63 protein-coding genes and 1 riboswitch (1 of these 64 only partly in view) are annotated in these 54,660 nt (G+C 45.8%); of the genes, 42 read left to right on the forward strand and 21 right to left on the reverse strand.

All coding sequences use genetic code 11. The features are described from left to right. The 20 genes from rplP to rplQ all read left to right on the forward strand — a co-directional run. Nucleotides 1-368, forward strand: partial view of a 50S ribosomal protein L16 gene (gene rplP / locus KIV41_RS01055; RefSeq protein ID WP_005379577.1) — the 3' portion only. Its footprint begins 43 nt before the window's first position; the window shows 368 of its 411 coding nt (coding positions 44-411); the start codon falls outside the window, past its left edge; it ends in the stop codon at nucleotides 366-368. After that, the gene (gene rpmC / locus KIV41_RS01060; RefSeq protein WP_285335540.1) at nucleotides 368-559 is read left to right on the forward strand and encodes a 50S ribosomal protein L29; all 192 of its coding nucleotides are present in this window, start codon (nucleotides 368-370) and stop codon (nucleotides 557-559) included. The genes rplP and rpmC overlap by 1 nt, the downstream gene beginning before the upstream one ends. Next, nucleotides 559-813, forward strand: coding sequence for a 30S ribosomal protein S17 (gene rpsQ / locus KIV41_RS01065; protein WP_010445317.1), 255 nt, complete (start codon nucleotides 559-561; stop codon nucleotides 811-813). The genes rpmC and rpsQ overlap by 1 nt, the downstream gene beginning before the upstream one ends. A 164-nt stretch (nucleotides 814-977) precedes the next feature. After that, the gene (rplN, locus tag KIV41_RS01070) at nucleotides 978-1,349 is read left to right on the forward strand and encodes a 50S ribosomal protein L14 (protein WP_004410450.1); all 372 of its coding nucleotides are present in this window, start codon (nucleotides 978-980) and stop codon (nucleotides 1,347-1,349) included. Between the two features lie 13 nt (nucleotides 1,350-1,362). Next, nucleotides 1,363-1,680 carry a 50S ribosomal protein L24 gene (gene rplX, locus KIV41_RS01075; RefSeq protein WP_010445323.1) on the forward strand — a complete coding sequence of 106 codons (318 nt, stop codon included), beginning with the start codon at nucleotides 1,363-1,365 and terminating at the stop codon, nucleotides 1,678-1,680. A 23-nt stretch (nucleotides 1,681-1,703) separates the two neighbouring features. Then, on the forward strand, nucleotides 1,704-2,243 hold the full coding sequence (gene rplE / locus KIV41_RS01080; RefSeq protein WP_045386380.1) for a 50S ribosomal protein L5: 540 nt from the start codon (nucleotides 1,704-1,706) through the stop codon (nucleotides 2,241-2,243). Nucleotides 2,244-2,260: 17 nt separating this feature from the next. Then, nucleotides 2,261-2,566, forward strand: coding sequence for a 30S ribosomal protein S14 (gene rpsN, locus KIV41_RS01085; protein ID WP_004410442.1), 306 nt, complete (start codon nucleotides 2,261-2,263; stop codon nucleotides 2,564-2,566). A gap of 29 nt (nucleotides 2,567-2,595) precedes the next feature. Beyond that, the gene (gene rpsH, locus KIV41_RS01090) at nucleotides 2,596-2,988 is read left to right on the forward strand and encodes a 30S ribosomal protein S8 (RefSeq protein WP_005450567.1); all 393 of its coding nucleotides are present in this window, start codon (nucleotides 2,596-2,598) and stop codon (nucleotides 2,986-2,988) included. A 12-nt stretch (nucleotides 2,989-3,000) separates the two neighbouring features. Beyond that, nucleotides 3,001-3,534 carry a 50S ribosomal protein L6 gene (rplF, locus tag KIV41_RS01095; RefSeq protein ID WP_010445333.1) on the forward strand — a complete coding sequence of 178 codons (534 nt, stop codon included), beginning with the start codon at nucleotides 3,001-3,003 and terminating at the stop codon, nucleotides 3,532-3,534. A 9-nt stretch (nucleotides 3,535-3,543) separates the two neighbouring features. Then, entirely contained in the window at nucleotides 3,544-3,897 is a 354-nt protein-coding gene (gene rplR / locus KIV41_RS01100) for a 50S ribosomal protein L18 (protein WP_005435088.1), read from the forward strand. Between the two features lie 14 nt (nucleotides 3,898-3,911). Further along, nucleotides 3,912-4,415, forward strand: a complete 504-nt coding sequence (gene rpsE / locus KIV41_RS01105; protein WP_004745894.1) for a 30S ribosomal protein S5 — start codon at nucleotides 3,912-3,914, stop codon at nucleotides 4,413-4,415. 7 nt (nucleotides 4,416-4,422) lie between these two features. Beyond that, nucleotides 4,423-4,599: a 50S ribosomal protein L30 gene (gene rpmD / locus KIV41_RS01110; RefSeq protein WP_000201159.1), complete on the forward strand. Its 177-nt coding sequence runs from the start codon at nucleotides 4,423-4,425 to the stop codon at nucleotides 4,597-4,599. A 5-nt stretch (nucleotides 4,600-4,604) separates the two neighbouring features. Continuing rightward, nucleotides 4,605-5,039 carry a 50S ribosomal protein L15 gene (gene rplO / locus KIV41_RS01115; RefSeq protein ID WP_005450562.1) on the forward strand — a complete coding sequence of 145 codons (435 nt, stop codon included), beginning with the start codon at nucleotides 4,605-4,607 and terminating at the stop codon, nucleotides 5,037-5,039. 20 nt (nucleotides 5,040-5,059) lie between these two features. Next, complete coding sequence (gene secY / locus KIV41_RS01120; protein ID WP_005435093.1) at nucleotides 5,060-6,394, forward strand: preprotein translocase subunit SecY; 1,335 nt, start codon at nucleotides 5,060-5,062, stop codon at nucleotides 6,392-6,394. A 38-nt stretch (nucleotides 6,395-6,432) separates the two neighbouring features. Continuing rightward, nucleotides 6,433-6,546: a 50S ribosomal protein L36 gene (gene rpmJ / locus KIV41_RS01125; RefSeq protein ID WP_000868186.1), complete on the forward strand. Its 114-nt coding sequence runs from the start codon at nucleotides 6,433-6,435 to the stop codon at nucleotides 6,544-6,546. A gap of 149 nt (nucleotides 6,547-6,695) precedes the next feature. Beyond that, nucleotides 6,696-7,052, forward strand: coding sequence for a 30S ribosomal protein S13 (gene rpsM, locus KIV41_RS01130; RefSeq protein WP_005450559.1), 357 nt, complete (start codon nucleotides 6,696-6,698; stop codon nucleotides 7,050-7,052). 18 nt (nucleotides 7,053-7,070) lie between these two features. Beyond that, nucleotides 7,071-7,460, forward strand: coding sequence for a 30S ribosomal protein S11 (gene rpsK, locus KIV41_RS01135; RefSeq protein WP_001118870.1), 390 nt, complete (start codon nucleotides 7,071-7,073; stop codon nucleotides 7,458-7,460). A gap of 27 nt (nucleotides 7,461-7,487) precedes the next feature. Further along, entirely contained in the window at nucleotides 7,488-8,108 is a 621-nt protein-coding gene (gene rpsD / locus KIV41_RS01140) for a 30S ribosomal protein S4 (protein WP_005383146.1), read from the forward strand. Between the two features lie 24 nt (nucleotides 8,109-8,132). Beyond that, on the forward strand, nucleotides 8,133-9,125 hold the full coding sequence (locus tag KIV41_RS01145; RefSeq protein WP_010445384.1) for a DNA-directed RNA polymerase subunit alpha: 993 nt from the start codon (nucleotides 8,133-8,135) through the stop codon (nucleotides 9,123-9,125). A 26-nt stretch (nucleotides 9,126-9,151) separates the two neighbouring features. After that, nucleotides 9,152-9,532, forward strand: a complete 381-nt coding sequence (gene rplQ / locus KIV41_RS01150) for a 50S ribosomal protein L17 (RefSeq protein WP_005383141.1) — start codon at nucleotides 9,152-9,154, stop codon at nucleotides 9,530-9,532. A gap of 216 nt (nucleotides 9,533-9,748) precedes the next feature. Here the strand turns inward: rplQ and KIV41_RS01155 are convergent, their stop codons facing one another. Beyond that, on the reverse strand, nucleotides 9,749-10,243 hold the full coding sequence (locus KIV41_RS01155; protein ID WP_285335541.1) for a DUF2780 domain-containing protein: 495 nt from the start codon (nucleotides 10,241-10,243) through the stop codon (nucleotides 9,749-9,751). Nucleotides 10,244-10,357: 114 nt separating this feature from the next. Next, complete coding sequence (locus KIV41_RS01160; protein WP_005437303.1) at nucleotides 10,358-10,978, reverse strand: FKBP-type peptidyl-prolyl cis-trans isomerase; 621 nt, start codon at nucleotides 10,976-10,978, stop codon at nucleotides 10,358-10,360. A gap of 231 nt (nucleotides 10,979-11,209) precedes the next feature. Between KIV41_RS01160 and KIV41_RS01165 the strand changes: the two genes are divergently transcribed. Continuing rightward, complete coding sequence (locus tag KIV41_RS01165; RefSeq protein WP_010445390.1) at nucleotides 11,210-11,806, forward strand: LysM-like peptidoglycan-binding domain-containing protein; 597 nt, start codon at nucleotides 11,210-11,212, stop codon at nucleotides 11,804-11,806. A 76-nt stretch (nucleotides 11,807-11,882) separates the two neighbouring features. Here KIV41_RS01165 and KIV41_RS01170 read toward each other — a convergent pair whose 3' ends face one another. Together KIV41_RS01170 and KIV41_RS01175 are read right to left on the reverse strand one after the other, a co-directional pair. Beyond that, a complete protein-coding gene (locus KIV41_RS01170) occupies nucleotides 11,883-12,743 on the reverse strand; it encodes a DMT family transporter (RefSeq protein ID WP_285335542.1) in 861 nt (286 codons plus the stop codon). Then, the gene (locus KIV41_RS01175; protein ID WP_045386391.1) at nucleotides 12,744-13,196 is read right to left on the reverse strand and encodes a GNAT family N-acetyltransferase; all 453 of its coding nucleotides are present in this window, start codon (nucleotides 13,194-13,196) and stop codon (nucleotides 12,744-12,746) included. A gap of 146 nt (nucleotides 13,197-13,342) precedes the next feature. Between KIV41_RS01175 and dbpA the strand changes: the two genes are divergently transcribed. Then, nucleotides 13,343-14,722, forward strand: a complete 1,380-nt coding sequence (dbpA, locus tag KIV41_RS01180; RefSeq protein ID WP_285335543.1) for an ATP-dependent RNA helicase DbpA — start codon at nucleotides 13,343-13,345, stop codon at nucleotides 14,720-14,722. A 67-nt stretch (nucleotides 14,723-14,789) separates the two neighbouring features. Here dbpA and KIV41_RS01185 read toward each other — a convergent pair whose 3' ends face one another. Together KIV41_RS01185 and cpdB are read right to left on the reverse strand one after the other, a co-directional pair. Then, on the reverse strand, nucleotides 14,790-15,362 hold the full coding sequence (locus KIV41_RS01185) for a Crp/Fnr family transcriptional regulator (protein ID WP_285335544.1): 573 nt from the start codon (nucleotides 15,360-15,362) through the stop codon (nucleotides 14,790-14,792). A 97-nt stretch (nucleotides 15,363-15,459) separates the two neighbouring features. Then, nucleotides 15,460-17,421, reverse strand: coding sequence for a 2',3'-cyclic-nucleotide 2'-phosphodiesterase (cpdB, locus tag KIV41_RS01190; protein WP_252041530.1), 1,962 nt, complete (start codon nucleotides 17,419-17,421; stop codon nucleotides 15,460-15,462). Nucleotides 17,422-17,695: 274 nt separating this feature from the next. Here cpdB and cobA point away from each other — a divergent pair, with 274 nt between their 5' ends. The 5 genes from cobA (at nucleotide 17,696) to cysC (ending at nucleotide 23,562) form a co-directional block, all read left to right on the forward strand. Beyond that, nucleotides 17,696-18,571 (forward strand): uroporphyrinogen-III C-methyltransferase, encoded by an 876-nt coding sequence (gene cobA / locus KIV41_RS01195; protein ID WP_045402724.1) that lies wholly within the window; start codon nucleotides 17,696-17,698, stop codon nucleotides 18,569-18,571. A gap of 58 nt (nucleotides 18,572-18,629) precedes the next feature. Beyond that, nucleotides 18,630-19,538, forward strand: coding sequence for a sulfate adenylyltransferase subunit CysD (gene cysD / locus KIV41_RS01200; RefSeq protein ID WP_005450539.1), 909 nt, complete (start codon nucleotides 18,630-18,632; stop codon nucleotides 19,536-19,538). A gap of 18 nt (nucleotides 19,539-19,556) precedes the next feature. Continuing rightward, a complete protein-coding gene (gene cysN, locus KIV41_RS01205) occupies nucleotides 19,557-20,987 on the forward strand; it encodes a sulfate adenylyltransferase subunit CysN (protein ID WP_005450536.1) in 1,431 nt (476 codons plus the stop codon). A gap of 208 nt (nucleotides 20,988-21,195) precedes the next feature. Beyond that, a complete protein-coding gene (locus KIV41_RS01210; protein WP_010445401.1) occupies nucleotides 21,196-22,920 on the forward strand; it encodes an SLC13 family permease in 1,725 nt (574 codons plus the stop codon). Nucleotides 22,921-22,944: 24 nt separating this feature from the next. After that, the gene (cysC, locus tag KIV41_RS01215; protein ID WP_020196529.1) at nucleotides 22,945-23,562 is read left to right on the forward strand and encodes an adenylyl-sulfate kinase; all 618 of its coding nucleotides are present in this window, start codon (nucleotides 22,945-22,947) and stop codon (nucleotides 23,560-23,562) included. A gap of 90 nt (nucleotides 23,563-23,652) precedes the next feature. Here the strand turns inward: cysC and KIV41_RS01220 are convergent, their stop codons facing one another. From KIV41_RS01220 to KIV41_RS01250, 7 genes are all read right to left on the reverse strand, one after another. Further along, nucleotides 23,653-24,558, reverse strand: a complete 906-nt coding sequence (locus KIV41_RS01220; protein WP_010445404.1) for a TIGR03899 family protein — start codon at nucleotides 24,556-24,558, stop codon at nucleotides 23,653-23,655. Between the two features lie 325 nt (nucleotides 24,559-24,883). Continuing rightward, nucleotides 24,884-25,378, reverse strand: a complete 495-nt coding sequence (locus KIV41_RS01225; protein WP_045386403.1) for a DUF3299 domain-containing protein — start codon at nucleotides 25,376-25,378, stop codon at nucleotides 24,884-24,886. Nucleotides 25,379-25,383: 5 nt separating this feature from the next. After that, the gene (locus KIV41_RS01230) at nucleotides 25,384-26,643 is read right to left on the reverse strand and encodes an ABC transporter permease (protein WP_285335545.1); all 1,260 of its coding nucleotides are present in this window, start codon (nucleotides 26,641-26,643) and stop codon (nucleotides 25,384-25,386) included. Next, nucleotides 26,640-27,368, reverse strand: coding sequence for an ABC transporter ATP-binding protein (locus tag KIV41_RS01235; protein WP_010445409.1), 729 nt, complete (start codon nucleotides 27,366-27,368; stop codon nucleotides 26,640-26,642). Before KIV41_RS01235 ends, KIV41_RS01230 begins: the two co-directional genes overlap by 4 nt. A gap of 52 nt (nucleotides 27,369-27,420) precedes the next feature. Beyond that, on the reverse strand, nucleotides 27,421-28,131 hold the full coding sequence (locus tag KIV41_RS01240) for a DUF2796 domain-containing protein (protein WP_045386405.1): 711 nt from the start codon (nucleotides 28,129-28,131) through the stop codon (nucleotides 27,421-27,423). Nucleotides 28,132-28,226: 95 nt separating this feature from the next. After that, entirely contained in the window at nucleotides 28,227-28,526 is a 300-nt protein-coding gene (locus tag KIV41_RS01245; protein WP_010445413.1) for a DUF2607 family protein, read from the reverse strand. Nucleotides 28,527-28,688: 162 nt separating this feature from the next. Next, nucleotides 28,689-29,240, reverse strand: coding sequence for a YtfJ family protein (locus tag KIV41_RS01250; RefSeq protein ID WP_010445415.1), 552 nt, complete (start codon nucleotides 29,238-29,240; stop codon nucleotides 28,689-28,691). 214 nt (nucleotides 29,241-29,454) lie between these two features. Here KIV41_RS01250 and KIV41_RS01255 point away from each other — a divergent pair, with 214 nt between their 5' ends. Further along, nucleotides 29,455-29,655, forward strand: a complete 201-nt coding sequence (locus KIV41_RS01255; RefSeq protein WP_010445417.1) for a DUF1107 domain-containing protein — start codon at nucleotides 29,455-29,457, stop codon at nucleotides 29,653-29,655. 48 nt (nucleotides 29,656-29,703) lie between these two features. Here the strand turns inward: KIV41_RS01255 and msrA are convergent, their stop codons facing one another. After that, complete coding sequence (gene msrA, locus KIV41_RS01260; protein ID WP_045386406.1) at nucleotides 29,704-30,342, reverse strand: peptide-methionine (S)-S-oxide reductase MsrA; 639 nt, start codon at nucleotides 30,340-30,342, stop codon at nucleotides 29,704-29,706. 166 nt (nucleotides 30,343-30,508) lie between these two features. On the opposite strand from msrA, the gene KIV41_RS01265 reads away from it, so the two are divergent. The 4 genes from KIV41_RS01265 to KIV41_RS01280 all read left to right on the forward strand — a co-directional run bounded on the left by KIV41_RS01265 (nucleotide 30,509) and on the right by KIV41_RS01280 (nucleotide 36,854). Then, on the forward strand, nucleotides 30,509-32,221 hold the full coding sequence (locus tag KIV41_RS01265; RefSeq protein ID WP_045386407.1) for an autotransporter assembly complex family protein: 1,713 nt from the start codon (nucleotides 30,509-30,511) through the stop codon (nucleotides 32,219-32,221). Beyond that, nucleotides 32,218-36,078 carry a translocation/assembly module TamB domain-containing protein gene (locus KIV41_RS01270; RefSeq protein ID WP_252041538.1) on the forward strand — a complete coding sequence of 1,287 codons (3,861 nt, stop codon included), beginning with the start codon at nucleotides 32,218-32,220 and terminating at the stop codon, nucleotides 36,076-36,078. Before KIV41_RS01265 ends, KIV41_RS01270 begins: the two co-directional genes overlap by 4 nt. A gap of 25 nt (nucleotides 36,079-36,103) precedes the next feature. Then, nucleotides 36,104-36,451: a gamma-glutamylcyclotransferase gene (locus KIV41_RS01275; RefSeq protein ID WP_010445423.1), complete on the forward strand. Its 348-nt coding sequence runs from the start codon at nucleotides 36,104-36,106 to the stop codon at nucleotides 36,449-36,451. Nucleotides 36,452-36,515: 64 nt separating this feature from the next. Further along, nucleotides 36,516-36,854: a DUF2799 domain-containing protein gene (locus KIV41_RS01280; protein ID WP_010445425.1), complete on the forward strand. Its 339-nt coding sequence runs from the start codon at nucleotides 36,516-36,518 to the stop codon at nucleotides 36,852-36,854. Nucleotides 36,855-36,929: 75 nt separating this feature from the next. Here the strand turns inward: KIV41_RS01280 and ppa are convergent, their stop codons facing one another. Further along, nucleotides 36,930-37,463, reverse strand: a complete 534-nt coding sequence (gene ppa / locus KIV41_RS01285; RefSeq protein ID WP_010445428.1) for an inorganic diphosphatase — start codon at nucleotides 37,461-37,463, stop codon at nucleotides 36,930-36,932. 125 nt (nucleotides 37,464-37,588) lie between these two features. After that, nucleotides 37,589-38,605: a class 1 fructose-bisphosphatase gene (gene fbp, locus KIV41_RS01290; protein ID WP_005430527.1), complete on the reverse strand. Its 1,017-nt coding sequence runs from the start codon at nucleotides 38,603-38,605 to the stop codon at nucleotides 37,589-37,591. A gap of 314 nt (nucleotides 38,606-38,919) precedes the next feature. Here fbp and mpl point away from each other — a divergent pair, with 314 nt between their 5' ends. The 5 genes from mpl to thiQ all read left to right on the forward strand — a co-directional run bounded on the left by mpl (nucleotide 38,920) and on the right by thiQ (nucleotide 44,465). Then, nucleotides 38,920-40,278 (forward strand): UDP-N-acetylmuramate:L-alanyl-gamma-D-glutamyl-meso-diaminopimelate ligase, encoded by a 1,359-nt coding sequence (gene mpl / locus KIV41_RS01295; RefSeq protein ID WP_045386412.1) that lies wholly within the window; start codon nucleotides 38,920-38,922, stop codon nucleotides 40,276-40,278. After that, entirely contained in the window at nucleotides 40,278-40,916 is a 639-nt protein-coding gene (locus tag KIV41_RS01300) for a flavin prenyltransferase UbiX (RefSeq protein WP_038885341.1), read from the forward strand. Before mpl ends, KIV41_RS01300 begins: the two co-directional genes overlap by 1 nt. Before the next feature lie 32 nt (nucleotides 40,917-40,948). After that, a riboswitch (TPP riboswitch) is annotated at nucleotides 40,949-41,098 on the forward strand. A 69-nt stretch (nucleotides 41,099-41,167) separates the two neighbouring features. Continuing rightward, the gene (gene thiB / locus KIV41_RS01305) at nucleotides 41,168-42,160 is read left to right on the forward strand and encodes a thiamine ABC transporter substrate binding subunit (RefSeq protein ID WP_045386414.1); all 993 of its coding nucleotides are present in this window, start codon (nucleotides 41,168-41,170) and stop codon (nucleotides 42,158-42,160) included. 14 nt (nucleotides 42,161-42,174) lie between these two features. Then, complete coding sequence (thiP, locus tag KIV41_RS01310; protein WP_285335546.1) at nucleotides 42,175-43,767, forward strand: thiamine/thiamine pyrophosphate ABC transporter permease ThiP; 1,593 nt, start codon at nucleotides 42,175-42,177, stop codon at nucleotides 43,765-43,767. Further along, entirely contained in the window at nucleotides 43,761-44,465 is a 705-nt protein-coding gene (gene thiQ, locus KIV41_RS01315; RefSeq protein ID WP_285335547.1) for a thiamine ABC transporter ATP-binding protein, read from the forward strand. The genes thiP and thiQ overlap by 7 nt, the downstream gene beginning before the upstream one ends. Nucleotides 44,466-44,540: 75 nt before the next feature. Here the strand turns inward: thiQ and KIV41_RS01320 are convergent, their stop codons facing one another. The 4 genes from KIV41_RS01320 to argR all read right to left on the reverse strand — a co-directional run bounded on the left by KIV41_RS01320 (nucleotide 44,541) and on the right by argR (nucleotide 49,717). Continuing rightward, nucleotides 44,541-44,978, reverse strand: coding sequence for a universal stress protein (locus KIV41_RS01320; RefSeq protein ID WP_005430588.1), 438 nt, complete (start codon nucleotides 44,976-44,978; stop codon nucleotides 44,541-44,543). A gap of 44 nt (nucleotides 44,979-45,022) precedes the next feature. Continuing rightward, nucleotides 45,023-47,602: a TRAP transporter permease gene (locus tag KIV41_RS01325; RefSeq protein WP_045386422.1), complete on the reverse strand. Its 2,580-nt coding sequence runs from the start codon at nucleotides 47,600-47,602 to the stop codon at nucleotides 45,023-45,025. A 290-nt stretch (nucleotides 47,603-47,892) separates the two neighbouring features. Further along, nucleotides 47,893-48,861: a TAXI family TRAP transporter solute-binding subunit gene (locus tag KIV41_RS01330; RefSeq protein WP_010445448.1), complete on the reverse strand. Its 969-nt coding sequence runs from the start codon at nucleotides 48,859-48,861 to the stop codon at nucleotides 47,893-47,895. A gap of 385 nt (nucleotides 48,862-49,246) precedes the next feature. Next, entirely contained in the window at nucleotides 49,247-49,717 is a 471-nt protein-coding gene (gene argR / locus KIV41_RS01335; protein ID WP_045386424.1) for a transcriptional regulator ArgR, read from the reverse strand. A gap of 360 nt (nucleotides 49,718-50,077) precedes the next feature. Here argR and mdh point away from each other — a divergent pair, with 360 nt between their 5' ends. Continuing rightward, nucleotides 50,078-51,013, forward strand: coding sequence for a malate dehydrogenase (mdh, locus tag KIV41_RS01340; protein ID WP_038885336.1), 936 nt, complete (start codon nucleotides 50,078-50,080; stop codon nucleotides 51,011-51,013). Between the two features lie 125 nt (nucleotides 51,014-51,138). Beyond that, nucleotides 51,139-51,330 (forward strand): hypothetical protein, encoded by a 192-nt coding sequence (locus tag KIV41_RS01345; RefSeq protein WP_010445455.1) that lies wholly within the window; start codon nucleotides 51,139-51,141, stop codon nucleotides 51,328-51,330. 80 nt (nucleotides 51,331-51,410) lie between these two features. On the opposite strand, the gene ispB is transcribed toward KIV41_RS01345, so the two are convergent. After that, nucleotides 51,411-52,382 (reverse strand): octaprenyl diphosphate synthase, encoded by a 972-nt coding sequence (gene ispB / locus KIV41_RS01350; protein WP_285335548.1) that lies wholly within the window; start codon nucleotides 52,380-52,382, stop codon nucleotides 51,411-51,413. A 257-nt stretch (nucleotides 52,383-52,639) separates the two neighbouring features. Here ispB and rplU point away from each other — a divergent pair, with 257 nt between their 5' ends. From rplU to cgtA, 3 genes are all read left to right on the forward strand, one after another. Next, nucleotides 52,640-52,951: a 50S ribosomal protein L21 gene (gene rplU, locus KIV41_RS01355; protein ID WP_000271393.1), complete on the forward strand. Its 312-nt coding sequence runs from the start codon at nucleotides 52,640-52,642 to the stop codon at nucleotides 52,949-52,951. 20 nt (nucleotides 52,952-52,971) lie between these two features. Next, a complete protein-coding gene (rpmA, locus tag KIV41_RS01360) occupies nucleotides 52,972-53,229 on the forward strand; it encodes a 50S ribosomal protein L27 (RefSeq protein WP_005383095.1) in 258 nt (85 codons plus the stop codon). 211 nt (nucleotides 53,230-53,440) lie between these two features. Next, on the forward strand, nucleotides 53,441-54,616 hold the full coding sequence (gene cgtA / locus KIV41_RS01365; protein ID WP_010445604.1) for an Obg family GTPase CgtA: 1,176 nt from the start codon (nucleotides 53,441-53,443) through the stop codon (nucleotides 54,614-54,616). The last annotated feature ends 44 nt before the right edge of the window (nucleotides 54,617-54,660 follow it).

Genomic DNA, 54,660 nt, shown 5'->3' on the forward strand with positions numbered 1-54,660 from the left:
GTCGTAACCGTGGTCTAGCTAAAGGTACTGATGTAAGCTTCGGCGAATTCGGTCTTAAAGCTGTTGGCCGTGGTCGTCTAACTGCTCGTCAAATTGAAGCGGCACGTCGTGCAATGACACGTCACGTTAAGCGTCAAGGTAAAATCTGGATCCGTGTGTTCCCAGACAAACCAATCACAGAAAAACCACTTGAAGTTCGTCAAGGTAAGGGTAAAGGTAACGTTGAGTACTGGGTAGCCCAAATCCAACCTGGTAAGGTTATGTACGAAATGGGTGGTGTACCTGAAGAATTGGCACGTGAAGCGTTCCGCCTAGCGGCTCGTAAACTGCCATTCAAGACTACATTTGTAACTAAGCAGGTGATGTGATGAAAGCACAAGATCTACGCGAGAAAAGCGTTGAAGAGCTTAACGTTGAGCTATTGAATTTGCTACGCGAACAGTTCAACTTGCGCATGCAAGCTGCAACTGGTCAGCTACAGCAAACTCATACTCTGAAAGCTGTACGCCGTGATATCGCACGTGTGAAAACTGTTTTGACTGAGAAGGCAGGCGCATAATGAGCGAAGTAAAACGTACTCAACAAGGTCGTGTAGTTAGCGACAAGATGGACAAGTCTATCGTAGTTGCTATCGAACGCATGGTGAAACACCCAATTTACGGTAAATTCGTAAAGCGTACGACTAAAGTACACGCACATGACGCGAACAACGAGTGTGGCCTAGGCGACACAGTTGAAATCGCTGAGTGTCGTCCACTGTCTAAGACTAAGTCTTGGACTTTGGTAAAAGTTCTAGAAAAAGCTAAAGGTTAATCCTAGCTAATTCTATGAAACTAAACGGCTCCAAAATTATTTTTGGGGCCGTTTATTTTTTGACTACCCAATTGAAAAAAAGGGTGGTACAATTCGCGTCCCTTTTAAAGAGGCAGCCCGACCCGAGAGGGTCTAGTTTTTTTATAATTTAGCGGAGCACTAACATGATCCAAATGCAAAGTATGCTGGACGCAGCTGATAACTCAGGCGCACGCAGCGTAATGTGTATTAAGGTTCTGGGTGGCTCTCACCGCCGTTATGCACATATCGGTGACGTTATCAAAGTTACTGTTAAGGAAGCAATTCCTCGCGGTAAAGTTAAAAAAGGTGACGTTCTGAAGGCGGTGGTAGTGCGCACCCGTAAAGGCGTACGTCGTCCTGACGGTTCTGTCATTCGCTTCGACCGAAATGCTTGCGTATTGTTGAACGACAATACAGAGCAACCAATCGGTACACGTATCTTTGGTCCTGTGACACGCGAACTTCGTGGCGATAAGTTCATGAAGATCGTTTCACTGGCTCCAGAAGTTCTGTAAGGAGCACGTAGAAATGGCAGCTAAAATCCGTCGTAATGACGAAGTAATCGTTCTTGCTGGTAAAGACAAAGGCAAGAAAGGTAAAGTAACTAAGGTCCTAGCAACTGGTAAAGTTATCGTTGAAGGCATCAACCTTGTTAAGAAACACCAAAAGCCGGTTCCGGCTCTAGGTCAACAAGGTGGTATCGTTGAACAAGAAGCAGCAATCGATGTTTCTAACGTGGCGATCTTTAACGCAGCTACTGGTAAAGCTGACCGTATCGGTTTCCGTTTTGAAGATGGTAAGAAAGTACGTTTCTTTAAATCTAACAACGAAATCGTTTCTAACTAATAGAAGTAATTTGGAGTTCTACTATGGCGAAACTGCATGATTACTACAAGTCGTCTGTAGTCGCTGAACTGACCAAACAGTTTAGCTACACAAGCGTCATGCAAGTCCCTAGAATCGAGAAAATCACCCTAAACATGGGTGTTGGTGAAGCAATCAACGATAAGAAACTGCTAGAAAACGCAGCATCTGATATGGCAACGATCTCTGGTCAAAAGCCACTTATCACTAAAGCGCGTAAATCTGTTGCTGGTTTCAAAATCCGTGAAGGCTACCCTATCGGTTGTAAAGTAACCTTGCGTGGCGAACGTATGTGGGAATTTTTAGAGCGTTTAATCTCTATCGCACTTCCACGTGTACGTGACTTCCGTGGTGTTAGCGCTAAGTCTTTTGACGGTCGCGGTAACTACAGCATGGGCGTTCGCGAGCAAATCATCTTCCCGGAAATCGACTTTGATAAAGTTGATCGAGTACGCGGTCTAGACATCACTATTACGACGTCTGCTGCTACTGATGAGGAAGGCCGTGCTCTGCTGGCTGCCTTTAACTTCCCATTCCGTAAGTAAGGTGAAGGGTTACTGTTATGGCTAAAAATTCAATGAAAGCACGTGAAGCAAAACGTGCGAAGCTAGTAGCTAAGTTCGCTGAAAAGCGTGCGGCGCTAAAAGCTATCATCAGCGATGTAAACGCATCTGAAGAAGATCGTTGGAATGCGGTTCTTACACTGCAATCTCTTCCACGTGATTCAAGTGCATCACGTCAGCGCAACCGTTGTAACCAAACTGGTCGTCCACACGGTTACCTACGTAAGTTCGGTCTAAGCCGTATTAAGGTTCGTGAAGCTTGCATGAAAGGCGAGATTCCGGGTCTTCGTAAGGCTAGCTGGTAATTGCCACTTAATCATTTGGAGTAAATCATATGAGCATGCAAGATCCGATTTCGGATATGCTGACCCGCGTTCGTAACGGTCAGGCAGCAAACAAAGTTGCTGTTAAAATGCCTTCTTCAAAGCTTAAAGTTGCAATCGCTGCACTACTAAAAGCTGAAGGTTACATCGTTGACTTCGCTGTTGAAGGCGAAGCAAAACCTGAGCTAGAAGTTACACTTAAGTACTTCCAAGCAAAACCAGTAATCGAGCAACTTAAACGTGTTTCTCGTCCAGGTCTACGTGTTTACAAGAAGAAAGATCAACTTCCTTCTGTAATGGGTGGTCTTGGTATTGCTATCGTTTCTACTTCCAAGGGTCTGATGTCAGACCGCGCTGCACGTAAAGCAGGTCTTGGCGGTGAAATCATCTGTTACGTAGCTTAATAGGAGTAGACTATGTCTCGTGTTGCAAAAGCACCTGTCGCTATTCCAGCTGGCGTAGAGGTGAAACTAAACGGCCAAGAAATCACTGTAAAAGGTGCTAAAGGCGAACTAACTCGCGTTCTTAACGACGCTGTTGTTATCGCTCAGGAAGAAAACAACCTGACTTTCGGTCCTAAAGAAGGTGTTACTAACGCATGGGCACAAGCTGGTACAGCTCGCGCTCTAGTTAATAACATGGTTGTTGGTGTTACTGAAGGCTTTACTAAGAAGCTAACTCTTAAAGGTGTTGGTTACCGTGCTGCTATTAAAGGCAACGCTGTAGGTCTAACACTAGGCTTCTCTCACCCAGTTGAGCACGAGTTGCCAGCGGGTATTAAAGCTGAATGTCCAAGCCAAACTGAAATCATCATCACTGGTTGTGATAAGCAACTAGTTGGTCAAGTTGCGGCTGACATTCGTTCTTACCGTCAACCTGAGCCTTACAAAGGCAAAGGTGTTCGTTACGCAGATGAAAATGTGCGTACTAAAGAAGCTAAGAAGAAGTAAGGTAACACTATGGATAAGAAAGCATCTCGCATCCGTCGTGCTACACGTGCACGTCGTAAGATTGCAGAACTGGGTGCGACTCGCCTAGTTGTACACCGTACTCCTCGTCACGTGTACGCACAGGTTATCGCGGCTAATGGCTCTGAGGTTATCGCAGCAGCTTCTACTGTAGAAAAAGCGATCCGTGAGCAAGTGAAATACACTGGTAACGTTGATGCAGCTAAAGCAGTAGGTAAAGCTGTTGCAGAACGCGCTCTTGAAAAAGGCGTAACTGCAGTTGCATTTGATCGTTCTGGTTTCCAATACCACGGTCGAGTAGCGGCGCTAGCAGAATCTGCTCGCGAAGCTGGTCTGAAATTCTAAGGTAGGGTTGGAAGATGGCTAAAGAACAACAAGTTCAAGCGAATGATTTGCAAGAAAAGCTAATCGCAGTTAACCGCGTTTCTAAAACGGTTAAAGGCGGTCGAATCATGAGCTTCACTGCACTAACAGTAGTTGGTGACGGTAACGGTCGTGTAGGTTTCGGTTACGGCAAAGCTCGTGAAGTACCTGCAGCGATTCAAAAAGCAATGGAAAAAGCACGTCGTAACATGACTACGATCGCGCTAAACGAAGGCACTCTTCACCACCCAGTGAAAGGTCGCCATTCGGGCTCTAAAGTTTACATGCAGCCTGCTGCAGAAGGTACTGGTGTTATCGCAGGTGGTGCGATGCGTGCAGTACTAGAAGTTGCTGGTGTACACAACGTACTATCTAAAGCATACGGTTCTACGAACCCTATCAACATCGTTCGTGCTACGATCGATGCACTAGGTAGCATGAAGTCACCAGAAATGGTTGCTGCTAAACGTGGTCTAACTGTTGAATCTATTTCGGAGTAAGAACACCATGGCAACTATTAAAGTAACTCAAACTAAAAGCTCAATTGGCCGCCTACCAAAGCACAAAGCTACTTTGCGTGGTCTAGGTCTTCGTAAAATCAACCACACAGTAGAACTTGAAGATACTCCGTGCGTACGCGGTATGATCAACAAGGTTTACTACATGGTTAAAGTTGAGGAGTAATCAGAATGCGTTTGAATACTCTTGCACCGGCTGCGGGCTCTAAGCATGCTCCTAAGCGTGTAGGTCGTGGTATCGGTTCTGGCCTAGGTAAAACTGGTGGCCGTGGTCACAAAGGTCAAAAATCACGTTCTGGCGGTAAAGTTCGTCCAGGTTTCGAAGGCGGTCAGATGCCTCTGAAACAACGTCTACCAAAATTCGGTTTCACTTCTCGTAAGAGCCTAGTGTCTGCTGAAGTTCGTCTAGCCGAGCTAGCGAAAGTTTCTGGTGACGTGGTTGATCTAAACAGCCTTAAAGCTGCTAACATCATCACTAAGAACATCGAATTCGTAAAAGTTGTTCTTTCTGGTGAAATTAACAAAGCAGTGACTGTTAAAGGTCTACGTGTGACTAAAGGCGCTAAAGCTGCAATCGAAGCTGCAGGCGGTAAAATCGAGGAATAATCTCGAGGAACGAGGTACAGATGGCTAAGAAACCAGGACAAGATTTTCGTAGTGCTCAGAGCGGCTTAAGTGAACTAAAGTCGCGCTTGTTATTCGTAATTGGTGCACTTTTAGTATTCCGAGCCGGCTCTTTTGTGCCGATTCCTGGTATTGACGCTGCTGTACTTGCCGATTTGTTCGAACAGCAAAAAGGTACCATCGTTGAAATGTTTAACATGTTCTCCGGTGGTGCTCTTGAGCGTGCATCTATATTAGCGTTGGGCATCATGCCGTATATTTCGGCATCTATTGTTGTCCAATTGCTAACTGTAGTTCATCCAGCGTTAGCGGAACTCAAGAAAGAGGGTGAAGCAGGCCGTCGTAAGATCAGCCAATATACACGCTACGGCACGCTTGTACTTGCAACATTCCAAGCTATTGGTATTGCAACTGGCTTACCAAACATGGTCGACAATCTGGTTGTTATGAACCAAACCATGTTTACGCTAATTGCTACCGTAAGTTTAGTAACCGGTACCATGTTCCTAATGTGGTTAGGTGAACAAATTACAGAGCGAGGAATCGGTAATGGTATTTCCATTCTGATTTTTGCAGGTATTGTTGCTGGATTGCCTTCTGCAATCGGTCAAACAATCGAGCAAGCGCGTCAAGGTGAATTGCATGTACTTCTTCTGTTGCTAATTGCGGTATTAGCTTTTGCAGTAATTTACTTCGTTGTTTTCATGGAACGTGGTCAACGCCGTATCGTCGTTAACTACGCTAAGCGTCAACAAGGTCGTAAAGTATTTGCTGCGCAAAGCTCGCACTTGCCACTTAAAATTAATATGGCGGGTGTTATTCCAGCGATTTTCGCATCAAGTATTATCCTGTTCCCAGGAACACTGGCTCAGTGGTTTGGTCAGAACGGTGAGAGCAGCGCGTTCGGTTGGTTAACTGACGTGTCTTTGGCTCTTAGCCCAGGTCAACCGCTGTATGTAATGCTTTATGCAGCAGCGATTATTTTCTTCTGTTTCTTCTACACGGCGTTGGTTTTCAACCCGCGTGAAACAGCAGATAACTTGAAGAAGTCCGGTGCATTCGTACCCGGTATCCGCCCAGGTGAGCAGACAGCTAAGTACATTGATAAAGTGATGACACGTTTAACCCTAGCGGGTGCACTGTACATTACCTTTATCTGTCTGATTCCCGAGTTCATGATGGTCGCGTGGAACGTACGTTTCTACTTCGGCGGTACATCACTACTTATCGTAGTTGTTGTTATCATGGACTTTATGGCACAGGTACAGACTCATCTGATGTCTCAACAGTATGATTCTGTGTTGAAGAAAGCGAATCTGAAAGGCTACGGTCGTTAATTCGACGGTAGACTCAGTTTCAATTACGGAGTTTAGCAATGAAAGTTCGTGCTTCCGTTAAAAAAATCTGCCGTAACTGTAAAGTAATCAAGCGCAACGGTGTTGTTCGCGTGATTTGCAGTGAGCCAAAGCACAAACAGCGCCAAGGCTAATTAGCAGAAATTTTTACTTGAAAACGAAGGTTAGGTCGAGTATATTCCTCGGCCTACCTTTTGCGTGCAAAAGAAGTAGTACTCCGCAGCGTATCCATCACGGGCTTTGCTGCGGCTAATTCTTTTATAGAAACACTTAGGAGTGAATAATGGCCCGTATAGCAGGCATTAACATTCCTGATCAGAAACACGCTGTAATCGCTCTAACGGCGATCTACGGCATCGGTAAAACTCGCTCTCAAGCTATCCTAGCTGAAGTGGGTATTGCTGAAGATGTTAAGATCAGTGAACTAACTGAAGAGCAGATCGATCAACTGCGTGATGGTGTAGCTAAGTACACTGTAGAAGGTGATCTACGTCGTGAAGTATCTATGAACATCAAGCGTCTTATGGACCTTGGCTGTTACCGTGGTCTTCGTCATCGTCGCAGTCTACCACTACGTGGACAGCGTACTAAAACCAACGCTCGCACCCGTAAGGGTCCGCGTAAGCCGATCAAGAAATAATCGGGAAGGTAGAGTACAATGGCTAAACAACCAACTCGCGCTCGTAAGCGCGTACGCAAGCAAGTTGCAGATGGCGTTGCGCACATCCATGCTTCTTTCAATAACACAATCGTAACCATTACTGACCGTCAAGGTAACGCTCTAGCTTGGGCTACTGCAGGTGGTTCTGGTTTCCGTGGTTCTCGTAAGTCTACTCCGTTCGCTGCACAGGTTGCTGCTGAGCGTTGTGCTGAAATGGCTAAAGAATACGGTCTAAAGAACTTGGAAGTTATGGTTAAGGGTCCTGGTCCAGGTCGTGAATCTACTGTTCGCGCTCTGAACGCAGCTGGTTTCCGCATCACAAACATCGTTGATGCTACACCAATCCCTCATAACGGTTGTCGTCCACCTAAGAAACGTCGCGTATAACGTTTTTTAGATTACTGGAGAAAGATCATGGCAAGATATTTGGGTCCTAAGCTGAAGCTTAGCCGTCGTGAAGGCACTGACTTATTCCTTAAGTCTGGTGTTCGCGCGATCGATACCAAGTGTAAAATTGATAACGCACCAGGTGTACACGGCGCTCGTCGCGGTCGTCTATCTGAGTATGGCGTTCAGCTTCGTGAGAAGCAAAAAGTTCGTCGTATGTACGGCGTTCTAGAAAAACAATTCCGTAACTACTACAAAGAAGCTGCACGTCTTAAAGGCAACACAGGTGAGAACCTGCTTCAGCTTCTTGAAGGTCGTCTTGATAACGTAGTTTACCGCATGGGCTTTGGCGCAACTCGCGCAGAAGCACGTCAGCTAGTTAGCCACAAAGCTATCCTAGTTAACGGTAAAGTTGTAAACGTTCCTTCTTTCAAAGTAGCGGCTAATGACGTTGTTTCTATTCGCGAGAAAGCTAAACAGCAAGCTCGTATCAAAGCAGCTCTAGAAGTTGCTGAACAACGTGAAAAACCAACTTGGATTGAAGTAGATGGTGGCAAGATGGAAGGTACATTCAAGCGTATGCCTGAGCGTTCTGATCTATCAGCTGACATCAACGAACAATTGATCGTCGAGCTTTACTCTAAGTAAGGTTTAAACTAAAGAGAGGACACAATGCAGGGTTCTGTAACAGAATTTCTTAAGCCACGTCTAGTTGACATTGAACAAATCAGCTCGACTCACGCAAAAGTAACTCTTGAGCCATTAGAGCGTGGCTTTGGTCATACTCTGGGTAATGCACTTCGCCGTATTCTTCTATCTTCTATGCCAGGTTGTGCTGTAACAGAAGTAGAAATCGAAGGCGTACTTCATGAGTACAGCACTAAAGAAGGCGTTCAAGAAGATATTCTTGAAATTCTTCTAAACCTTAAAGGTTTGGCTGTACGCGTTGCCGAAGGCAAAGATGAAGTGTTCATTACTTTGAACAAATCAGGCTCGGGCCCTGTGGTTGCAGGTGACATCACCCATGACGGTGATGTAGAGATCGCTAACCCTGAACACGTTATTTGTCACCTAACGGATGACAACGCTGAAATCGCAATGCGTATTAAAGTAGAACGTGGTCGTGGTTATGTTCCAGCTTCAGCGCGTATCCATACTGAAGAAGATGAGCGTCCAATCGGTCGCCTACTAGTAGATGCTACTTACAGCCCTGTAGACAAAATTGCCTACGCTGTAGAAGCAGCTCGTGTAGAACAGCGTACTGATCTAGACAAGCTTGTTATCGATATGGAAACAAACGGTACTCTAGAACCTGAGGAAGCAATCCGTCGTGCAGCTACTATCCTAGCTGAACAATTGGATGCGTTCGTAGATCTTCGTGATGTACGTGTACCTGAGGAGAAGGAAGAGAAGCCAGAATTCGATCCGATCCTACTGCGTCCTGTAGACGATCTTGAACTAACAGTTCGCTCTGCTAACTGTTTGAAAGCAGAAGCGATTCACTACATCGGTGATCTAGTACAACGTACTGAGGTTGAGCTACTTAAAACGCCTAACCTTGGTAAAAAATCTCTTACTGAGATTAAAGACGTACTTGCGTCACGTGGTCTGTCTCTGGGCATGCGCCTAGAAAACTGGCCACCTGCATCAATCGCTGAAGATTAATCGATACTAGTTAGAAGGATTAGGTCATGCGCCATCGTAAGAGTGGTCGTCAACTCAACCGCAACAGCTCACATCGCAAAGCGATGTTCAGCAACATGGCTAGCTCTCTAGTACGTCATGAAGTTATCAAGACTACTTTGCCAAAAGCAAAAGAGCTACGTCGCGTAGTTGAGCCTTTGATTACACTAGCTAAGACTGACAGTGTTGCTAACCGTCGTCTAGCATTTGCACGTACTCGTGATAACGAAGTAGTTGCAAAACTGTTTAACGAACTAGGTCCACGTTTTGCTGCTCGTCAGGGCGGTTACACTCGTATCCTAAAAGCTGGCTTCCGTGCTGGTGATAAAGCTCCAATGGCTTACATTGAGCTTGTAGATCGCCCAGCTGCTGAAGAAGCTGCTGAGTAATCTCAGTTCGTAAGAACAAAAAAAGCCGAGCGTTAGCTCGGCTTTTTTGCGTTTGGAAGCTAGGGAAATAACGGCTTATGCCCTGCGAGATTTGCTCGCGAAGAGCAAGTCGAAAGTTACTGGCACTACTGGCCCATATTTGGATTTGATTATCTGAATTCAAAGAAAAAGGGTCGACACTGTGTGCCAACCCTACATGATTTTCTCGCTTCTCGCTTATTTCCAGATAGCACCTAGGCTATCGAGTAGGCCAGAACTTGCACCTTGGCTTTGCAGTGCACTTAAGATTAGGGGAGTAAAAGTGGAAATCAGGGATGGGTCCATACCTAGAGCAGAGAACGCACCTTTTACTGTCTCGTTGTTTGCGATTAAAGCAGACAGACCACTCGCCTGTAGAGAGTCAAAGCCTGGAACTAGTCCCGCTAGTTCTGAAGTCTCATTATTACCCAGAGAACTCTGAGCTAAGGCCAATAGTGAACCTACACCACCAATAGCTTGTTCGGATGACACGTTTGTACTTTTTTGAATGGCAGAAACTAGGTCAGTATCTGCTGCCCCCTGTTTTGACCAAGCTTTAACTGCTCCCATCAGTGCCGCGTTCGCAATTTCACTATAGCCGCTGTCAACGCTTACTTGATTCTCTTTCGAGGTGCTTTGACAGCCCATCAATGCGACACTGGCAAGTGCTGCGATAGCTACTTTCTTATACATATCATCTCCTTATTACTTACTGCTAACTATTCTTTCTAAGAATTTGTCTCAGTATTATCCAAAAAAAACGGCGACACAATGTGTCGCCGTTATTAGCTTTGCTAAAAATCCAAATTAAAGGATGTCTAGTAGCTCTACTTCGAATACTAGAGCAGCAAATGGAGGGATAGCAGCACCTGCGCCACGCTCACCGTATGCTAGATCTTGTGGGATGTATAGTTTCCACTTAGAGCCAACAGGCATTAGTTGAAGAGCTTCAACCCAACCTTTGATTACGCCAGTTACTGGGAACTCAGCAGGTTGACCGCGAGATACAGAGCTGTCGAATACAGTGCCGTCAGTTAGCTCACCGTGGTAGTGAACACGTACTTGAGACGCTGCCGTTGGGATTTCGCCAGTACCTTCAGTGATGATTTCGTACTGAAGACCAGACTCAAGAACGTTTACTTCAGGACGTAGGGCGTTGTCTTTTAGGAACGCTTCGCCGTCAGCTGCTGCTGCTTTAGCTGCTTCTTGACGAACTGCTTCTGCACGAGTGTGTAGCTCTTGCAGTGCGTTGTTGATCTCGTCGATCTCGATAGAAGGCATGTCACCAGTTAGTGCAGTTGCAATACCAGCAGCGATAGCGTCAACGCTAAGGCCTTCTAGACCAGAACCAGCCAGTTGCTGACCCATTTGCAGACCAATACCGTAGCTCGCTTTCTGTTCTGCAGTTTCAAATTTAATTTCAGACATGAATGTCGCTCTTATTAGGAGTGATAAAGGCACAGGATATCAGGTTCGAGCCTCGGTTTAAATGATTGTGCTCGAATGTCGCATTCTGGATCGGAGGGTGTGACTTATCTCTTACTCCAAGTGAAATTTCTGCTAATTTACGCCAAATTACATTTTACTTTGGCGAAAAACATATACTCTCCGCGCTGGTATTTTTATACTGAGATTAGAAGTATTAAAGGACTCATCAGAATGAATCGTCGCAGAAAGAAAAAGCAGCAAGTCGACCACGTCGAATTGATGAAACAAAAGTTCGCTGCTATCGATTGGAAGCAGCCGTTTAACAAAGAGAAGTGGCAGGAAAGAGTACAACCTGTGGCTCAGTTTTGGCAACGCTTTCCAAAACTCCATCAACGTGCACTGATGGTATTAGTGCCAGTGGTGTTGGTGCTTCTGATCATCCCTGTACCCAAAGATACTGAAGCACTTATCGATGATGCTCAAGTTGAGAGTCAACGTGTTGCCATTCAACTGAACGCGCAAAGCTTAAGTGAACAGCGCTCAGCACAGAACTCAGAACCAAAATCGGAACAGTGGAAAGAGTACACGGTTAAAAACGGTGATACGCTGGCCCAAGTATTCCGTAGCAATCAACTTTCGATGGCTGACTTAAACGCCTTGGTCAAAATTGAAGGCAGCGATAAGCCACTGAGCCGGATTAAACAAGGTCAATTGGTTCGCTTTAAGCTCGCTGACGATGGTAAGTTAGATATGCTGCAGCTTGAGAAAAGTGGCGAGTCGGTGATGTTCTTCCGCTTATCTGATGGAACATTCGGGCGCAATAAATAACGTTCATTAACAAGCATTCTGAAGGCGCGATGATTCGCGCCTTTTTTATATCCTTCTGTTTGCTAGTGATAGCATCTCAATCTGATGCCTCTCGATTGGTGAGCCGTCTTCTCTTATTCCATGGCAAGAGCGGTAATACGATCATCAGGATCCCTACCGCAGTCAGCCAATCTGGAATCTCGTCAAACCACCATATCCCAAAGAGTGTTACGAACACTAAGCCAGAGTATTCAGCTAAAGCAATTTCTCCGGCTGGAGCTTTTTGATATGCCAGTACTGCCAAGCCGTTATAGCTTAAGATGCATACTGCACTAGCGATAACTAATACCAATTCCTGCCCCGTCATCGGTTGCCAGTAAAATCCAGCCAGTACTGCAGAGATAGGTAACGAGAATAGAGTGGTCCACCAAAGTGTGGTGACGACAGACTGTTCACTGGGTAGCTTTCTTACCAATATATTAAACATCGCCAGTGTGGTCGCCGTGCCGAGTGCAAACAACGCTGCCCAATGAAAATGATCCGGTCTGAGTACAACTAGGACACCAAGGAACCCGAAGCAAGTGAGCAAGACCTTGCTCAGTGGAGGATGCTCTTTGAGGAACAATATCGACAGCGGCAACATTAAAATCGGCGCTGCGTAAAAGACGGCGTTAGCAGTCGCAAGAGGCAGGTGAGTGACTGCAACCATCATACAGCCGCTACCAATTAATATCAGGTGTGCCCGCAACAAGGTAATAGGTGCTTGCTTCAGGCTACGTTTATTCGGTTGTTGTCGGAGATAGAAAGGTAGGATGAGCAGCAGTGAAGCCAACTGGCGTACAAATATATATTGGAACGGGCTGATGCCGCCTTCAATCAGTTTGACGGCGACATCGGAGAGTGATGCCGCCAAGTTGCCGATAACCAGTAAGAATAACGCCAGGTGGTAGGGTGACATTTAGCTCACTCGGCGCATATCGACATGCGGGATGCCATCTTCAAGGTAGCTTCCGGAAATGACTTCAAAACCATGACTCGCATAGAAGGCCATCAGGTGTTCTTGTGCGCCGATATCTATCGTTTTACCTGCCCAAAGCTGTTGGCAATGTTGTAGGGCTTGCTCAAGCAGTTCATGTCCAAGACCACCACCACGAGCGCTTTGTTTGGTTACCACACGGCCGATACTGACATTGTCGTAAGTGGTACCAGCAGGCAATAGACGAGCGCAGGCAACCAGTTCATTGTCTTTGTAGCCCAATAGGTGAAAAACCCCTTCCAGTGTATCTTTGCCGTCCAGTTCTGGATAAGGACAGGTTTGCTCTACCACAAAGACATCAACGCGCAGGCGCAGCATCTCGTAGAGTTGTGTCGTTGTCAGTTGAGAGAAAGGTAGGGCAGTCCAGTTGATCATTTCCAATATCCATTAATGAGCGAATGCAGCTGACTTTACGTCGTTTTCTGCTATTACTCATTAACAATGGTTAATTTTCACTGGTCTTCGCGACAAATCTGGCGATAATGTGCCCTCTTTTTCATCCCACCTGAGGATATTTCCCTGTGAGCAAACAAACTTTTGACCAAGTAGGGCTTAATCCAGCGCTACTAGAGACGCTTGAATCATTGAACTACACCCATATGACGCCAATTCAAGCGTTGAGCTTACCTGCGATTTTGAATCAGCGTGATGTGATTGGTCAGGGTAAAACAGGCTCAGGCAAAACGGCGGCATTTGGTCTGGGCGTATTGTCCAGCCTAAATGTGAAGCGCTTCCGTGTACAATCTTTGGTGTTGTGCCCAACGCGTGAACTGGCTGATCAGGTGGCGAAAGAGATCCGTACGCTAGGTCGTGGTATTCACAACATTAAAGTACTGACATTGTGTGGCGGCATGCCAATGGGACCGCAAATCGGTTCACTAGAGCATGGAGCTCATATTCTGGTGGGTACGCCAGGTCGTATCCTTGATCATCTAGAGAAAGGTCGCATTAACCTAGAAGAGCTAAACACGCTGGTTCTAGATGAAGCAGACCGTATGCTGGAGATGGGCTTCCAAGACGCACTCGATGCGATCATTGATGCTGCGCCTAAACAACGTCAAACACTGCTATTCAGTGCGACTTTCCCTGAGAAGATCGAACAGATTGCTCAACGTATTATGCAATCGCCAGAGATGATCAAAGTAGAATCGACACACGATACGTCGAGCATCGCGCAGTACTTTTACAACGTTGAAGGTTCAGAAGCACGCGATGAAGCTCTGGCGAACCTACTACTGACGCACCAGCCAGAGTCAGCGGTGGTGTTCTGTAATACCAAGAAAGAAGTACAGAATGTAGCTGATGAACTGCATCACAAAGGCTTCAGTGTGGTGGATCTTCATGGCGATCTAGAACAGCGTGAGCGCGACCAAGCTCTGGTCCAGTTTGCTAACAAGAGTGTCTCTATCCTTGTTGCAACAGACGTAGCGGCGCGTGGTTTGGATGTCGACAATCTTGATGCGGTATTTAACTTTGAATTGTCTCGTGACCCAGAAGTACACGTTCACCGTATTGGTCGTACTGGTCGTGCGGGCAGCAAAGGTTTGGCGTTCAGCTTCTTTGGTGAGAAAGATGGCCTACGTGTGGCTCGCATTGAAGAGTACCTAGATATGGATGTGGTACCAGCAACACTGCCAGCGAAATCAACTCAGCAGCCATACCAAGCGAAGATGGTGACGATTAACATTGATGGCGGTAAGAAACAGAAAGTACGTGCGGGTGATATCCTTGGCTGTTTGACTGGTAAAAATGGTATCACGGGTGCACAAGTGGGTAAGATCCAACTAATGGCGATGCGTTCTTATGTTGCGGTAGAGAAATCTGTGGCGAAGAAAGCACTGCAAACCATCAGCAACGGTAAGATGAAGGGTCGTCAATTCCGTGCTCGTATTCTGAAGTAAGCAGAACTTGATTTAATGCAAAGGCGCTCGACATTGAGCGCCTTTGTTTTTTCCAGCCTATCTGACCTTATTCATTACCTTTCTTTAAGCGTGACTTAATTCGGCTAAGACTGATCGCGGTAATCCCCAAGTAAGCGGCAATCTGGCTATCGGTAATACGCTGTTCTAAGTCTGGATAATGCTGACAAAATAGTTGGTAACGCTCTTCTGGTGAGTAGAGCAACATAAAGCGTTCTTTGTTTTCTTTATGCATTAATTGCGCTTCGAGCAGCTTTAAGTAGATAGGATGCTTTTCTTCACGCCATTGATGTAGCACTTCAATTGGTAAGCAAAACAGATGACAAGGTGTCAGCGTTTCTAATAAGTACGGCGATGGCTGATTCTTGATAAGCCCTTCAAAGCCAATCACCCAATCCTTTTCCCAGTAGAACTCTTTACTGAACTCCTTACCTTTGTCGGTCAGATAACTGGCATGGCACAACCCTTCCAAAACAAAGTAGATGTGCGAGCTGAACTCACCTTGGTGATTGAGAATATGGCGCGTTGGCAGTTCAAGCTGTTGCCCATGTTCAATAAGCTGATTCGCTTCATCTTCAAGGAAGCCATGGTGGATTAAGTCTGAAAAAAGATCGCTGTGCATGTGATAACTCAGAAACGGTTTTCCTCATTCTAACGGTTTTTACTGATAACAAAAAAGCGGCTCATGAGAGCCGCTTGAAATCACTGTCAAACTTGCCTTATTTATTCAGGTCGATTTGGTAAATCGCAAAACCAACTTCGTCAGTTGCGACACGTTTCATCGGGTATTGCCCTTTCTCTTTGATGAACTGCGCGGCTTTATCACTTGGTGAGGTTTCAAAACGAACATCAAGTTTTTTGTCCGATTTGATTGGTGCGAAAGACCAGTTGTTATCTGCGCTTGGTGTTACTTCACCTTGCTCTTTGCTGATGCGAGATATGTAAGCGGCAACTACTGAGCGGTTCTCGTCTGGAGAATCAAACGCGATGAAATCCGGACCAGTGCCTGGGAAGGTTGCGCTATAAGCACGGTAGTTGTTAGTTGCGATGATGAAGTCTTGTTTTGGATCAACTGGCTTACCGTTGTAAGTCAGGTTCACGATACGCTGTGAATCTGGGTTGATCACTTTACAATCCGCATCGTACTTCGGCGGTTGAGTAACATCGATTTGGTAGTTCACACCATCCATCACATCGAAGTTGTAAGTACGGAAGCTATCCCAGTTGATCAAAGACTGAGGTTTATTGCTGTTAACATCAATGTGATTGAATTGACCTGCGCTACACTCTAGCCATTCGTGAACTTCTTTGCCTTTAACCTTCATTGCTACTAGCGTGTTCGGGTAGAGGTAAAGGTCTGCGGCATTACGGAAAGTCAGCTGACCTGACTCTACTTCTGTAAAACCATTTGGATCGTCTTTACGTCCGCCGACTTTAAATGGTGCCGCTGCGCTCAATACAGGAATATCTGCAAGATCTGGGTCGCCTTGGATAAAGCGTTCCACGTAATCTTTCTGCGCTAGGTTTACGATTTGAATCGTTGGATCATCTTGTACAAGCGCTAGGAAGCTGTACATCACATCATTTGCTTTACCGATTGGCTGGTTGACGAATTCACGTGTGCCTTTATGGTCATCAACAAGTGCATCCACGATGCCTTTATCGGCTTCTGCCAAAGATTTCTTGTTAGCTTTATCGAAGATAGGGCGCGCTTCAGATTGACCTTCAACCACTTGCCACTTGCCATCTTTTTCTTTCAGCATCAAGTCCATTACGCCAACGTGGCTACCCCAGCGACCTGGCATGACTGCGGTTACGCCATTAATTGTGCCTTTTGCGTTGTCGACACCCTGCAGCTTGGCAAAGTCTTTACCTGGGAACACGGCGTGAGAGTGACCAAATGCAATCGCATCAATGCCTTCCACTTCTGTGAGATAGTAAACCGAGTTTTCAGCGCCTAGTTTGTATGGGTCAGTCGAAATGCCTGAGTGTGGGATCGCCACAATCACGTCTGCGCCTTCTTTCTTCATCTGAGGAACCAGCTTTTTCGCTGTCTCAGTGATGTCTTCAGCGAAGACTTTTCCTTCTAGATTCTTCTTATCCCATACCATGATTTGCGGTGGTACGAAGCCGATGTAACCCACTTTGATTTCGTGGCTTTGACCATCAGTGTCTTTGAACGTGTGCGTTTTAATGAGATAAGGTTTGAAGTAGTGCTCACCTGTCTTCTTGTCGAAAACGTTAGCACTAACATAAGGGAAGTTTGCACCGTCGATAGAGTTTTTCAGGAACTCAAGACCATAGTTGAATTCGTGGTTACCTATGTTACCCACATCGTAATCCAACTGGTTCATCGCTTTGTATACAGGGTGGATTTCGCCAGCGTTAATCCCTTTCGCTGCCATGTAATCGCCCATTGGGCTGCCTTGAATCAAGTCGCCATTGTCGACCAAAACACTGTTCACGGCTTCTTCACTAGCTTGCTTTACCAGTGTTGCTGCACGGCTAAAACCAATTTGTTGCGAAGGTTGGTCTTTGTAGTAGTCGTAATCCATCACATTGGTGTGAATGTCGGTGGTTTCGATAATACGTAACTTGATGGTGTCCGCCATTGCTGGGCTAGCAAGTGCTAACATGCCACCCAAAACTGCGACGGATAGAGGATTAACAGCCATTTTCATGAAGTGCTCCAATTTAATGGGATAGGGAAGTGTGGCGTACTGTAACAAACTTTTATGTGACGAAACGATTGCTGGAGAGAAAATTGTGATAATTAGATAAGAAATAGCCTAACAATATTCTAGTGTGTTTGCTTTTTGTGCAAATTAGAATGAGACCAAACCAAAGCTTCTTAGCAGTTTTTTGAATAAAAAATGAAATTTTAGAATTTCAGGTAATATAGCCAGCCAGCCATAATGCTGCTCATACCGATATCAATGGATGATGAGCAAGCACATGGCAGTGAACGATTCAGTAACGACTCTCCCAATCAATAAGCCTCGGCTGGTTTCGAATAACCAAGCTGCTGATCTTCCCCGTTTCAGCAAACAATCTCTTCAACCGGGTGAAGTTGCCCTTGTCGGTGCAGGTCCGGGCGACCCAGAGCTATTAACGCTTAAAGCGCTTAACTGCCTGCAACAAGCTGACGTTGTGCTATACGACTATCTAGTGTCTGACGAGATCATGGCGTTAATCCCAAGCGAAACCATTTTGGTATGCGTTGGTAAACGTGCGGGTCACCACAGTGTGCCGCAAGAGAAGACCAACCAACTGCTGGTGGATTTTGCTAAGCAAGGCTACAAAGTGGTACGCATTAAAGGTGGCGATCCATTTGTGTTTGGCCGTGGTGGTGAAGAGTTGGAAGTCTTGGCAGACGCCGGCGTGCGTTTCCAAGTCGTTCCGGGCATTACTGCCGCTGCAGGTGCGACCGCTTATGCCGGAATTCCGCTGACGCATCGTGATTACGCGCAATCAGCACTGTTTGTCACCGGTCATCTGAAAGAAGAAAGTGACGACATGGACTGGTCGACACTAGCTCGTGGGAATCAGACTTTAGTGATCTACATGGGGCTCATGAAATCACACTATATTCAGAATCAGCTCATCAAACATGGGAGGGCAGCCTCAACCCCTATCGCCATCATCGAGCGCGGTACGCAAATCCAGCAAAAAGTTTTCACCGGAGAACTTTCTCAACTATCTGAATTATCTAAAGAAGCTCAAGCTCCGTCTTTGATTGTTGTCGGCGAAGTTGTGCGTCTATCTCAAAAGTTGGACTGGTTTTTGTCTAGTACTGAATTCAACAAAAGTGCTATTGCCAGCTCCATATAATTTCAGACAAAAAATTAGGGACTAATGAGCCTTCAAGCTTAAAAAGGAAAGACAAAACATGGACCAACAACGTTTAACTCACCTTAAACAGCTCGAAGCGGAGAGTATTCATATCATCCGTGAAGTTGCTGCTGAGTTCGATAACCCAGTCATGATGTATTCGATTGGTAAAGATTCATCAGTCATGTTGCATCTTGCGCGTAAAGCCTTCTACCCAGGCAAAATTCCATTCCCACTACTGCACGTAGATACGGATTGGAAATTCCGCGAGATGATAGAGTTTCGTGATCGTACCGCTGAGAAATACGGCTTTGAGCTTTTGGTTCATAAGAACCCAGAAGGTCTAGCAATGGGTTGTAGCCCATTTGTGCACGGCTCTTCAAAGCATACTGACATCATGAAGACTCAAGGTTTGAAGCAAGCTCTGAACAAGTACGGTTTTGATGCAGCATTCGGTGGTGCACGCCGTGATGAAGAGAAGTCTCGTGCAAAAGAACGCGTGTACTCATTCCGTGATAAGAACCATACCTGGGATCCGAAAAACCAACGTCCGGAGCTTTGGAAAACATACAACGGTCAAGTAAACAAGGGGGAGAGCATTCGCGTGTTCCCACTTTCAAACTGGACTGAGCTGGATATCTGGCAATACATCTACCTAGAAAACATCGAGATCGTGCCTCTGTACCTTGCAGACAAGCGACCGGTTGTGGAGCGCGATGGCATGCTGATCATGGTAGACGATGACCGCATGGAGCTAGAACCAGGTGAAGTGATTGAAGAGAAGAGTGTACGTTTCCGTACTTTGGGGTGTTACCCACTGACTGGCGCGATTGAGTCTGAAGCAAACACGCTAACAGGCATCATCGAAGAAATGCTGGTGGCAACCTCAAGTGAGCGCCAAGGTCGTGCGATCGACCACGATCAGTCAGGATCGATGGAACTTAAGAAACGTCAAGGTTACTTCTAAAGGATCTAAGGAAAGATAATGAACAGTGCAGTTGAAGCTCAGTTAGCCGAGCTTGGTATTGAAGGCTATTTAAAACAACACCAGTACAAGTCGTTACTTAGATTCCTGACTTGTGGCTCGGTAGATGATGGTAAAAGTACCCTAATCGGTCGCTTACTCCACGACTCAAAACAAATTTATGAAGATCAGCTAGCGGCAGTTCACTCGGATAGCCAACGCGTAGGCACCACGGGTGAAAAGCCAGATTTGGCATTGCTGGTAGATGGTCTACAAGCAGAGCGCGAGCAGGGCATCACCATTGATGTGGCTTACCGTTACTTCTCGACGCAGAAGCGTAAGTTCATCATTGCTGATACACCTGGGCATGAGCAGTACACGCGTAACATGGCAACAGGCGCATCGACCTGTGATTTGGCTGTGATTCTGGTTGATGCACGCAAAGGTGTGTTGGACCAAACGCGTCGTCACTCATTCATTTCTAACCTACTGGGTTTGAAACATTTCGTTGTAGCGATCAACAAAATGGACTTGGTGGATTATTCACAAGAACGTTTTGAAGAGATCCGCGATGAATACTTACAGTTCTCAGAGAACCTAGCGGGTGAGACGGATATCCAAATCATTCCGTTGTCAGCGCTAGAAGGCGACAACGTAGTAGAGAAAGGACAGAACCTAAGCTGGTTCGAAGGTCCATCTCTGCTTGAGCTACTTGAGACTGTTGACGTTGACCACGAGAAAGGCGAAGGCGACTTCCGTTTCCCTGTTCAGTATGTAAACCGTCCTAACCTCGATTTCCGTGGTTTTGCGGGCACGATTTCATCAGGCTCAGTGAAAGTAGGTGATGCGATTAAGGCGCTGCCATCAGGTAAAACCTCAACCGTAGCACGTATCGTGACTTTTGATGGTGATGTACAGGAAGCACAAGCAGGTCTGGCTGTGACCTTGACTCTGAATGACGAAATCGACATCAGTCGTGGTGATTTATTGGTACTGGAAAATGCGCAAGTAGAATCAACCAACCACTTGTTGGCTGACGTTGTGTGGATGACAGAGCAACCGCTGCAACCGGGTCGTGATTATGACATTAAGATTGCTGGTAAGAAGACGGTGGGTCACGTTGAAGCGATTCGTCACCAGTACGACATCAACAACCTTTCGACTCACGGCGCAGCGGAGTTGCCGCTTAACGGCATTGGCTTGTGTGAGTGGTCGCTGAACGAATCTGTCGCGTTGGATAACTACCAAGATTGTGCTGATACCGGCGGCTTCATCATCATCGATCGTCTAACCAATGTGACAGTTGGTGCGGGCATGGTGAAAGAAAGCTTGGCTGCTGTTGAGCGTGGTCTTGCGGATGTTTCTGCGTTCGAGCTTGAACTCAATGCTCTCGTTCGTAAGCACTTCCCACACTGGGAAGCTAAAGACCTAAGCCTGTTACTGAAGAAGTAATTTGGTTCATCAAGCCTGATGGGGTTGCGAAACCCGTCAGGCTGATTTCCCCCGAATCCAGGATGCTCCGGAAGCCCAAGAAACCGAGCATTCTGGCGTTCTTTTTCGCTTGCTTTGCTTTTTTGTCTGGTTACTCGTTTGTCACTCCGTGCAGCTAAGTTTGCACGAGTTGTTGTGCCCGTATTGGGTTTATTGGTAAGGATTGGCTATGTGGGAACAAGGATTTGTATTAGCGATTTTGCTTGGCATTATCACTTGTTTACTCGTAACCAAACTTAAACCAAGTTATGTGTTTGCTGGCGCTGCCTTTATTGCTTTTATGGCTGGTATGTTAGAGCTCAATACCATTGCGGCAAACTTTACTAACTCTTCACTTCTGACTTTAGTGCTATTAATTCTTGCATCAAGCGCATTAGAAAAAACGTTATTAATTAGTTGGGTCAGTCGCAGTATTTCTGAAGGTAATCTTGGTAGTGTTATTGCCAAACTAGGCTTTTCTACTGCTTTGCTTTCTTCTTTCACTAACAATACAGCGGTGGTGGTGTCATTAATTGGTGCGATAAAACGTAACCAACAGCACGCGCCTTCTAAGCTTTTAATTCCCCTTTCTTATGCGGCGATTTTTGGTGGCACGCTGACGCTAATTGGTACCTCGACCAATTTAATCATCAACAGCTTTGTTGAGGATGCGGGCTTACCAAGCCTGAACTTCTTTACTCCGACTATGATTGGTTTGGCGGTGCTGGTGGGCGGAGTACTTATTCTTATTCCGCTGAGTTATTTATTGCCAAACTATGATGACCAAAGCCAAGAAGATTTACCTTACTTCTTAGAATCTCGAGTTGAACCGGGATCGCCATTGGTTGGACGTACTATCACGGAAAACAACTTACGCGCACTGAGAAAACTATTCTTGGCTGAAGTGATACGCGATGGTGTCAGTGTTCCGTCGGTCGGACCTGACTTTGTCCTCAATGCCAAAGACCGACTGCTGTTTTGTGGCGATGTAGAGAGCGTGGCGACGCTACAGGAAATCCCTGGTTTAACGTTGTTTGGCCATCAACACCTCAATGGTCAGAATTTTATGGAAGTGGTGGTGAGTTCATCGGCGACTTTCTGCCATAAAACACTTAAAGAGAGTCGCTTCCGTGATCGCTTCGATGCCGTTGTCGTAGCAATTCGTCGTGGCCATGAGCGTCTTGAAGGTGGCTTAGGCAACATTACCTTAGCTGCGGGTGATACGTTAGTTTTGGTTCCCGGTAAGCGCTTTGAGACGGAACGCCGCGCGCATCGAAAAGAGTTTGTGTTGGTGAACGATCTGGATTCGAGTGCACGCTTGGATGCCAACAAATCTGCCTTGGTGTTGTTTGGCTTTGCTGCCGTGATTGGCTGTGCACTGCTGGAACTCGTACCTATTATCAAAGGTCTGGCGGCGTATTTGATTGCGCTACTTGCCTTTGGCGTGATTCAGCTTTCCGAACTTCGTCGTCGCTTCCCAATTGATATCGTGGTGATTGTGGGTTCAGCGTTATCTATTGCGCAATTGATGATTTCATCCGGCTTGTCGGTGCGTATGGGCAATATGTTTATCGAAGCCTTTAATGGCTGGGGCGTGTTTGGCGCTTTAGTCGCCACTTACATCATGACTTTGGTGTTAACTGAGCTCGTGACCAACAATGCAGCGGCGGCGCTGTCTTTCCCTATTGGCTACAGTATGGCGGTAGGTTATGGCGTTGACCCAATGCCTTTCATAATGGCGGTGCTGTTTGGCGCCAGTGCCAGCTTTATTTCTCCTTACGGATACCAAACCAACCTGTTGGTGTACAGCGTAGGGAATTACAAATTGACCGATTATGTGCGAATTGGCGTGCCGATTTCCATCGTGTATTCAGTGTTAGTACTGACGCTGATTCCGGTCTTCTTTCCGTTTTAATCTTTAAATTTACAAGGATACGTTATGACTGCCGAAACTCCGGTAAAAGATGAAAACATCGTTTGGCATCAGCACTCGGTTGATAAACAGTTTCGTGCTGGATTAAAAAAGCAGAAGCCTGCGGTACTTTGGTTTACTGGGCTATCGGGTGCGGGTAAATCAACGGTGGCGGGTGCATTGGAAAATCGCTTAGCTGAATTGGGTTATCACACTTATTTGCTCGATGGCGACAATGTGCGTCATGGCTTGTGCAGCGATTTAGGCTTTTCTGAGCAAGACCGTCGCGAGAACATTCGCCGTATTGGTGAGTTAGCAAAACTGATGGCAGATGCGGGGTTGATTGTTTTGTCAGCGTTTATTTCTCCTCACCGCGCTGAGCGTCAATTGGTGCGTGATCTACTGCCTGAGGGTGAGTTTATTGAAGTGTTCGTCAATGCGTCTTTGGAAGTGTGTGAAGACCGTGATCCGAAAGGCTTGTACAAAAAAGCACGCGCAGGTGAAATTCCTAATTTCACCGGTATTGACTCAGAATACCAAGCACCAGCAAACCCAGAAATTGACTTGCCTGCGGGCGAAAAGAGTGTCGAAGAGCTGGTGGAGTTGTGTTTAATCGACCTTAAACAACGCGGCGTGATCCGATAAAAAAGCATTTGGATCATAGGTGGCCAAAAAGTTGTTGTGCAGTTCAAAGAGCTTTTGGATCATAGGTGACCAAAAGCTCTTTTTGCTGTACTAAACAGTGTGATTTACCGTAGGTTTCGCTTCGCTATGAACACTAAATTTATGATTTAAAAGCGCTAACATCTGATCGTAGTACTGACTGTTAGTTTTGTTGCCAAGTAGCTTACACAACTCATTGCCTGTTGGAGTAAAGCGGTAGTACAGCAGGCGCACACCTTTTGTGTTCACCTGTAGTGACAAGTTCTTGCCTTGATACGTGAGCATTAACGGCGTTTCAATGCCAATCTCTCCAGACTCTAATTCGGTGCTGTGCAGTAGCCCCAATTCAATCAACACTAGCAAACTCGAATAAGGAAGCTGGAAGCTCCCCATATTCAGACTGTTGGTCGTATCTCGTTTACCAAAACTGAATATGCCACCATGCGCTTTATATCCAATAAGAAGTTTACGGCTGTTATCTCCCCCAAAGCTACAGGCTAATGAAGATGCTCGTTGGAGAATTTGTGCTTCTTTAGGTGTCATGTCCTTCAGCACTTTGAGCGCTTTCATTGATGTTGAGCCTGGGTTGGTTACCTCACGTTTTAATACTTGAGCCCAGAGTTTTTGCATTGAGCTGTTATGTATATCTTGTGCCATATCAAAGAAGCGATATAACCAATCTTGGTCTGGATCCCCTGCGGTCTCATCCCGACACGATGTATGAGCAAGCTTTAATATCTGTTCTAGATTCTTTTGTCTTTGCTCTTGTCGTCTTTGTTCTCGTAGTTGGGCTCGTTCTATTGCAGACTTGGCCGGTGGATCGCTTTGTAATAACGCATCTAAGCCATAGGTCTGTGCAATTGTTTGAACTCGACTTGCACTGTCTTTGATGTAGCTTGATTTTTTATCGTGTGCTTGATGAGTTGAGGAACTCGCATCGTGCTCGATGACGACGGGTTGTTTGATGGATTCTGCCATATGCTGATGCCCTACCAAGAACTTGCGTTTTATGCCTTTGTCAATTTACACCGATAAATGTTGTGCGACCAGAGAGACATGTCCGGATTTTGACAGAATAAGGACTATTCAAAATGATAATGAGTTGTTAAAATTGTTATCGTTATTTTGGAGGGGTGATGAAATATTCAGACGCAAGCAAACTGAGAAAACACCTGTCGATAGCGCTACTTTTGGTTTTGTATGTTGGCGTGTTAGCGTATTTATCTCGTTACATAGTATAAACAGCAGGCATAAAAAAGGCGCCGAACCGACGCCTAGTGTATTTATTTAATCAAGCAGACAGTTACATGTCATCGTAGGGTTCGATTGATGAGCCTTCAATCACGTAGGCAGTTTCTGCCAACTCATGTTCAATGGTCTCGGTTTTTAACGTTCCCACCACATAAATGACATCCCAAAGCTCCTGCACTGGGGCTCCTTTCGGGAATTTTACATAAATGATCTGGTTTGGCGGTGGCGGCGGAACGTGGATACAAGCGCCAAAGTACGGTACCAGTAGGAATTCTGTCACTGTATTCGCATCGCCTTCTAAAGGGATCACGAAGCCAGGAATCTTCACCTCACTACCGTTCAGTTCCGAACGAACATTGCCAATCTTTGACTGTTGTGCCGCACCACCACTGTGATCGGAGGCTGGCATACCCACACTATCAAACATTTTCCGTTCAGCTTCTGGTACAAGATCTATCCAATCAAGTGTCAGAGCTTCATCACTGGCCATGACTGGCGCAGTAAACGAAATCACTAGCAAGCAGCTAGCGAGTATTTTTTTCCACATTTTTACTAGATCCTTATTGTCATCCCATCACTGAGCGATTGTCGGTAAGCGCGGAATGCAGGGATGAAGCCAATCACAATACCGGCACATTGTACCAAGCCAAGTAGCATCCACTCGTAAGGAGAGAGCGCCGTTAATGTAAGATGTATACCATAGCTTTGTTGGATTATCGGTTGCAATAGGGCAAGTATGGAATACAAACCAGCTACACCAGTAATGATGCCTGCAAAAGTCAGCAAACTTGCTTCACTGATCAGTAGTGAAAAGACATGTCTTGGCCGTGCGCCCATAGCACGTAGTATTGCCATTTCACGGCGGCGCTCTTGTAAGCTTGTCAGTAGGCTACTCAGCATCCCAAGCAAGCCCGCGACGACCACAAAGCCAGAGACCGCCATCAGCGCTTGCTCTGCAACCGACATCATGCCCCATAATTCATGCAAAGCGACACCTGGTATGATGGCGCTGAGTGGCTCTTTTGGATAAGTATTGATTTGTCTTTGTAGAGCAAAAGTTTGAATGCGTGACTTCAAGCCGACCAACATGGCGGTGATCTGCTTAGGTTGGAAGTCTCTGCTTTTGAGGTCTTCTGCTTTTGGGGTTGGTCCTAAGCGTGCTCCACTTTCCCAACCAACGTGAATTGCTTCAATCGCTTCGAGCGATACATGTACGGTTTTATCAACGGGCGTACCTGTAGGCTCCAGAATACCGACGACTTTAAATGGCAAATTATCGTGACGACTAAAACCAACATCACTGATGCCATGGGCAATGATGATTTCGCTGCCGATGTTATAGCCGAGCTGCTTCGCAACGTCAGAACCGAGAACTGTTTCAAATAAGCCATTGAATTCTTTGCCTTCAGAGAAGGTTAGTGGTTGCTTACTTCCGTACTTGTAATGCTCGAAATAACTGTGGTTGGTCCCCATGACTCGGAAGCCTTTGTGCGAATCACCCAACGAGATTGGAATTGCCCAGTCTACAGCGCGGTGGTGAGCAAACTCTTGGTAACTCTTCCAGTCAATATTGTTGGTGGCATTGCCGATTCTGAATACTGAGTACAGCAGCAGATTCACTTGCCCCGAGCGACCTCCGACAATTAAGTCTGTGCCAGAAATGGTGTTAGCGAAGCTGTCTTTTGCTTGGGTTCGAATACGTTCAACTCCCAACAAAAGGACAACCGAAATTGCGACGGTCATGATGGTGAGAATGGCCGTCGCTTTGCGGTTCATCAGGCTTTTCCAAGCGAGCTTTACAACGGCACTCATGATTCGCCTCCTAGGGTCTTCGCTTGATTGATATCAGGCAGATTAAGTGTTCTGTCGAACAAAGATTCTAGAGTTGGGTCATGGCTGACAAAAACCAGCGTGGCATTGGCAAGGTTGGCTTGCTCCATTAGTAGTTCAATAAATGCTTTGCGGTTGTCATGGTCCAGTGCGGATGTTGGCTCATCGGCAATCACCAGTTCAGGTTGACCGATTAGTGCTCGTGCCGCAGCGACACGTTGCTGTTGGCCAATACTCAGCTCCGAAACGGGTTTGTCATGCAGTTCTTTTGGTAAACGTAAACGCTCTAGTAGTGTTGTTGCTTGTTCTTCCAGTGATGCTATTGAAGCATTGAGAGCAACACGGTCGCGGCGAACTTTACTGAACTGACATGGAATTAGGACGTTCTCTATCACATTTAGATAAGGCAACAAATTGAATTGTTGGAAGATATAGCCAATGTGATCGGCACGAAATTTGTCTCTTTGACTTGCCCTTAGGCTAGCAATATCAGTATTTAATACCGACAGTGAACCGGATGTGAGTGTATTGATGCCTGTTAACAGAGCAAGCAGAGTTGATTTACCACAGCCGCTCGGGCCTTTGATAAATACATGCTCGCCTTGAGCAATGTGTAACTGTGGGATATGGATGGTTGCGTTTTCTGAGCCGGGCCAGACAAACTGGGCATTATGCAGCTCAACAACGTTTGACGTGGTTTCAGTCATAATAAATCACCAAAGCAATGGCGTGTAAGTGATTACTTACACGCCATATAAGTTATTTAATTGCGATCTTAGTGTTGTCTTTGCTTAGGTTGGTCGCAGACTGAGTTGTGTCAGTGAACAAGTTAACGCTGATTGATTCTGTTGCCGGGAACAGTTTGAACCAAGTGGTATCAATGCTGTTTAGGTCAGCAACTGAATCACAGTGGTAGCGATATTCAGCCGTAAACTCGCCGTGGCCGCCGTGTTCATGATCGTGACCCTCGTGCTCGTCGTGATGCTCATGGCCTTCATGATCGTGATGGTCATCATGTGCGTGTTCATCATGCTCATGCTCGCTATGCTTTTCATGATCATGTTTGTCGTGTTCATGCCCATCGTGGTCATGTTTATCATGATCGTGGCCTTCATGGTCGTGGTGATCATGACCTTCATGAGAGTCTTGGCTAAGTGTGTGAGATACGTGAACATCTTCAATCACACATTTCGCTTGTTTGTTGATAGCAAATAGCTTGCCTGTATCTTTTAGCGCAGCAATCGCTTGTTTAAGTGCTTGCTCTTGCTCTGCATTTTCTGGTGCGTGCTCAAAGCCAACAACGTCTGCACCTGGAGAAGTGATTTCAATCAGCAGGTCTTTACCATCTTGAGCAATATTGAATTCTACATGACCGTGCACATGCGCTTCGTGTTGACGGTATTCCTCTGCGTTTGCAGTTGCTGTTAGTGATAGTCCGATAACAAGAGCTAGAGCGTGTTTAGAAGGCATTATCTTTTCCTAATTTGCTTAATGTATTGTTTGGTTGCTTTTTAAATCATAGGGTTAGCAACCCGTTTAATTTCTAGTATGGGGGCTTCTTAAGTTTAGGCAAATATAGGCGGTGCACGCGCAGTGTAGCGTACATCACTGACGTTAAACTGTGTTTCGATACAGTCAGAATACGTCGAACGCTGGTAAGTTGGGGGGAGAAGTTCTGGTTGAGCCTTAGCCAAGCCATGATGTGAGCCAGCAAACATCTGGCAATGATGATGGCTATGGTGCTCTGGAATGAGATCAAGTTGATGTGCGATGGTGGCAAAGTTCCACGCAAGCAGTAACGCAACACTGAGTAATACAACAGTGCGACGCCAATGATGTGTGGTTACTTGCCAGCGAGGAGACATCTTAAAACCTGAAACGATACCTGGTGTTATAATATAACACCCATTTTCGCTAAAAGTTCACTCTTTTGTTGCGACTAGAGAAATTATCTTATGTGAAATAATAGCTTACGTTCATGGAGGGGAGGTGCTCCTTGCTTATTGTCTGCAAGGAGCTGAGGTGCATTAGATGTTTTCTTGGATCAAAGCAAGTACTTGGTTGATTTCATCAGAGGTTAGAGCGCCTTCTTTGACGAACAAGATCTTACCTTGCTTGTCTTGCACTACGATTGCAGAACTCTCTTCTTGCAAAGCCCAAGTGTTTGCCACCACGCCATTTTCATCAAGTACCATTGATGACCAAGGGAATTCTTGTTTGCTGTCTTGTGCTGATGATTTTACAAATGATCCGGTACCCCAAACCGCATCATCTTGGTTGATGATGGTTGTCGTTTGGTAAGCATCTTCTGGGAATTTCGCTTCAGTTAGCGCGGTCATTAGCGGCGCGTTCATTGCTTTTGAACTGCTGCGTCCTGCGATTGCATGAATGACACGGACTTTACCTAGCATTTGTTGTGTTGCCCAAGGTTGGTAGGCTACCCCTTCACCTTGCATTACGATCTCTCCGTAAGCATCAACCTTAACGGTAGGGACGCTTTCCCCCATTGAGAGGTTGTGAGCAAGTGCTAAGCTTGGCGCAAGAGCAAAAAAAATCGGGAGGAGAGTCTTAGTTTTCATATTGTTATGTTCCGTATGGGTTGTGAGACTTTCCAAGTATATACTTACAGTGAATAAAAATGTAGAACCATTTATAACAATTATTTAACGTACGATATGCAAAATAGTTGCGATAGTGAGGATTTTTGTTAGAATGAACTCAGTCGCAAATTGCGCATAAAGATTGCCAGGAAAGAGCAATTGGTGTTTTCTCAAAAGGATGTTGAGGTGAGTTATGCTACGTGAGTTTGCTGTGTACCGTCCACGTCAGGTGGCGCGTTTCGTTAAGACTTTGTTTAAAGGTCAGTTCTCAATAGTCGGTGTGGGCGAGTTTCGTTTTGATAATGGAAAAGTGTTACTGCCAGACGTCAAAAATCCGCAACATCTTTCAATTTTTAGAGAAGTAAATCAAGCGATTCTCTCTCTCCCAATTTAAAATCAAAAATTGTAAAAGAGCGACTTTAGTCGCTCTTTTTTGTTGTCGCTACTCTTCGAGACTCGGTGGGAAACAGACTCCTGTGCCACCTAAGCCGCAGTAACCGTTTGGGTTTTTCGCTAGGTATTGCTGGTGGTAGGTTTCTGCAAAGTAGTATGGTCCAGCTGGCTGAATTTCGGTCGTAATGGTCGAGCGCTGCTCTTCTTGTAGTGCTTGTTGATACTGAGCTTTTGATTTTTCAGCTGCATCCTGTTGCTCTTGCGAGTAAGTATAAATAGCAGAGCGGTACTGAGTTCCTAAGTCGTTACCCTGACGCATTCCTTGAGTCGGGTCGTGTTTTTCCCAGAATACCGCCAGCAATTGCTCTAAAGAAATCACGCGTTCATCAAATACCACGCGTACTACTTCGGTATGGCCAGTTTTGCCGGTGCACACTTCTTCGTAAGTTGGGTTTGGCGTATAACCGCCAGCGTAACCGACCGATGTTGAGAGTACGCCATCGAGTTGCCAAAAAAGACGTTCAGCTCCCCAAAAACATCCCAGGCCGAGTAATAGCTGTTGCTGGTTGGTTTTTGGCTGCGCCGTTAAGCTCGATTGATTTACAAAATGCGTGTCCTCGATCTGCATTGGTGACTCTCGGCCCTGAAGGGCATCTTCTATACTGATCATTGTCTGTTTGTTGAGCATGGTATTTGTCCTTTAATACATGTCTTAATTTTGCGAAAAACTCTATTCAGTCTGAATATGATGTTGTGATGACATAGACCGTGTTAAACCTATTAATATTACAGACTTAGCCTTTATTTGGCGTTATTATTGTTTACGTTTATTTAACCTCGTCCAGCTAAAAAGCATGATAAGAAAAGCTACTCCGATCATTGTCAGCCTACTTGCCTTTTCTCATAGCGCTTACGCCGATGTATCCCTTACGATAAAGGGGATTGATGGCGCGCTAGAAGATAATGTGAACGCTTATTTGTCTTCCATTCCTGAAGATGATTACTCTACGTCTTTGCGTTTTCAGGCGCGATTAGAACAAAGTATCACCGAAGCACTCAATGCGCTCGGCTATTATCATGCGAAAATTTCATACACTATTACGAAAGATAATGATGAGTTGATCGTTAACGTCCAGCCGGGGGAACCTGTCAGAATCAAAGTCATGGACGTGGTGATATCAGGTGAAGCGAATCAAGATGAAGAGTTTACTAAGCTGCTCAATAAGTCACCGCTCAAAGTGGGCCGTATCCTAAACCAAGGAGAGTATGACTCTCTGAAATCAAGCATTCGTAATTTGGCGCTGCAACGTGGTTATTTTAATGGTGATTTTGAGCTTAGTAAGCTTGAAGTCATTCCAGAGCTTAATGAGGCGAATGTACGCTTACATTACAACAGTGGTATCCGCTACTACTTTGGTTCAGTGGAAATTACGGGTAGCCAAATCTGGGAAGAGCGTGTGGCGTCACTTCGCCCGTTTAAGGAGGGGGAACCCTATTTAGTTTCAGAGGTCGGTCAATACAATCAAAACTTGTCCAATACTGATTGGTTCTCATCTGTGTTTGTTGAACCAGATTTAACTCAGCTTGACGATGGACGAGATTTACCGATTAAAGTGTCCCTCGCTCCTGCTGCGAAAAACCAAATTGAAACGGGTATTGGTTATTCAACCGATACTGGTGTCCGCGGGACATTAAAGTGGAAAAAACCGTGGGTGAGTGCACGAGGCCATAGTTTCGACACTGCACTTTCCCTGTCTAAGCCAGAGCAAACTGTCACCGCAGGTTATAAAATCCCACTTGATGATGTATTGCACGAGTACTACCAACTTCAGTTCGGTTTAAAGCGTCTTGATAACCGTGATACGGAGAGTTTGGAATCAAACCTGGCAGTGGAGCGCCATTGGATTACCGATGGTGGTTGGCATAAGACTCTGTACGTACGTCACTTGTATGAAAACTACTCTCAAGGCTTGCAAGAAGACGGTGTACAGTTTGTCCTTCCTGGGGCGTCTTTTTCAAGAACCCGAACTCGTGGCGGAAATATGCCAATGTGGGGAGATAAACAAAGCGTGACTATCGAGTACGGTGATCCCGCGGTGTTGTCTAACACTCGAGTGTTGCGACTACTAGGGCGTACATCGTGGATTCGCGGTATTGGAGAAAATCATCGTGGTTTGTTACGCCTAGAGGGCGGGGCAAATATTACCGATGAACTTGAAAAACTGTCGCCATCGCTGCGTTTCTTCGCTGGTGGTGATAACAATATTCGTGGTTATGGCTATGAGTCGATTTCACCAGTTGATGAGAGTGGCGCTTTGACGGGTGCTAAGTACATTGCGACCAGCACGTTGGAATATCAATATCGTGTCTATGGCAATTGGTGGTTAGCTGCCTTTTACGATTACGGTGATGCATTCAATAAGACCCCTGATTGGAAAGCAGGTGCCGGTGTTGGTATCCGTTGGGCTTCTCCTGTTGGTCCTGTGAGTTTTGACTTCGCATGGGGCCTAGATGCTGTGCCTAAGAATGACTTCCGCATCCACTTCTCTTTGGGGCCTGAATTATGATCAAAACAACTCTGAAGTGGACGAAATGGTTCTCAATCGGCCTACTGACTCTTATTGTGTTGCTGGCGATTTTCGTCGGCACAATTTTGTTTACCCATCCAGGTCTAAAGTTGGCTCTTTGGGGGACAGAGAAAGCGTTACCGCAGCTTAAAGTCGAGCAAATTCAAGGTTCGCTATTCCCACGTTTTGCGCTGCATAACGTCAGCTTTGTGGATGAGTCTCTCCATGTTGATGCTAAGGTGGAAAGCTTAACGCTAGCGATTAATTTCCGTTGCTTCTTCGATCCTAAAGTGTGTGTGGATGAGTTGTCACTGCAAGGTGTAAACTTCCAGATGCCAGAGCTGCCGCCTTCAAACGAAGAGCAAGAAGAAGAAACACCACCGCTTCGTTCAATCAGTACTCCCGTTCCTATTTTTGTTAACAACGTTAGCTTTAACGACATCAACCTGAACATCTTGGGTAACAAGATTGATTGGCAAGATTTCTCGACTGCATTGTCGATGCAAGGTGACCGATTGGTCATTGCTCCAACTGCATTGAAAGCTATCAATGTGGCACTTGCACCAAGTGAAGGTGCGACAGAAGAGAAACCAGCGCAACCAAAAGATACGGAGCCAAAGACTAAGCAAGCAGAGAAGCAAGCTAAAGCGACGCCAGACTCTACGGAAGATCAACAAAAAGACGCGAAAACCCAAGTTACAGCAGAAGCTAAACCTGAAGGGATTGTACTGCCTGAGGTATGGATTCCGCTTACCATTGAAGCAAAGCGTCTGGATATTCATGATTTTAAATTAGCTGGCGACACTCCAGTTGTCGTTCACCATCTAGGGCTAGAAGCAACAGCAGGTGGTGACAAAGTCGATGTCAAAACGCTAGAACTTGATATGCCAGAAGTGGAAGGCCAATTAAGTACTCAAGTAACATTATCAGCCGATTATCCAATTCAAGCGCAGATTGACGCTCTGGTTAAACAAGCGGATGTAAAAGGTCAGAAACTATCGCTGTCTGCATCTGGTTCGGTTGGCGATTTATCATTGCAGGCGACGTTATCTGACTTGGTGAAAGCCAAGATTGAAGGCCAAGTTCAACCGCTCAAACCTGAGTTGCCATTTGATATCAAGCTGAAAGATGTTGCCGCGCAATGGCCATTAAGTGGTAAGAGTGATTACCAAGTTTCTGTTCCTAGCCTCGCAGCCAAGGGCTCACTAAAGGGCTATACCGTTGCGCTAGAAACTAAGGCTTCGGGTAAAGATATTCCTGATGTGGACGTGGTGTTAGACGGTAAAGGTACTCTGGAACAGATCGATTTGGACAGTCTCGTTGTCAAAACGTTAGGCGGTGAGTTAGCTGGTAAGGTGATGGCTAACTGGTCAGCACCAATTAACTGGCAAGCAGATCTGAATTTGAAGAACATTCAGCCTGGTTTGCAATGGAAAGAAGCGGAAGGTGACATCAGTGGTAGCCTATCAACTTCTGGCTCTCTAACTGAGCAAGGTGGTTGGCAAGTCAGCCTACCTACGCTGGACATCGACGGTATTTTGCGTGGTTACCCACTGAATATCGAAGGCCAACTAGAGGCATCAGATAAGACAGGAAAGGGCGAAGACATTCGGCTTAATACGCAAGGCTTGGCTTTATCTCATGGTCCAAACTCTTTGCGCGCAAAAGGTAAGATCGACAAACAGATCTTGATGGATGTTGAGGTTAACTTCCCCGATTTCGCAAAAAGTGTTCCTGATCTTGGTGGTAAGATGAATGGTACAGTTGCACTGCGTGGCAGTTTAAAGCAGCCAGACATTAGCTTAGATCTCGCGCTTAACCAAGTGAATTGGCAACAGCAGGCAAAGGTAGAAACCATCACTCTAAAAGGGGATGTGACGCCTCTGCCTGCACCAAAAGCCGATGTTAGTCTGGTTGCGAAGAGCATTACCTACGATGACATTAAAATCGATAGTGCTGATTTGGAGTTAAGTGGCGATGAGAAACTGCACCAACTGACGCTAGACGTGGTTTCAGACATCGTTTCAAGTAGTTTAGAAATCGAAGGCACTTTCAAGCAGAAACCAGAAATGATCTGGGATGGTGCATTACGCCGACTCACGTTAAGTACGCCACAAGGCCCTTGGGCACTACAGAAATCGACGGCCGTTAAAGTCAATATTGATAAGCAGATTGCGGATGTACAAGCACACTGTTGGCTACAGTCAAAATCAAGTGTGTGTTTGAGTGAAGATATCAGTGTCGGTAAGAGCGGTGAAGCGAAGTTAGCCATCACTAACTTTGATTTCGACCAAATCAAACAGTTCTTACCAGCCGAAACCAAACTGCAAGGTTCAGTGAACGCCAACGCTTTTGCAAAATGGTCTCCAGACATGAAACCGGAAGTCACGGTGAATGTGGATGTGCCGCAAGGTCAGGTAGAACAAACACTAGAACAGCCAATTAAGGTCGGTTGGGACAGTGTCAGCCTTAAAGCTAAGTTAGCCCAAGACAAACTGGATGCCGAGTGGTTATTTGACGTTACAGATAACGGCGATTTATCTGGGAAGGTGTCGTTAAATGATGTCTCGTCAGAGAAGCCAACTATCGATGGTAAGGTATCACTATCAACGTTCCATTTAGACTTCTTGGCACCACTGATCGGTGAGTACAGCCTATTTAAAGCGAACATGAACACCGACCTGGCTCTGTCTGGTGATGTGATGCATCCGAAAGTGAATGGTCAGTTCTTGATTGACCAGATGAAGTTGCAAGGTGAAGTCACGCCAATCGATATTAACTCTGGGCAAGTTGCGATTAACTTCAAAGGTCATCAAGCGGATTTAGATGCGGGTATTATTACACCTGATGGCAAGCTTGAAATTAATGGTGATGCAGATTGGAGCGACTTAGAAAACTGGCACACCAAAGCCCGAGTATTTGCCAAAGAGTTGAAAGTTGATATGCCACCAATGGTGCAAATTAAAGTTGAGCCAGATATGACCATTGATGTCACGCCAACTTTAGCCAAAGTAGAGGGGAATGTTAACTTACCTTGGGGGCGCATTTTGATTGATGAGCTGCCACCAAGTGCGGTCAGTGTGTCGAGAGACACGGTTATCTTGAACAAAGACATGCAGCCAGTTGATGAAACCCCTGCATTACCATTTAATGTTGAAACTGATATTAATATTAAAATTGGTGACGAGTTTCAGCTGTCAGCCTTTGGTCTAAAAGGTGAGCTGCAAGGTAACTTGAACGTGACGCAAAAAGATAAAGGTCCGTTTATTGTCGGTGAAGTAAACATCATTGATGGTTCTTACCGTTCATTCGGCCAAGATTTGGTGATTGAAGAAGGCAAGATCATGATGAATGGTCCTGCAGATCAGCCTTATGTTTCTATTAAGGCAATTCGTAACCCAGATAATACTCAAGATGATGTCACTGCAGGTGTTCGAGTGACGGGACCCGCGAGTGATCCTTCGGTAGAAATCTTCTCTGATCCTGCGATGCCACAAGCAAATGCATTATCTTACTTATTACGTGGTCAAGATATTGATGCGGAATCTGGCGGTAATGCGATGACTACTACGTTAATCGGTCTAAGCTTAGCAAAAAGCGGCAAAGTTGTTGGTGAGATTGGCGAAGCATTCGGTGTGCAAGACTTGCAGTTGGACACGGCAGGTTCAGGTGATGACTCTCAAGTAACGGTCAGTGGCTATATTTTACCAGGCCTTCAAGTGAAATATGGCGTTGGTATTTTCAATTCGTTAGGTGAGTTCACCGTTCGCTACCGTTTAATGAAGGATTTGTACATCGAGGCGGTGTCTGGATTAGATAGTGCTGTCGATATTCTTTACCAATTCGAGTTTGATTAGGTGCATTCGATAACAAGGAGCAGTTATGCAGCATCTCGTATTTGTCTATGGCACTCTTCGTCAAGGAGAGTCAAACCATCACTACCTGAAGTCAGCACAGTTTTTGGGGCATCATGAGACTGATGCCCAGTTTGCGCTGTTCGATCTAGGGCCTTATCCGGCATTGTCTCGCGGTGAAAAGAGGGTGTTTGGAGAGGTCTACCTTATTGATGAACAAACGTTAGAAGCTTTAGACCTGCTTGAAGATGTGCCAGTGGAGTACCGACGAGAGAGCATTGCAACACCGTTTGGCCAAGCTTGGATCTATCTTTATCAAGATACAGAACAACTTTCCGAAGAGATTGCTTCAGGAGATTGGTGCCAGCGAGTGTGAACTATACTTGAACCAGCAACGTATGCATTGACGATATATACAACAAAGACTTGGGAGGTCTGCGATGAAATATCTATCTCCAATCATACTACTGCTGCTTGTTGGTTGTTCTAATAGCACACCGCCAAGCGGTACTGACAGCATGCAATGGAATCAATACGGTATGCAGCGCGCGGAAGCGGGTGATACTAAGCTGTCTATGCAAGAGCTTAACAAAGATGATGAGCTTTACATGGCGTATAGCAACGGCTATGAAACAGGTCGTGCTAACTATTGTGCTCAAGACGCTTTCTCATTAGGTGAAAGCAGGCGTTATTACCGAGGTATTTGCGATGAGATTGACGATAGGTTTCGTCGAGAATATGAGTTGGGCAGAACCCTCAAGGGTAGTAAACGTTACTGATTTAATCGCCCCTAGTACAGCTTAGAACAAAGAGCCGCAGTTAATTAGCGCGGCTCTTTGTCTCTTTATTAGAGGCTATTTTTGGCCTTGAGCGCGTTCATAAGATTCTAAAATCTCAGCTTTCGCAGCTTCTACATCAGCCCAACCGTCGACTTTCACCCACTTGCCTGCTTCAAGCTCTTTGTAACGTTCAAAAAACTGTGTGATTTGAGCTTTGAGTAGCTCTGGAATATCTTCAACATCTTGAATGCCTTCGTACTCTTTTGAGATTTTAGAGTGCGGGACAGCGAAGACTTTCGCATCTTCACCTGATTCATCTGTCATTTTCAGTACACCGACTGGACGGCAGCGAATCACAGAACCTGGCATTAATGGGTAAGGGGTCGGGACCAGTACGTCCACTGGGTCACCGTCTAGAGAAAGAGTATCGTTCACATAACCATAGTTACATGGGTAGAACATTGGCGCAGACATGAAACGGTCGACAAATACAGCACCAGTGTCTTTATCTACTTCGTATTTGATTGGATCCGCGTTAGCAGGGATTTCGATAACGACATAGATATCGTCAGGCAGTGATTTACCTGCTGGTACGTTGTTTAAGCTCATTTGAATATTCCTTTTCATTGAGGATTAAGCGTTTAGAGGCTTAATCTGGCTAATATTTACGCAGTTCACTTTAACGACAAAAACGCGGCAGGTAAACACCCGCCGCGTTGGACAAAGGTCTGAAATTAGTCTTCTTCGCGATTCAGCTCAAGAAACTCTTCGACTTTGTTGACCATGTTCTTTGAACCCACAAAGAAAGGCACGCGCTGGTGCAGTTCAGTAGGTTTCAAATCCATAATGCGGTTTACACCGTCAGACGCCAAACCGCCAGCTTGCTCAATCAAGAATGCCATTGGGTTGCATTCGTACAACAGACGCAGTTTGCCTTGAGGGTGGCTTTGCGTGCTTGGGTACAAGTAGATGCCGCCTTTCAGCAGGTTACGATGGAAGTCTGCAACCAATGAGCCGATGTAGCGAGATGTGTATGGGCGACCATCTTCAGGCACATTCTCCTGACAGTACTTGATGTACTTCTTCACGCCCTGCGGGAAGCGGATGTAGTTACCTTCGTTGATCGAGTAGATCTTGCCGTCTTCTGGGATCATCATGTTTTCATGAGATAGACAGAAGCTGCCAATCGATGGGTCGTAAGTGAAGCCGTTTACGCCATTACCCGTGGTGTAAACCAACATAGTAGATGAGCCGTAAATCACGTAGCCCGCCGCCACTTGTTTGTGACCAGGCTGTAGGAAGTCTTCTTCTGTTGGTGGGGTACCAATAGGAGAAACTCGACGGTAAATAGAGAAAATCGTACCGACTGATACGTTCACATCGATGTTTGATGAGCCATCGAGTGGGTCCATTAGTACAACGTACTTTGCGTTTTGGTTAAGTTCTTTATTGAACGCAACCGCTTCATCTTCTTCTTCACTGGCAACGCCACACACTTGGTCGCGTGCTTCGAGTGCTGCTTTGAACTTGTCGTTCGCGTATACATCAAGTTTTTGCTGATCTTCGCCTTGTACGTTCTCTGTACCTACAGCGCCAGTGATATCACCAAGACCTGCCGCATTGATTTCGCGGTTTACGATTTTTGCAGCTAAACGAATAGAAGCTAATAGAGATGAAAGATCACCGCTAGCGTGGGGGAAATCCGCTTGTTTCTCAACAATGAATTCGCCTAGGGTGCGCAGTCCTGACATGGTTTATCCTTACATTTTTCATTTCGTTGGGGGTGTCACGCAATGGGGTCATCTCTTTATGGATGTTAAACGATTGCGTTAGATGTAAGTTTATGACGTAGATCTTATTAATGGTAATGAAGTAACCGACTGAGATCGCAAATTATTTGTCTTATTGCATAAGAAGCGAATCTCTTGGTTAATGCTTGGTCAGTCAGCCCTAAGCCCTGTCAGATTTGTGAAAGAGACTGCAAGAACACAGCGAAAGGCTCTCGCTTTTCTGGTGGTTATCACGATAATGAAAGGATTAAAGAACGCATTACAAGGTTAAGTTTATGCACATTCATATCTTGGGTATCTGCGGCACGTTTATGGGCGGTGCGGCAATTTTAGCGCGTCAGCTAGGTCATAAAGTGACGGGTTCGGATGCCAACGTTTATCCACCAATGAGTACCCTGTTGGAGTCTCAAGGTATTGAAATTATTGAAGGCTTTGACCCTTCTCAACTTGACCCACAACCTGACCTCGTGGTGATTGGTAACGCGATGAGCCGTGGTAACCCATGTGTTGAGCATGTGCTGAATACCAATATGCGTTACACCTCTGGCCCACAGTGGTTACAAGAGTTTCTATTACACGATCGCTGGGTTCTGGCGGTATCGGGTACCCATGGTAAAACCACCACTTCAAGTATGTTGGCTTGGATCCTAGAAGATTGTGGCTACCAACCGGGATTCCTTGTTGGTGGTGTGCTGGGTAACTTCGGTGTATCCGCTCGTTTGGGTGAAAGCATGTTCTTCGTCGTCGAAGCGGACGAATACGACAGTGCTTTTTTCGATAAACGATCTAAGTTTGTTCATTACCATCCACGCACGTTGATCATGAATAACCTTGAGTTCGATCATGCGGACATCTTCGATGATCTAGAAGCGATCAAGCGTCAATTCCACCACTTGGTGCGCACTGTTCCAGGCAACGGTTTGATCCTTGCACCAAAGCAAGATCAGTCGCTACAAGACGTGATCGAGCGCGGTTGTTGGACAGAAAAGCAGTTCTCAGGGGTCGATGGTGATTGGCAAGCACACAAACTGGTTGTTGATGGCTCAAAATTTGAAGTGTCACTGCAAGGTGAGAAAGTGGGCATTGTGGATTGGGACCTTGTTGGTGATCACAACGTGGATAACGCTTTGATGGCTATCGCTGCTGCGCGTCATGTTGGTGTTGCACCAGAACTGGCTTGTCAGGCTCTTGGTCGCTTTATTAATACCAAACGTCGCTTGGAGCTAAAAGGCGAAGAGCAAGGCGTGACGGTTTATGATGATTTTGCTCATCATCCAACGGCGATTGAACTGACATTGGGCGGTTTACGTAACAAGGTTGGTGAAAAACGTATCCTTGCCGTTTTAGAACCTCGTTCTGCGACCATGAAACGTGGAGTGCACAAGAATACTTTAGCGGCTTCTCTACACAGTGCCGATGAAGTGTTCCTCTTCCAACCAGATAGCATTGATTGGTCGGTACAAGAGATTGCAGACCAGTGTAAACAGCCTGCGTTTGTTGATGCAGAGATGGAAACTTTTGTCGCAAAAATCGTCGAACGAGCGCAACCGGGCGACCAAATTCTCGTGATGAGTAATGGTGGCTTTGGTGGTATCCACGGCAAGCTTCTAGAACAACTGAAACAAAAAGCTTAATGACATTTATGCAGCAAAAAGTAACCCCTAAAAAAGCCATCACATTAGCACTAACGGGTGCCTCTGGTGCCCCATATGGACTTCGTCTTCTTGAATGTTTAGTGGCAGCGGATTACCACGTCTACGTGTTGATCTCTTCGGCTGCCCGCGTGGTAATGGCGACCGAACATGACCTGAAACTGCCAAGTGGCCCTGAAGCGGCGCAAAAGGCGCTGGTTGAACACCTTAATTGCAATCCAGATAACATCACCGTTTGTGGCAAAGATGATTGGTTCTCGCCTGTGGCTTCGGGCTCTGCGGCACCTAAGCAAATGGTGGTGTGTCCATGTTCTGCAGGGAGTGTCGCGGCCATTGCACACGGCATGTCGGATAACTTGATTGAGCGTGCTGCTGATGTGGTAATGAAAGAGCGCGGACAGTTGCTGCTTGTAGTGCGTGAAACGCCATTCTCGACGTTGCATCTTGAAAACATGCACAAGCTTTCGCAAATGGGTGTCACCATTATGCCTGCAGCGCCGGGCTTCTATCATCAACCTAAAACTATCGAAGACTTGGTTGATTTCATGGTGGCGAGAATTCTTGATCACCTTGGCATTGAGCAAGGTTTAGTGCCACGTTGGGGTTATGACCAACGTTGATTGTGTAATCAATAAAAGACCTTTACAATCCATCCAACTCATCGGGGAGCAAACCCACTTGGCATTGATCTTATCAATACTATTGGGCGCTGAGACCTAATCGCTTAACGTTGTTGAGCAAACAGGGACCCGTATTACCTGAACCAGATAATGCTGGCGTAGGAATTGAGTCTGGATATTGGAAGTCCTAAATACCGTCTCAACCCTGTGCCGCTCAACTCATTTTTACTAATGCAAATGGAGAGCGAGCAGTGAAAACCACTCTTAGTCTGATTGCCCTTGCAGCCATCACTTCTACTTCAGCGTTTGCCGCTGAAAACCCTCTAACTGTCTACACGTACGACTCTTTCGCTGCTGATTGGGGACCTGGTCCTAAAGTCGAAAAAGCGTTCGAAGCCAAATGCGGGTGCGATGTTAACTTCGTTGCGCTGGACGACGGTGTTTCTATTCTTAACCGCCTTCGTTTAGAGGGAAACAATAGTAAAGCGGATATCGTGTTAGGTTTGGATAACAACCTGATGGCGGAAGCGAAAAAGACCGGGCTACTGGCTGAACATAATGTCGATACATCGAAAACGACTTTGCCTAGTGGTTGGAAAGACAAGACCTTCGTACCATATGACTACGGCTACTTTGCGTTTGTATACAACAAGGAGAAGTTGGCGAATCCTCCAAAAAGCATGAAAGAGCTGGTGGAAGAGCGTGATGATCTGAAAGTGATTTACCAAGACCCTCGTACTTCGACGCCGGGTCAAGGCTTGATGTTGTGGATGAAGTCCATCTACGGCGATGATGCGGCTCAAGCGTGGAAGCAACTGGCAACGAAAACAGTTACAGTTACTAAAGGTTGGTCAGAAGCTTACTCGATGTTTTTGAACGGTGAGTCTGATCTCGTGCTGTCTTACACGACCTCTCCCGCGTACCATTTGATTGCAGAAGATGACGCGAAATACGCAAGCGCAAATTTTGCCGAAGGGCACTACATGCAAGTGGAAGTGGCGGCTAAGGTTAAAGGCTCAAAGAATGCTGAGCTAGCAGATGAGTTCATGAACTTTATTTTGAGTGATGATTTCCAATCTGCGATGCCAACTGGTAACTGGATGTACCCAGTGACTGACGTTGAGTTGCCAAAAGGTTTTGAAACTCTGAGCGTACCTAGCAAACCACTGAGCTTTAGTGCAGACGAAGTAGCGAAAATGCGCAAGACTTGGATTCGCGAGTGGCAAAGCGCATTGACGTTCTAACATAGGTTCTACTTTTGAATTCTGTTCCGAAAATAGGGTTAGGGGTCGCGATGATTATCGCGACCTTTGTTATTTCTGCCCTCGGCGCTTTGATTGTCCAAGCGCCTTCACTTGATGTGTCTATGGTGTGGGGAGACCCATACTATCAACACGTCACCAAGTTCAGCTTCTACCAAGCTTTCCTTTCTACACTATTGAGTGTTGGCTTTGCTATTCCTGCTGCTCACGCACTTTCTCGACGTGAGTTCTTTGGGAAGTCTCTACTACTAAAGTTGTTTGCGTCTACCTTAGTTCTGCCGGTGTTAGTTGGTGTATTTGGCTTATTGGCGATTTACGGTAACAGTGGCTTATTAGCACAATGGCTGAAAAGCATCGATTCGGAGCTGCCGTTTTCCATCTATGGCCTGAACGGTATTTTACTTGCGCATGTGTTCTTCAACATGCCTTATGCGGCGCGACTCCTTTTGCAGGCATTAGAGTCGATCCCCGCAGAGCAACATAAACTGTGTGCACACCTTGGAATGAGTCATTGGGACAAGTTTCGTTGGGTGGAATGGCCACGCCTAAGGCAGCAATTACCACACGTAAGCGGCTTGGTGTTTATGCTTTGCTTTACCAGTTTTGCCACCGTGATGGCGCTGGGTGGAGGACCGAAGTCGACCACCATTGAACTCGCCATTTATCAGGCGATTAAGTTCGATTTTGATCTGCAGGCTGGGGCGCTTTTGGCACTGTGGCAAATGCTACTATGTGGCTTGTTAGCGATTGGCGTGCAGAAGTTGACGAAGCCAGTCTCAGTAAGCGCTGGTAGCACATCGGTACAGCAATATTTAACGAAGGATCATGGGGGGGCAAAAGCTTGGGATAGCTTTTGGATCATAGGTGCCTTTTTACTAGTAATTCCGCCACTTGTGATGGTGGTGTTCAGTGGTATAAACCAACAAGTTTGGTCGGTATTGACCGATGAGCGTTTTTGGTCTGCACTGCTTAATTCACTCAAAGTTGCGGCACTGGCGAGCTCTCTTGCCGTTGCAGCAGGCGTATCGATTTTACTGACCAGCCGACGTTGGCGATTGCAGTGTAAAAACACTCGCGCCGATCAAATTGAGCTTATCGGAACCATTATCTTAGTAACGCCGGGATTGGTGATCAGTACCGGATTGTTCCTGTTACTGCGATCGTTTACCGATGTTTTCAGCTTGGCGTTTTTTGTGGTTATTTTGGTCAATGGCTTAATGGCATTGCCATATGTGATTAAAACCTTGTCTCAACCCATGTTACATATTGAACAGCAGTACCAGTACGTGTGCGCCAGTTTGGGTATGCGTGGTTGGCAACGTTTTAAAGTCGTGGAGTGGCAAGCACTGCGCAAGCCATTTGCACATGCTTTTGCTATCAGCTTTATGTTTGCAATTGGCGACTTAAGTGCGATTGCTTTGTTCGGTGGGCAAGAGTTTAGAACCTTACCGCTGTATCTATTCCAACTGCTGGGCAGTTATCAAATGGATGCCGCTGCAGTGGTATCGGTTACCTTGTTGTTACTCAGTGTCGGCTGTTTTGCGGTGATTGAGAAAGTGTTGAAAACGAAGGAGAGAGCGCAATGTTAGTGTTGGATGATGTGCAGTACACCTATCAACGTGAACTGTTTCGTTTTGACTTAGCCATTCAGCGTGGGCAAATTGTTTCGCTAATGGGGCCGAGTGGGGCGGGCAAATCTACCCTATTGGCGTTAGTGGCTGGTTTCATCAATCCAGACCAAGGCGATATTTTGGTTGATGGTGAGTCTATCGTGCGTAAAGAGCCTTATCAGCGTCCGTTTTCAATGCTGTTCCAAGAGCATAACCTGTTTGCTCACCTGCCAGTAAGGGACAATATTGGTTTGGGCTTACATCCGGGTTTAAAGCTCACGGCAGACCAAAAACTGCTTGTTGAGCAAGCGGCGAAGCAAGTCGGGGTTGTTGAGTATCTGGACCGTTTACCAGAACATCTTTCTGGTGGTCAGCGTCAGCGTGTGGCACTTGCGCGTTGTTTTGTTCAGCCGCATCCAATGTGGTTACTCGATGAACCTTTTTCTGCACTAGATCCAGTGCTGCGTGAAGAAATGCTGACACTGGTTAAACAGCTTGCTGCTGAGCGTGGTATTACCGTTTTGATGGTGACGCACCATCTAAGTGATGCCAGAGCGATTGCTAGTCATTTTGCATTTGTAGCTGGTGGTCAGGTTGAAGCTGCTGGTGCGATTGGTGAGCTTAACGCTCAACATAGCAGTGAAGCATTGAAAGCCTTTGTCAAAGCGGCGGGGTAAGTTTTCTACATTGTAAAAATAAAAGGTTGATGCAAGCATCAACCTTTTTTCATTTTATGAGTTTGAATGAGCGCGTTAACCTTGCGGTTTCACTACCATTACATTGATTGGTGAGTTCTCTACCACTTTACTTGCCACAGAGCCCAGCATCACTTTGTTGATCTTTGAGCGTTTATGGCTTGGCATAATGATTAGGTCAGCACCTAAACGTTCTGCGTAATCAAGGATGGTTGCATACGCCTTGCCTTCTGCAACGTGGACTTTGTAGATCACTTCGTCATCAATATGTTGGTCTGCAAAGGCTTTGAGTTGCTGCTTTACGTCTTGCTTCATTTTCGCCGCCGCATCTTTCGGGAAGTAAGTTGCGACCATCGACATATGAATACCAGGCAAAACAGTTAACAAGTGAACTTCAGCATTGGCTTGCTTTGCCTGCCATACCGCTAATTCAACAGCGCGGTCAGAAAAGCCTTGGTCATTTAGATCAACCGGAACAAGAATTTGTTTGTACATTCAATGTCTCTCATTGAGGCCCCTTATCCTCGGGGCCAAATCGGTTATGCGCTCAGCTGTTCCTTACGAGCACGACGTTTTTGGTTCAGGGCAAGTACCAGCAAGATCATTAAGCAAGGCACAAATACCCATTCTTTCATTGGACGATCTGCGTCTTGAACAATCCATTTGATCTCCCAGTCGAAGTCGACTCCGGCTGACTCTGCCGGGCTGCCAAACTCAACCATGTCTACGATCATTTTTCCGTCGTTCTCGGTCAGCATTAGGCCCATTGAAGAAATACGTTCTTCAGCGGTTGCTGCTTTATCTTCGAACGGAAGACGTACCGTTTTTTCAACGTAGTCACCTTCAAGGTTTTCACCAGCGACACGTAACTCTATGGATTCTCCTACATTTAGCCCTTCTGTTATTTGAGCTATCTCAACGCCAGGGGAAAGAACTTTCGCGGGATAAAGCATGTCCCACCAGAAACCTGGTCTAAAGAAAGAGAAAGTGAGCACTAATAGGAGAACGGTTTCCCACCACTTGTTACGTGTGAACCACCAACCTTGTGTTGCTGCTGAGAAGATCAACATCGCAATGATCGAAGAGATCACGGTTAACGCCAAATGCCACCATGTATCGATCCCCATTAATAACAGTTGCGTGTTGAAAACGAACATGAATGGCAGAATTGCGGTTCGAATATCGTAGGTAAAGCCTTGAATACCAGTACGAATTGGGTCTGATTTTGCAATAGCTGCTGCGGCGAAGGCTGCCAAACCTACTGGCGGCGTATCATCGGCAAGAATACCGAAGTAGAACACGAATAAGTGCACCGCAATCAGTGGGATGATCAAGCCGTGTGCTGCACCTAAAGTGACGATAACTGGCGCCATCAGTGTTGATACCACGATGTAGTTTGCTGTGGTTGGTAGACCCATACCCAAGATCAAGCTGATCACTGCAGTAAATAGCAACATCAGTATGATGCTACCGCCGGAGATGAACTCAACAAAGTCCGTCATTACAAGGCCAATACCAGTTAGTGTTACTACACCAACAACGGTACCCGCAGCTGCGGTCGCAACACCGATACCAATCATATTGCGCGCGCCAGAGACTAAGCTTTCAGCTAGATCGACAAAACCGTCTTTCGTTTGTTCGACAAGATCACCCTCTTTGGACAACACTGCAATCAACGGACGCTGTGTCAGCAAGATGAAGATCATAAATACCGTGGCCCAGAATGCTGATAGGCCTGGCGAAAAACGCTCAACCGTCAAACACCAAACCAATACGACGATAGGCAATAGGTAGTGCAGACCAGATTTAATCGTTGGGCCCGGATCTGGTACTTCGGTTAGCTCAGCATCAATTTCAATCGCGCCATCTTTAACGTGATTCGCTGAAATCTTCACAAGACTGACATAAGCAATCAGTAAAGCTACAGTAACGATAGGTGTTGCTGCATCGCCGAAGACGTCTTTAGTCCAACCCACACCGTAGTAAACCAAGGCGCTGATGACGCACAAGCCAAGGATAGTGCCGGTAAATGATAATAGGCTTTGTAGCATGGTTGGGTTGTGGCGACGAGGGAGGCCGGTCATGCCTGCTTTACATGCTTCAAGGTGAACGATGTAAATCAGAGCAATGTAGGAAATAAGTGCAGGAAGTAGGGCTGCTTTGATTACTTCAACGTAAGAGATACCAACATATTCAACCATTAGGAAGGCTGCAGCGCCCATGATAGGCGGCGTCAGCTGGCCATTGGTTGAAGCAGCTACTTCTACTGCGCCCGCTTTGGTACCAGGAAAGCCAACACGCTTCATTAGCGGGATGGTGAATGTACCTGTGGTTACCACGTTAGCGATGGATGAACCTGAAACGAGACCGGATAGACCGGATGCTACAACCGCCGCTTTCGCAGGACCGCCTTTCATGTGACCAAGCAGTGAGAAAGCAACCTTGATGAAGTAAGCGCCCGCACCAGCACGTTCTAGCATGGCACCGAAAAGTACAAATAAGAACACGAAAGATGTTGATACACCAAGCGCAACGCCAAATACACCTTCTGTTGTTAGCCATAGGTGCGACATCGCTTTGTTTAAGCTCGCACCTTTGTGGGCAATTACGTCGGGCATGTATGGGCCCGCGAAGGTATAAGTCAGGAACACGGCAGCCACGACCATCAGTGGTGGACCTAATGCGCGTCGTGTTGCTTCAAGTAGTAAAACCATACCTGTAACGGCAACCACGATATCCATGGTGGTTGGAGCGCCTGAACGGCCAGCCAGTTCGGTATAGAAAATAAAGATATAAGCTGCTGAAAAACTGCCCGCTAACGCCAATACCCAGTCGATTAATGGGATATGATCTCGCGGAGAATTCTTCATTGCAGGATAAGCAGTAAATGCTAAAAAAGTAGCAAATGTAAGGTGGATCGCACGGGCTTCAGTGTCATTCAGTACGCCAAAATTAAAAATAAATGGTAGTGGAGATGCATACCATAATTGAAATAGTGACCAGCACAGCGGAACGAACCATAAGATTCGGCCTTGTAGCCCAGATGGGCTGCGCGCTCCAGTATCGGCTTGAGCCACCATTTCTTGCACATCTTGTGACGGAGTGTTGTTCGTCGACATGTACTTTTCCCTTATTATTGATGGTCCTGTCTTAGATTTACTTTTCGAGAACCTTATTTCGCCTCTTTCAGTGTAGTGAATAGGGCAAAACTTGCTTCTTATTGGTGTCTGGCTGTTTCCAGTAGAACGGCAAAGCTCTGGATTAAATAAAGCCAGCTTTAATTTTTCTTGAGTAATTGAACGCGATTCTAGGAAATAGAACCGGATAATTGAATTGAACAGGCGATTAGAACTACCACCTGCTTTCAAGCAGAGAGCCATCCCTCTCTGCTTGATTTATGGCGAATTGGTTATTTAATCAAACCAATTTCTTTGTAGTATTTTTCTGCACCTGGGTGAAGAGGGATAGAAAGACCAGCTTTCACCATGTCTTCTTTTTTCAGGTTTGCGAATGCTGGGTGTAGACGTTTGAATGTGTCGAAGTTTTCGAACACAGCTTTTGCTACGTTGTATGCAACATCATCTGATACATCTGTTGTTGTTACCATCGTTGCCGCAACACCGAAGCTATTTACGTCTTTGTCTGTACCGCGGTACATGCCAGCTGGAACTGTACTGTATGCGTAGTATGGGTTGTCTGCTACGATCTTTTCGATCTGTGGACCCGTTGCAGATACTAGCTTAGCATCACAAGATGTTGTTGCTTCTTTGATTGAACCGTTCGGGTGACCAACCATGTAGATAAACGCATCGATCTTGTTGTCACATAGCGCTTGTGAACGCTCAGAGCCTTTTAGCTCAGATGCCAGTTTGAAGCTGTCGTTTGTCCAGCCCATAGCATCCATTACTACGCCCATTGTCGCGCGGTCACCAGAACCAGGGTTACCGATGTTTACACGTTTACCTTTCAGGTCTTGGACACTTTCAATACCAGAGTCTGCGCGTGCAATGATGTTAAAAGGTTCTGTGTGAAGAGAGAACATCGCGCGTAGCTTCTTGTATGGGCCTTGATCTGCAAACTTGCTTGTACCGTTGTAGCCGTGGTACTGCCAATCCGATTGCACGATACCAAAATCCAGCTCACCGGCACGAATTGTGTTCACGTTGTAAATAGAACCGCCAGTAGACTCTACAGAACAACGAACGTTGTGGTCTTTACGACCCTTGTTTACCAATTTACAAATTGCACCACCGGTAGGGTAGTAAACACCAGTTACAGAACCTGTGCCGATTGTGATGAATTCTTGAGCGTTAACAGCGCCTGCGCCCATTACAGCTGCAGCGATAGCGCCTACTTTAATAAGTTTGGTAAATGCCATGAATTTCCCTTCCTTTATTTTTTATCTACCCAAAAGTAACCATAAGCTACTTCTGAAGTTTCCTGTCTGGAAACGGCATCTTTTTCAATCCTAATGTTTGAAAAAGCGAGCGAATAATAACAAAAATTTGGCAGAAAATTATCCGATTGTTAAAACTTATAGCGAAAAAATCTAATGGGTAGTCATGGGAGTAAAAGAAAATAGAGAGTAATAGTTCTTTTATTACAGCTACTTAAGTGTTTTCTGGTGGGGTTGGTGAAAATAATTAATAGCGTGATGTGCGTCACGTTTTTTGTGGATGAAAATTAGCCTAATTAGCAAACATTTTACATAAATTATGGGCTACAAAAACTCAACTATTTTCATAGCCCATAAGTAGTTAGCATTAACCAGCGTACTCGAATAACTCACATACGGAGTTGAACAACTGTTCCGTCGTTACTGCCATTGTTGGTGTGATAAAAATGGTGTCATCACCAGCAACCACACCTAAGATGCCCTCGGACTTACCAAGTGAGTCAAGTAGACGAGCGATAAGTTGAGCTGCGCCTGGACCAGTATGGATAACAACTAAAGCTGCGTTGTGGTCGATGTCTAACACCAATTCACGCAGAGAGCTACTTACTGTTGGGACGCCTAGCTCAGCAGGAAGGCAGTAAACCATCTCCATTTTCGCATTACGTGTACGAACCGCACCAAACTTGGTTAGCATGCGAGAGACTTTAGATTGGTTAATACTTTCGAAACCTTGCTGTTTTAGTGCATCAACAATCTCACCTTGTGAGCCAAAGCTTTCTTCTTTTAATAGTGCTTTAAAAGCGCGAACTAAATTGTCTTGTTTTTCTGAATTGCGCATAGTGTTTTTTGATTCTCTTCATCTAAGTATCAGCAATGTGCATATTTTCGCATAGATATTCATCTAAAGCCAAAAGCTCCAACTAATATGTTAATTCCATCACTGTAAACCCCAAAGAGAATAGTGTTTCGTATTGTTCCAAAAACTAGGTGAAAAATGACATTGAATTTCTTGTCATTTCAGTCGAATAACAGAATAATCGAGGCCTCATTTGTAGCACGATAACAGTGAGTTGCGCGAGGTCGCAAAGATGACGTTAATTGATTGTAATCAAGTTGTGATTCCGATAGCTTTATTTTAGCTGGTTACAAAATACCCTACGAATACGTTTATAAGAGAAATACTCTCAAGGAGAACTACATGAAAGTAGCCGTTATTGGTGCCGCTGGTGGCATCGGTCAAGCTCTGGCCCTTCTACTTAAGAACCGCCTTCCTGCAGGTTCTGACTTAGCCCTATACGATATTGCTCCAGTAACTCCTGGTGTGGCAGCCGATCTTAGCCACATCCCAACTCCGGTTTCTATCAAAGGTTACGCTGGTGAGGACCCAACACCTGCACTTGAAGGTGCGGACGTAGTACTTATCTCAGCTGGTGTTGCTCGTAAACCTGGTATGGATCGCGCAGATCTATTTAACGTAAATGCTGGCATCGTTAAGTCGCTAGCAGAGAAGATCGCGGTAGTATGCCCGACAGCATGTGTAGGTATCATCACTAACCCAGTGAATACCACAGTGCCAATCGCAGCTGAAGTGTTGAAAAAAGCAGGCGTTTACGACAAGCGCAAACTATTTGGTGTTACAACGCTAGATGTTATCCGTTCAGAAACATTCGTCGCTGAACTAAAAGACAAAGATCCGGGTGACATTCGTGTGCCTGTTATTGGTGGCCACTCTGGCGTAACCATTCTTCCTCTACTTTCTCAAGTTGAAGGTGTTGAGTTTACTGCTGAAGAAGTGGAAGCGCTAACGAAGCGTATCCAGAACGCAGGTACAGAAGTTGTAGAAGCGAAAGCGGGTGGCGGTAGTGCGACTCTATCTATGGGTCAAGCAGCGTGTCGCTTTGGTCTAGCACTAGTACGTGCACTTCAAGGTGAAGAAGGTGTGGTTGAGTGTGCATACGTAGAAGGTGGTAGTGAGCACGCTCCTTACTTTGCACAACCTGTGAAGCTAGGTAAAGATGGTGTCGAAGAAGTGCTAAGCTACGGTGCTCTAAGTGACTACGAAAAGTCAGCACTTGATGGCATGCTAGAAACGCTAAATGGTGATATCAACATTGGTGTTGAGTTTGCTAAGTAAGCCTCTCTCTATATAAAGAGCATCATATAATGACAAAGCCGATCTTAAGATCGGCTTTTTTGATCCTTTTTTTGTTGGCTTACGTATCAGAGTCAGAACCAAGTAGCGTTGTGAAGGAGAAGATGATGGAAGCAAGTCGAATCCGTAAAGGTATGGTTGTAGAGTGTCAGCAGGGAGTAGGGACCATTTTGGTGGTTGACCAAGAAGCGGAAACGGTACTGTTGGCTAAGCAAGGCTCTGAAGAGCAATTAGCGGTTAGCTTCGATGAAATAGAAGATAACCCTCAACTCCATGGTAGTAGTGACCAGTATTACTAGAATGATGCTCAACGTTTAAAAACAATAGATAACAAAAAGGAAGAGCATGGCTCTTCCTTTTTACTTTTGGGTCTACTTTATTAGCTAGTACGTTTTACAGCCATATGGGCTAGTGTGATGAGTGCTTGCTTATATTCAGACTCTGGCAGGATTGCGAGCTCAGCAATGGCTTTATCTGCTTCATCCAGCGCTCTTTGCGTGGTGTATTCGAGAGAGCCTGCAGCTTGCATGACGGCAAGAATTTCTTCTAACCTGTCCATACCGTTCGCTTTTTCAATTGCTTCACGGATCATCTGCGCATTATCTGGTGTACTGTTACGCATCGCATGCAATAGAGGTAGTGTTGGTTTGCCTTCAGCTAAATCGTCACCAACATTCTTGCCCATATCCTCACCGTCTGACGTATAGTCCATCACGTCATCGATGAGTTGGAATGCGGTGCCAAGGTATTTGCCGTAGTTTTGTAACGCCACTTCTACTTCTTCTGGAGCATCATTAAGAATCGCACCAATTTGTGTTGCTGATTCAAACAGACGTGCTGTTTTCGAGTAGATGACCTGCATGTAGCTTTCTTCAGTCGTGTCAGGATCATTACAGTTCATCAACTGCTGAACCTCACCTTCTGCGATCACATTAACAGCATCACTCATTAGCTTAAGGATCTTCATTGATCCTAGCTCAGTCATCATTTGGAATGAGCGAGTATAAATAAAGTCCCCAACTAACACGCTCGCCGCGTTACCAAACGCAGCGTTCGCTGTCGCTTTACCACGACGCATGTCAGATTCATCAACTACATCATCGTGCAACAAAGTTGCTGTATGGATGAACTCGATAAACGCCGCAGCCATAGTATGACCGTTACCTTGGTAACCAAGAGCACGTGCTGACAATATTGCCAGAAGTGGTCTCAGGCGTTTGCCCCCACCACTCACGATATAGAAACCGAGTTGGTTGATTAAAGAGACATCAGAACTTAGTTGGGCTTGAATTGTTTCATTCACTTTTGCCATGTCATCGGCAGTAAGCGCTTGGATAGTTTTAAAATCCATCGTATATCCGGCTGAAGTTAGACCCTGCAAGGCTTATTCGATTTATATAATTGTCGAATAATACACTAAAAAACGTTGATTAATACATTACTAAAGGGCATGATTGCCGCACTTTTCTTTGGCGATTAGCTTTTCGCCAATTTTTTCAAAATATGGCTTGTCATAGGAGCATCTCTTCTGTAGAATCTGCGCCCTATTGATGATTAGTTTAGCGCACACCCTCATGAAAAGGCTGTGCGGAAAAAGCGGAGTAAAATATGTACGCTGTTTTCCAATCTGGTGGTAAACAACACCGTGTAAGCGAAGGTCAAACTCTTCGTTTAGAGAAATTAGACGTTGAAACTGGTGCAACTGTAGAATTTGATAAAGTTCTTCTTGTTGCTAACGGCGAAGACATCAAAGTTGGTGCTCCTCTTGTAGAGGGCGGCAAAGTTGTTGCTGAAGTTGTACAACACGGTCGTGGCGATAAAGTTAAAATCGTTAAGTTCCGTCGTCGTAAGCACTCTCGTAAGCAACAGGGTCACCGTCAGTGGTTCACTGAAGTGAAGATCACTGGTATCAACGCTTAATCTATTAGGAGAGTTTAACAATGGCACACAAAAAAGCTGGTGGTTCTACTCGTAACGGCCGCGATTCAGAAAGCAAACGTCTAGGTGTTAAGCGTTTCGGTGGTGAATCTGTTCTTGCAGGTAACATCATCGTTCGTCAACGTGGTACTAAGTTCCACGCTGGTAACAACGTAGGTATCGGTAAAGACCACACTCTATTCGCTCTTACTGAAGGTAAGGTGAAGTTCGAGGTTAAAGGTCCTAAGAACCGCAAGTTTGTAAGCATCGAAGCTGAGTAATTTTACCTTTTAGGTTAATTATTAAAGCTTTACAGCTGAATTCAAAAGCCCTGCCGATTCGGCGGGGTTTTTTATTTGTAGCAGTCGACATATCGAAGTTTCTCGTTTTAGCCCTGAGCGCTGGGTATCTGGGAGCTTAGATCTGTCATCTGCTAAAATTGTTTGATGACAAGTCAGATTTAATCCACGCACGAAGTAGTCGGAGTAAAAGATGAAGTTCGTAGATGAAGCGGTAGTAAAAGTTCAGGCTGGTGACGGCGGTAGCGGCGTTGTAAGTTTCTGGCGTGAAAAATTCATCACCAAAGGTGGCCCAGATGGTGGCGACGGTGGTGATGGTGGTGATGTATACATCCAAGCCGATGAAAACCTAAATACCCTGATCGATTACCGTTTCCAACGCTTTTACGAAGCAGAACGCGGTGAAAACGGTCGCGGCGGTAACTGTACTGGTAAACGTGGTAAAGACATCACGCTTCGCGTGCCAGTTGGTACTCGCGCAGTTGATATCCACACTAACGAAATCGTTGCAGAAGTAGCAGAACACGGTAAGAAAGTGATGGTCGCTAAAGGCGGCTGGCACGGTCTTGGTAACACGCGTTTCAAATCTTCAGTAAACCGCGCTCCTCGTCAGAGAACGTTGGGTACTAAAGGTGAAATCCGTGAAATCCGTCTAGAGCTATTGCTATTGGCTGACGTTGGTATGCTAGGTCTGCCTAACGCAGGTAAATCAACCTTTATCCGCGCAGTATCCGCAGCAAAACCAAAAGTAGCAGATTACCCATTTACTACGCTAATCCCAAGCTTGGGTGTTGTGAGTGTGGTTCCTGAGAAGAGCTTTGTGGTTGCTGATATTCCAGGTCTTATCGAAGGTGCAGCAGACGGTGCAGGTCTAGGCATTCGCTTCCTTAAGCACCTAGAGCGTTGCCGAGTGTTATTGCACATGATTGATATCATGCCTATCGATCAGTCAGATCCAATTCAAAATGCCCTAACCATCATTGATGAGCTAGAGCAGTACAGTGAAAAACTAGCAGGCAAACCTCGTTGGCTCGTTTTCAACAAAACGGATCTGATGCCGGAAGAAGAAGCGAATGAAAAGATCCAAGAGATCTTGGATGCGCTAGGTTGGGAAGACGAGTACTTCAAGATCTCGGCGATCAACCGTAACGGTACAAAAGAGCTTTGCTACAAGCTAGCAGACTTTATGGAAAACCTACCTCGTGAAGAGGAAGAAGTGGCTGAAGAAGATAAAGTTAACTTCATGTGGGATGACTACCATAAAGACGCAATGGCTGGTAAAGACGTGATCACTGAAGATGACGACGACGATTGGGATGACTGGGACGACGAAGAAGACGACGGTCACGTTGTTTACGTCCGCGACTAATCGCTAGCTAATTCATTAAGCCGCAATGTGTATTGCGGCTTTTT

Origin of the sequence: Vibrio sp. D401a, assembly GCF_030248515.1 — a bacterium.
GTDB classification, from domain to species: Bacteria; Pseudomonadota; Gammaproteobacteria; order Enterobacterales; family Vibrionaceae; genus Vibrio; species Vibrio rotiferianus.

Excerpts from the sequence above, each read along its gene's own strand:
- rpsK (WP_001118870.1), top strand. The coding sequence starts at position 7,071 with ATGGCTAAACAACCAACTCGCGCTCGTAAGCGCGTACGCAAGCAAGTT.
- secY (WP_005435093.1), top strand. The coding sequence starts at position 5,060 with ATGGCTAAGAAACCAGGACAAGATTTTCGTAGTGCTCAGAGCGGCTTA.
- thiQ (WP_285335547.1), top strand. The coding sequence starts at position 43,761 with ATGTTAGTGTTGGATGATGTGCAGTACACCTATCAACGTGAACTGTTT.
- ispB (WP_285335548.1), bottom strand. The coding sequence starts at position 52,382 with ATGGATTTTAAAACTATCCAAGCGCTTACTGCCGATGACATGGCAAAA.
- KIV41_RS01235 (WP_010445409.1), bottom strand. The coding sequence starts at position 27,368 with ATGACTGAAACCACGTCAAACGTTGTTGAGCTGCATAATGCCCAGTTT.
- mdh (WP_038885336.1), top strand. The coding sequence starts at position 50,078 with ATGAAAGTAGCCGTTATTGGTGCCGCTGGTGGCATCGGTCAAGCTCTG.
- KIV41_RS01325 (WP_045386422.1), bottom strand. The coding sequence starts at position 47,602 with ATGTCGACGAACAACACTCCGTCACAAGATGTGCAAGAAATGGTGGCT.
- rplU (WP_000271393.1), top strand. The coding sequence starts at position 52,640 with ATGTACGCTGTTTTCCAATCTGGTGGTAAACAACACCGTGTAAGCGAA.
- KIV41_RS01165 (WP_010445390.1), top strand. The coding sequence starts at position 11,210 with ATGAATCGTCGCAGAAAGAAAAAGCAGCAAGTCGACCACGTCGAATTG.
- rplR (WP_005435088.1), top strand. The coding sequence starts at position 3,544 with ATGGATAAGAAAGCATCTCGCATCCGTCGTGCTACACGTGCACGTCGT.
- KIV41_RS01255 (WP_010445417.1), top strand. The coding sequence starts at position 29,455 with ATGCTACGTGAGTTTGCTGTGTACCGTCCACGTCAGGTGGCGCGTTTC.
- KIV41_RS01220 (WP_010445404.1), bottom strand. The coding sequence starts at position 24,558 with ATGGCAGAATCCATCAAACAACCCGTCGTCATCGAGCACGATGCGAGT.
- rpmD (WP_000201159.1), top strand. The coding sequence starts at position 4,423 with ATGGCAACTATTAAAGTAACTCAAACTAAAAGCTCAATTGGCCGCCTA.
- cysD (WP_005450539.1), top strand. The coding sequence starts at position 18,630 with ATGGACCAACAACGTTTAACTCACCTTAAACAGCTCGAAGCGGAGAGT.
- rpsQ (WP_010445317.1), top strand. The coding sequence starts at position 559 with ATGAGCGAAGTAAAACGTACTCAACAAGGTCGTGTAGTTAGCGACAAG.
- cgtA (WP_010445604.1), top strand. The coding sequence starts at position 53,441 with ATGAAGTTCGTAGATGAAGCGGTAGTAAAAGTTCAGGCTGGTGACGGC.
- KIV41_RS01265 (WP_045386407.1), top strand. The coding sequence starts at position 30,509 with ATGATAAGAAAAGCTACTCCGATCATTGTCAGCCTACTTGCCTTTTCT.
- rpsD (WP_005383146.1), top strand. The coding sequence starts at position 7,488 with ATGGCAAGATATTTGGGTCCTAAGCTGAAGCTTAGCCGTCGTGAAGGC.
- KIV41_RS01185 (WP_285335544.1), bottom strand. The coding sequence starts at position 15,362 with ATGCACAGCGATCTTTTTTCAGACTTAATCCACCATGGCTTCCTTGAA.
- rpmC (WP_285335540.1), top strand. The coding sequence starts at position 368 with ATGAAAGCACAAGATCTACGCGAGAAAAGCGTTGAAGAGCTTAACGTT.
- KIV41_RS01230 (WP_285335545.1), bottom strand. The coding sequence starts at position 26,643 with ATGAGTGCCGTTGTAAAGCTCGCTTGGAAAAGCCTGATGAACCGCAAA.
- KIV41_RS01210 (WP_010445401.1), top strand. The coding sequence starts at position 21,196 with ATGTGGGAACAAGGATTTGTATTAGCGATTTTGCTTGGCATTATCACT.
- KIV41_RS01175 (WP_045386391.1), bottom strand. The coding sequence starts at position 13,196 with ATGATCAACTGGACTGCCCTACCTTTCTCTCAACTGACAACGACACAA.
- KIV41_RS01160 (WP_005437303.1), bottom strand. The coding sequence starts at position 10,978 with ATGTCTGAAATTAAATTTGAAACTGCAGAACAGAAAGCGAGCTACGGT.
- ppa (WP_010445428.1), bottom strand. The coding sequence starts at position 37,463 with ATGAGCTTAAACAACGTACCAGCAGGTAAATCACTGCCTGACGATATC.
- rpsE (WP_004745894.1), top strand. The coding sequence starts at position 3,912 with ATGGCTAAAGAACAACAAGTTCAAGCGAATGATTTGCAAGAAAAGCTA.
- KIV41_RS01320 (WP_005430588.1), bottom strand. The coding sequence starts at position 44,978 with ATGTACAAACAAATTCTTGTTCCGGTTGATCTAAATGACCAAGGCTTT.
- rplF (WP_010445333.1), top strand. The coding sequence starts at position 3,001 with ATGTCTCGTGTTGCAAAAGCACCTGTCGCTATTCCAGCTGGCGTAGAG.
- KIV41_RS01280 (WP_010445425.1), top strand. The coding sequence starts at position 36,516 with ATGAAATATCTATCTCCAATCATACTACTGCTGCTTGTTGGTTGTTCT.
- rpmA (WP_005383095.1), top strand. The coding sequence starts at position 52,972 with ATGGCACACAAAAAAGCTGGTGGTTCTACTCGTAACGGCCGCGATTCA.
- rplX (WP_010445323.1), top strand. The coding sequence starts at position 1,363 with ATGGCAGCTAAAATCCGTCGTAATGACGAAGTAATCGTTCTTGCTGGT.
- KIV41_RS01270 (WP_252041538.1), top strand. The coding sequence starts at position 32,218 with ATGATCAAAACAACTCTGAAGTGGACGAAATGGTTCTCAATCGGCCTA.
- msrA (WP_045386406.1), bottom strand. The coding sequence starts at position 30,342 with ATGCTCAACAAACAGACAATGATCAGTATAGAAGATGCCCTTCAGGGC.
- fbp (WP_005430527.1), bottom strand. The coding sequence starts at position 38,605 with ATGTCAGGACTGCGCACCCTAGGCGAATTCATTGTTGAGAAACAAGCG.
- KIV41_RS01245 (WP_010445413.1), bottom strand. The coding sequence starts at position 28,526 with ATGTCTCCTCGCTGGCAAGTAACCACACATCATTGGCGTCGCACTGTT.
- KIV41_RS01275 (WP_010445423.1), top strand. The coding sequence starts at position 36,104 with ATGCAGCATCTCGTATTTGTCTATGGCACTCTTCGTCAAGGAGAGTCA.
- KIV41_RS01155 (WP_285335541.1), bottom strand. The coding sequence starts at position 10,243 with ATGTATAAGAAAGTAGCTATCGCAGCACTTGCCAGTGTCGCATTGATG.
- KIV41_RS01240 (WP_045386405.1), bottom strand. The coding sequence starts at position 28,131 with ATGCCTTCTAAACACGCTCTAGCTCTTGTTATCGGACTATCACTAACA.
- KIV41_RS01145 (WP_010445384.1), top strand. The coding sequence starts at position 8,133 with ATGCAGGGTTCTGTAACAGAATTTCTTAAGCCACGTCTAGTTGACATT.
- KIV41_RS01345 (WP_010445455.1), top strand. The coding sequence starts at position 51,139 with ATGGAAGCAAGTCGAATCCGTAAAGGTATGGTTGTAGAGTGTCAGCAG.
- rplQ (WP_005383141.1), top strand. The coding sequence starts at position 9,152 with ATGCGCCATCGTAAGAGTGGTCGTCAACTCAACCGCAACAGCTCACAT.
- KIV41_RS01330 (WP_010445448.1), bottom strand. The coding sequence starts at position 48,861 with ATGGCATTTACCAAACTTATTAAAGTAGGCGCTATCGCTGCAGCTGTA.
- KIV41_RS01170 (WP_285335542.1), bottom strand. The coding sequence starts at position 12,743 with ATGTCACCCTACCACCTGGCGTTATTCTTACTGGTTATCGGCAACTTG.
- rpmJ (WP_000868186.1), top strand. The coding sequence starts at position 6,433 with ATGAAAGTTCGTGCTTCCGTTAAAAAAATCTGCCGTAACTGTAAAGTA.
- KIV41_RS01225 (WP_045386403.1), bottom strand. The coding sequence starts at position 25,378 with ATGTGGAAAAAAATACTCGCTAGCTGCTTGCTAGTGATTTCGTTTACT.
- cpdB (WP_252041530.1), bottom strand. The coding sequence starts at position 17,421 with ATGAAAATGGCTGTTAATCCTCTATCCGTCGCAGTTTTGGGTGGCATG.
- rpsM (WP_005450559.1), top strand. The coding sequence starts at position 6,696 with ATGGCCCGTATAGCAGGCATTAACATTCCTGATCAGAAACACGCTGTA.
- cobA (WP_045402724.1), top strand. The coding sequence starts at position 17,696 with ATGGCAGTGAACGATTCAGTAACGACTCTCCCAATCAATAAGCCTCGG.
- cysC (WP_020196529.1), top strand. The coding sequence starts at position 22,945 with ATGACTGCCGAAACTCCGGTAAAAGATGAAAACATCGTTTGGCATCAG.
- KIV41_RS01250 (WP_010445415.1), bottom strand. The coding sequence starts at position 29,240 with ATGAAAACTAAGACTCTCCTCCCGATTTTTTTTGCTCTTGCGCCAAGC.
- rplE (WP_045386380.1), top strand. The coding sequence starts at position 1,704 with ATGGCGAAACTGCATGATTACTACAAGTCGTCTGTAGTCGCTGAACTG.
- cysN (WP_005450536.1), top strand. The coding sequence starts at position 19,557 with ATGAACAGTGCAGTTGAAGCTCAGTTAGCCGAGCTTGGTATTGAAGGC.
- mpl (WP_045386412.1), top strand. The coding sequence starts at position 38,920 with ATGCACATTCATATCTTGGGTATCTGCGGCACGTTTATGGGCGGTGCG.
- argR (WP_045386424.1), bottom strand. The coding sequence starts at position 49,717 with ATGCGCAATTCAGAAAAACAAGACAATTTAGTTCGCGCTTTTAAAGCA.
- rplN (WP_004410450.1), top strand. The coding sequence starts at position 978 with ATGATCCAAATGCAAAGTATGCTGGACGCAGCTGATAACTCAGGCGCA.
- KIV41_RS01300 (WP_038885341.1), top strand. The coding sequence starts at position 40,278 with ATGACATTTATGCAGCAAAAAGTAACCCCTAAAAAAGCCATCACATTA.
- rplO (WP_005450562.1), top strand. The coding sequence starts at position 4,605 with ATGCGTTTGAATACTCTTGCACCGGCTGCGGGCTCTAAGCATGCTCCT.
- rpsN (WP_004410442.1), top strand. The coding sequence starts at position 2,261 with ATGGCTAAAAATTCAATGAAAGCACGTGAAGCAAAACGTGCGAAGCTA.
- rpsH (WP_005450567.1), top strand. The coding sequence starts at position 2,596 with ATGAGCATGCAAGATCCGATTTCGGATATGCTGACCCGCGTTCGTAAC.